The organism is Actinoallomurus sp. NPDC052308, assembly GCF_040679195.1.
Lineage (GTDB): Bacteria > Actinomycetota > Actinomycetes > Streptosporangiales > Streptosporangiaceae > Actinoallomurus > Actinoallomurus liliacearum.
Window position 1 is genome coordinate 130,540 of sequence record NZ_JBFAUM010000017.1, and the last position, 42,803, is coordinate 173,342.

The window sequence follows — 42,803 nt, forward strand, 5'->3', positions numbered from 1 at the left end:
TATGTCGCGGTCTTCGACGAGGACGTCATCAGCCACTACCAGCAGTTCCTTGCCCGCCGCCGAGCCGAACGGCCGCAGGAGGAATACCGCGAACCAAACCGGCAGGAGTGGGACGACTTCACCGAACACTTCGACAAACGCCGCGTCGAGCTCGGCTCCTGCGGACGCCCCTACGGGACTCCCTGCCAGCACGAACACGCCTGCATCCGCTGCCCGATGCTGAGCATCAACCCCAAAATGCTGCCCCGCCTCGACGAACTGGAACAAGACCTTCTAGCCCGCCGGCAACGGGCTGTCGAGGAGGGCTGGCAGGGCGAGATCGAAGGACTCGACCTCACCCTGACCTTCCTGCGCGGCAAACGGACCCAAACCCAGCGAGCAGCACGTTTGAGCACGCCCGGGCACGTCGACCTCGGGATCCCGGCCCCGCGACCCGCACCCTGACAATCCACCACGTCAGCCGCGCCAACGGCACGGTCACCGTGCGCGTCACGGAGGACCCCGGCCGAGAAACCACCCGGAGCCCCGTCGGGCGATGAGATCTTGCCGCCAGATCACCTACTTGATCATCGCATCTGAGTACGGACAGTCCTCTTCGCCAGTGACAAAAGTCCTGGCACGAGAACAACGCAGAGGGGGACCCCATGGGGTTCGAACTGCTCCTTGCGCATCTGGTCGGGGACTACGTCCTGCAGTCGGACTGGATGGCGACGGAGAAGGTCAAGCGGTGGTGGCCGGCGGTCGTGCACGGTGTGACGTACTCGTTGCCGTTTCTGCTGGTCACGCAGTCGCCGTGGGCGTTGCTGATCATCGGTGGGACCCACATCGTCCTGGACCACTACCGCCTCGCCAAGGCGGTGTGCTGGGCGAGGAACCTCATCGCCCCGAAGAAGTCCCGGGTGTCGTGGAAGGAAGCGGCTGCCAACCAGGGATCACCGGCTGGTGTCCCCTCGGGCCTGGCGACCGCTCTGCTCATCGTGGTCGACAACACACTGCACCTGTGCATCAACTTGGCTGCGGTGATGTTGCTGGGCTGAGCGCCACCTCGGCTAACAGTGCAGGGCCATACAGCGAAACTCAAGAAGGCGCCGATGAGAGCTCGATCGGCAGCCTGATCTGATCAACGGCCGACCCTCGCACCTACCAGGTGCGGGGGCCGGACTGAGCCCGGCTGTTCGGCTGAAAGCTGGATGGTTCTTGGTGCAGAGAAGGTCCAGCGCGTAGGCGCCGGTCCCGAGGGACGGGTTGTCGTCGTAGGGCATGCCGTTCTTGTCCAGCTTGGGCTTGCCGTCCTCGTCGAGAAGAAGCTCGCCGTTCTCGTCCAGGCTCTTGCGAGGAGCGCCGAGGCGGTAGAAGCCGCCGCTGCCGAGCTTCTCGGCCAGGCCCTGCAGGGTGCTCCGCCGGTCCGCCCAGTAGTGCGTGATCGCGGAGATCGCCTGGCCCAGGATGAAGCCGGTCCAGCTGATGTGCAGCCCGAAGCACCACCACATCACTCCGACCGCGAGAGCGGTGCAGAAGGTGTAGGACGCGACGTGCTGCGCGCAGGCCCGGCGACCCGTCCATTTCTTGGCCCCGTGCAGGCCCTTGTTGCCCGCCTGCCAGGAGGTCTGGACCCAGTGGTCCGCGACCTCATGGGTCACCAGCATCACGAAGCCGACGACCACCAGGGTGATTGCTGCGTACAGGTGTGCAGGAGTCATGACGACGTCCCTTGTTTGAGGATTTCGGCTGGGTTTTCGGGGCACCGTTTAGGGCGTGCCAAGGAACGACAGTGCAGGGAAGTTCAAGATCGGCAACGGCTGAATCGCCCGGCCCACCGGGGCGGAGGCGCTCCAGACCGTCGCAGGGCACCGGACCTCTCGCAACGGCGCGGCATCCCCCTCGCCGCAGCGCGTCCCGTGGTGACCGTCCCGGCGCGGAGACCACCCGCCCGGCGGCGGTACCGCTAGCGCCGGGACCGCCGTGTCCCGGTGTCTTCCTGCCGGGTTTCGGTCGTACTCGGTGCGGGCTTCACGCGCTCGAGCCTGGTCCAGCCGGTCCAGCCGCGTTTCTTCAGCAGCTCGATCAGCCGACGGGCCGGCGGCAGGGTGTCGAACGCCAGAGTGTCCATCAGCGCGACCAGCGGCGGCTCGAGGTCGGTGTCGTCGACGTAGTCCTCGCCCTGCTCGTCGGCCATCCGTGTGATGTGGGCGGCCAGGTCGTCGGCCAGTTCGACCAGCCTCGGGTCGTCGGTGGTCCAGTCGAGTGCCTGGCCCAGGGTGAGGTAGAACTCGATGAGCCGGGGGTCGGCGAGCTGTTCCCGCTTGCGTGCCGTCCATTCCGGGACTCGCTCGGGTGAGTGCGCGGCGAGCGGGATCCAGCCGTCGCGTTCGACTTCGATGATCCGCTCGTCGACTCCGAGCGCCCGCAGCCGGTCGAGGAACGCGACCACCTCCGGGGGCAGCACCAGGTTGTCGCCGGCGGCGAGCCGGGCGATCCGCTCGCGGTGCCGCTGCCGTTGCCGGATCTCCGCCCGCAGTCGCTCGTCGATGTTCGCGATCGCCGCCGCGAACTCCTCCTGGTCGGCCTGCAGCAGCTCCCGTATCCGCGCCAGCGGGACTCCGGCATCGGCGAGGGTCCGGATCTTGATCAGCTCGACCACGGCGCCGGCGTCGTACCTCCGGTAGCCGGAGTGGTCCCGCTCCGGTTCCGGCAGCAGCCCCCTGGCGTGATAGTGCCGCACCGCGCGCACCGTCACTCCGGCGTACGACGCCAGCTCACCGATGGTCAGCATCGCACCAGTCTCCTATGGGGCGTTCAAGGAGTCGCCTGGCCGGCCGGCCGTCGTGCACTCCGGATGATCTGGGCGACCTCCGGGGCATGGGTGAAGACCAGTCCGTGATCGGCGTCGAGCCAGGAGGTCGAGATGTGCGGCTGCTCGCGGACGAGCCGCTCGACGCCGGCACGCCAGTTCCGGTTGTAGCGCGCGGCACGCGCGTCGCCGTCGTCGCCGGCCATCGAGGTCGACATGATCACGCTGATGGGCAGATCGATCTTCCGGTACCGGTCGAGGATTCCGGACCGCACGGCGTCGATCTCGACATTCAGGTCGAGGATCTCCTGGGCGGTGAGCAGCACCTGGCGCGCGGTGCCCCGCCGGGCCTGCTGCCGCGTCGCCAGGTCCTCCCACATCGCGCGGAACTCCGGCAGGTCGGCTTCGGTGATGAACGGTTCGGGCACGGGGTTCGCCCCGTCGATGAGAACGAGCCCGGCGACGGTGTCGGGATGTTCGGAGGCATGGTGCACGGCCAGGTCCGCGCCCAGCGAGTAGCCCACGAGCACGGGCGCCGCGGGCAGGCCGAGGCGTCCCGGCTCCGCCAGCACGGCGGCGAGATCGCCGAGGAACGCCTCGAAGGAGTACCGGTCGGCGGCCGAGGTGAGGCCATGGCCTCTGAGGTCGAAGGTCACGACGTCGTGGTCGCGTCGCAGCAGTTCGGTCAGTTCGCGCAGGTCGGCCTGTGTCGAGTTCAGCCCGGGGCACAGGACCAGGGGTCGTCCCCGGCCGCCGCGGGACACCGGGATCGTGACGCCATCGTGGTGGATCGTGAAGTGCCGCATCGTCTAGTCGCCTCTCTCGGCCCGTTCGCCGTGGTCGCCGTGCGAGGCGGCCTGTGTCGCACTGGTCTTCGTGGTCACGTCGCCATGCTGAGAGGTTGACCCTGCGTCAGGGTCAACCGGCGCGGCGAGCGGCCCTGCGCCCGGTCCCTCGGTGGCGGCGGGCAGGCGGTTGAGGAAGGCGGTCGTGGCGGTCATGAGGATGATGGCGGCGAGCTGCCGCTCGTCGAAGTGGTCCGCGGCCTCGTCCCAGATCTCGTCCGGCACCGCCTGTCCTGGCCGGTCGGGGACCTGGACGACGGCTTCGGTGAGCGCCAGCGCGGCGCGTTCGGAGCCGGTGTAGAAGGGCGCGTCGCGCCAGGCGCCGACGTGCTGCCGCCGCTCGTCGGTCTGGCCGGCCTTTCCAGCACTGAAGGTCCCGGTGGGCACGTGGGCATCGCCGCCGTTGAGCTGGCTCGCGCGCAGATGAACCAGCTCCAGGACCCGGTGCGAGGCGCCGCCCTGGCGGATCGCCCGGAGAACGTACTCGGCCGCCTTGGTGGCATCGGGCAGGACGATCGCCGGGGTCTTGACGCGAGCGCTCATGGTGACCCTCCGTGTCGCGGGCGGCCGGCGCGTTCGTCGCGGCGGCGGTCGACGCCCGTCACCCCCACTGACGCATCGGGCCCTGCGGGTGTGACATCGGAGCGGTTCGCGGCGCTGTGCCCGGGTCGTACGGCGCCCCGCGGGTCGATCAGAACGCCGAACGGGCCGGCCGCCGGGCGGGGAGGCTACAGCGCGGCGACGGCCTCTTCGACCGTGGAGTAGGAGGCGAAGACGTCGTGGAGACCGACGATGCCGAAGACGCGGTCCAGATCGGGGTTGAGGCCGGCCAGCGCGAGCGGGGTGTCGCTGGCGCGGGCGCGGTGGTAGGCGGTGACCAGCACGGTGATGCCGGTGGAGTCGCAGTAGGTCAGGTCGGTCAGGTCGATGATCACGCCGTCGGCGGTGAAGGTCGTCTCCTCCAGGGCCTTCCGCAGGTGCGCGGCGGTGTAGTAGTCGAGTTCGCCGGCCACGGTGATCAGGGTCGGGCCGGTGGGGTGGGGGTGGCTGGTGGCGGTCAGGACGCGGTCGGTCACCGGTTCTCCTGTGCGAGGACGCTGGCGGGACGGGCGGGTGCGGACGGGGCCGGCAGGGTGGTGTCGGCGGTGACGCCCCTACCCAGATCCTCGGGAAGCTTGCGTACTGCCGTGGGTGTCCACGGACGTTTCTCTCCTACCTGTGTGCGCCCTTCGCGGGCAGAAGATACGGAGGTAACGCCGCGGGGACGGTTGGCCTATCCTACGAAAGCCGCCGGTGCGTCCCCCACCTCAGGTCCCAGCGAAGGCGTGGTCGGGTCCGTCGGTACGTGGCTGTGGCGAGGGAGAAGGCGATGAGCGGTGCTGGGCCCACCGGGCCGGTGGACGACGCCGAGCGTGGTCCCTCGGCCGCGACCGGGGCCGGGGTGTTCTTCGTCGACGGTGAGGTCGGCCGGGACCTCGCCGTCGTGGACTGGGCGGCGACGCGGCTCGGCCCGCCCGACCAGTGGCCGCAGAGCCTGCAGACCGCCGTCAGCATCCTGCTGTCGTCCCGTTTTTCGATGTGGATGGCGTGGGGACCGGAGCTGACGTTCTTCTGCAACGCCGCCTACCGGCGGGACACGCTGGGCCGCAAATACCCTTGGGCGCTGGGCCGGCCGGCCAGTGAGGTGTGGGCGGAGATCTGGGACGACATCGGCCCGCGGATCGACACGGTGCTCAGTACGGGCGAGGCGACCTGGGACGAGGCGCTGCTGCTGTTCCTGGAGCGCTCGGGATACCCGGAGGAGACCTACCACACGTTCTCCTACAGCCCGCTGCGGGACGACTCGGGCGCGGTCGTCGGCATGCTGTGCGTGGTCAGTGAGGAGACCGAGCGGGTCATCGGTGAGCGCCGGATGGCGACGCTGCGGGATCTGGGGTCGGATCCCAGCGTGGTCCGCACCGAGCAGGAGATGCTGACCTTCACCGGCCGCCAGCTCGGCGGCAACCTGCAGGACCTGCCGTTCACGCAGGTCTACCTGTTCGACGACGACCACCACGCGCGGCTGGCGGCCACGACGGGGATCGAGGAGGGGCATCCGGCCGCCCCGGCGCGGATCGCGGTCGAGGACCCGAGCGGCGTGTGGCCCGCGGCGGAACTCGCGCGGGGCGAGTCCGCGCTGGTGACGCTCGAGGGCACCCCGTTCACCGGGATGCCGACCGGCGACTGGCCGGAGCCGCCCACGCACGCGCTGGTGGTGCCCCTGCTGCAGCAGGGCAGCGCGCCGTACGGCTTCCTGGTCGCCGCGCTGAACCGGTACCGCGAACTGGACGAGGGCTACCGCGGGTTCATCGAGCTGGCCGCCGGGCACGTCGCGGCGGGGATCGCCAGTGCCCGCAGCTACCAGGCTCAGCAGCGGCGGGCGGAGGAGCTGGCCGAGCTGGATCGCGCCAAGACCGCGTTCTTCTCCAACATCAGCCACGAGTTCCGCACCCCGCTCACGCTGATCATGGGCCCGGTGGACGAGCTGCGCACCCGGCTGGGCGACACCGACCCGCAGGCCCGCGAGGAACTCGACGTCATCCGCCGCAACGGGCTGCGGCTGGGCAAACTGGTCAACACGCTGCTGGACTTCTCCCGCATCGAGGCGGGCCGGATGCAGGCCCGCTACGAGCCGGTCGACCTGTCGGCGGTCACCGCCGAACTGGCCAGTGTGTTCCGCTCCGCGGTCGAGAAGGCCGGGCTGGCCTTCGAAGTGGACTGCGTCCCGCTCCCTGAACCGGTGTACCTCGACCGCGGCATGTGGGAGAAGGTGATCTTCAATTTGCTGAGCAACGCGTTGAAGTTCACCTTCGACGGCTCGGTCTGTGTGACCGTCCGCGTCGAGCAGGACCACGCGGTCGTCACCGTGGCCGACACCGGGATCGGCGTCGCCGAGCAGGAGATACCGCGGCTGTTCGAGCGGTTCCACCGCATCGAGAAGGCCCGTTCGCGGTCGAACGAGGGCAGCGGCATCGGGCTCGCGCTGGTCAAGGAGCTGGTCGGCCTGCACGGCGGCACGATCAGCGCCGCCTCCACCGAGAACGAGGGCACCACGTTCACCGTCCGGCTGCCCTTCGGGCACGCTCACCTGCCGCCCGAGGCCCTCGCCACCGGAGACGGCGCGGAGGGCGGCGCGACCGAGGACCCGGCCACCGCCGAACCGTACCTCCACGAGGCCCGGCGCTGGCTGCCCTCGGATCCGCAGGACGGCCACGACGCGGCAGGGTCCGCGCCGGAGGAGGCCACGCCCGGCACCGGTGAGGAGCCTGCGCCCGGCCCGGGCCGCGGTCGGCCCGGGCGGGTCCTCATCGCCGACGACAACGCCGACATGCGCGAATACCTCACCCGTCTGCTGCGCGGCGCCGGGCACGTGGTCAGCGCGGTCACCGACGGGCAGGCCGCGCTGGAGGCCGCGCGGGCCGACGCGCCCGACCTGATCGTCAGCGACGTGATGATGCCGCGCCTGGACGGCCTGCAGATGGTGGCCGCGCTGCGCGAGGACACGCGGACCGCGAGCGTCCCCGTGCTGCTGCTGTCGGCCCGGGCCGGGCAGGAGGCCTCCATCGAGGGCCTCGAGGCGGGCGCCGACGACTACCTGGTCAAGCCGTTCTCCGCGGCCGAACTGCTGGCTCGGGTGCAGGCGAACGTCGAGCTGGCCCGGCTGCGCAGCCACCACGTCCGCTGGCGAACCGCGCTGGTCGACTCCCTGCAGGAGGCGTTCTTCGTCTGCGACGAGCAGGGCGCCGTCGTCGAGATCAACGCCGCGTTCGCCGACATCCTGGGTTTCGGCCCCGAGGGCCTGCCCTACACCCCCATCCACCCGTGGTGGCCCGACGCCGACAGCGACCCCGAGGCTCATCGGCTGGTGGCCGAGGCCTTCGCCGGCGTGCTGGACCAGGAACGCGGCGTCTACACGGTGCCCGTCACCCACCGTGACGGGCGCCGGATGTGGATCAGCACCGCGTTCAACCAGGTCCAGGACCCGGAGACCGGGAGCCGCGTGGTCGTGGGCACCTTCCGCGACGTCACCGCCGAGCACTACGCCATCCAGCGTGAGACCGCGGTGGCGTCACTGAGCCTGTGCCTGTCCCAGGCGGCCAGCCTCGAGGAGGCCCTGACCGGGGCGCTGGAGGAGCTGAAGGCCCTGTGGCGGGCCGAACGCGCCCTGGCCACCGTCTTCGACGGCGGCGGCGCGCCGACCGTGACCGGCACGGAGGCGGGCGTCACCTGGGAGGCGCTGTCCGAACAGCACCGTGTCGCGCTGACCGGCCTGCGTGAGGGGCCCTCCCTGACCCCCGCCGCCAGTGCCGACGGCACCGCCGCGGGCGTCGGCCTCGAACACCCGCACGGACCGATGGTGCTCTGGCTCGACCTGGCCGGTCACCGGCCCTTCACCGACCAGGACCAGACCCTGCTGTCCCTGCTGGCCGGCCACCTCGCCCAGGGCCTGACCCGCGCCCACCAGATCGACCAGCAGCGTGAGACCGCCATCGCCCTGCAGCGCGCCATCCTCGGCCCGGCCGACCTGCCGGAGGGCTTCGCCGTCCGCTACGAACCCGCCGCCCGTCCCCTGGAGGTCGGCGGCGACTGGTACGACACGGTCCCGCTGCCCGACGGCCGCATCGGCATCGTCGTCGGCGACTGCGTCGGCCGCGGCCTGCAGGCGGCGACCGTGATGGGGCAACTGCGCAGCGCCTGCCGGGCCCTGCTCCTGCAGGACCCCCGGCCCGACCAGGTCCTCGTCGCGCTGGACCACTTCGCCGCCGGCGTCCCCGGTGCGATGTGCACCACCGTCTTCTGCGGGATCCTCGACCCGCGGACTGGCCACCTGACCTACTCCAGCGCCGGCCACCCGCCCGGCATCCTCGTCCAGCCGGACGGCGCCCTCCACCTGCTCGAGGGCGGCCGATTCGCCCCGCTCGCCGTCCGCCCCGGAGCCCCGCGCCCGTACGCGGAGCACACCCTGTCCGCCCGCGCCACCCTGTTGCTGTACACCGACGGTCTGGTCGAACGCCGCCGCAGGCCGCTGACCGAGGGCATCGACCAGGCCGGCGAAGCCGTCCAGGACGGCCGGGAGACCGGCATCGATGTGCTGGCCAGTCAGGTCATGACCCGGCTGGCCCCCGCGGACGGCTATGACGACGACGTCGCCCTGTTGCTGTACCGGCACCCCGCCCCGCTGGAGATGACCTTCCCCGCGGAGGCCACCCAGCTCGCCCCCGTCCGCAGAGCCCTGCGCAATTGGCTCACCAAGTGCGACCTGCCGCCGCAGATGGTGCAGAACGTCCTCGTCGCCGCCGGTGAGGCGTGCGCCAACGCCATCGAGCACGGCCACCGCCACACCCCGGGCGACATCGTACGGATGCGCGCCGAAGCCCTGGTCGATCAGATGCGTTTGACGATCACCGACACTGGACGCTGGAAGACTCCGCAGCCCGAGGCCGACGCACACCGCGGCCGTGGGCTGACCCTGATGCGCGCCATGATGCAACAGGTCACCGTCACCCCCGGCCCTGACGGCACCACCGTCGACATGCAGACCAGGATCGCCAAATGACCACGCCCCTGACCCTGACGCCGCAGCGCCGCCCGGACGGCACTCCCGTCCTGACCGCGGCCGGCGAGATCGACATGAGCAACAGCGCCGATCTCGCCGCCGCGGTCGCGGACGGTCTGGAGGGGGCCACCGGTCCTCTCATCGTCGATCTCACCGACGTCGAGTACCTCGACAGCGCAGGACTGAGCATCCTGCTCACGCACGCGGACCGCATCGAGGTCGTCGCCACGCCGCTGCTCGCCCCGGTCCTGACCTTCTGCGGCCTCACCGACCTGACCACCATCCACGGCCTGGGTCCCGCCTCCTGACCGGGCCCGGTACCCTGCGGGCCCGGCGACGACCCGCTCACCCGAGCGAAGCGAGCGGAGCCTCTCGCCGGGCCTCGGTGTCCCGCCGGGGCGTCAGCGGAACCGGCGGAAGAAGCCGCGCAGGTCGTCGATGAGCAGGTCAGCGGCGTCGTGGGCGGCCCAGTGGCTGCCGCGGTCGTACTCGTTCCAGGACACGATGTTCTTGTGGTCGCGTTCGGCGAAGCGCCGCAGCGGCCGGAAGTCGTAGGCGAAGGAGGCCAGGCCGATGGGGAAGGTGGACGGCTCGGTCGCCCGCTCGGCGTGGTGGTTCTCGTAGTAGAACCGCGCCGAGGACGCCGCGGTGTTGGTGAGCCAGTAGATCGTCGCGTTGGTCAGGATGACGTCGGGGTCGGGCACCCCGGCCAGGAGCTGGCCGATCCAGGCGAGCTGCCCGGCGGGGGAGTCGGCCAGGGCGTGCGCGAGGGTCTGCGGCTGTGCCTGCTGGGCGCGGTCGTGGATCGCGTGCTCGACGAAGCCGCCGAGGAACTCCAGGTAGCCCTGCTCCTCCGGGGTCAGGCCGGCGAGTTCGGCGGGGTCGCCGGAGGGGAACGAGAAGATCTGGTTGACGTGCACGCCCAGGACACGGTCCGCGTGCCGGTGGCCGAGTTCGGGACTGACGATGGCGCCCGCGTCGTTGCCGTGCGCGCCGAACCGCTCATAGCCGAGGCGCGCCATCAGTTCGGCCCACGCGTCGGCGACGCGGGCCGCGTCCCAGCCCCTGGCACGGGTCGGGCCGGAGAAGCCGAACCCGGGCAGGGACGGGATCACGACGTCGAAGGCGTCGGCCGGGTCGCCGCCGTGCGCGGCCGGGTCGGTGAGCGGGCCGACCAGGTCCAGGTACTCCACGAAGGTGTTGGGCCAGCCGTGGGTGAGGATCAGCGGCGTGGCGTCCGGTTCGGCGGAGCGTACGTGAGCGAAGTGGATCGTCTGGCCGTCGATCTCGGTGGTGAACTGCGGGACGGAGTTGAGCCGGGCCTCCTGAGCCCGCCAGTCGAAGCCGTCCCGCCACCGCGCCACCAGGTCGCGGACGAAGGAGCCCGGCACGCCGTACTCCCAGCCGGGCTGGACCGGGCCGCGCCGGACGCCGTCGGTGACCTGCTCGGGCGGCAGTTCCTCGGCGAAGCGGGTACGGGCCAGCCGGCCGGCCAGGTCGTCGAGGTCGGCCTGGGGGATGTCGATGCGGAAGTCGCGGATCTCGCTCATGGGGACCACACTGTCAGGCCATTAGGCGCGCTTCGTTCCTAATGGTCGGGCATTCTTGGACGCATGCTGGAAACCTCGGCACGGCTGCTGCGCCTGCTCGCCCTCCTGCAGACGCCCCGCGACTGGACCGGCTCCGAACTGGCCGAACGCCTCGGCGTGAGCGGCCGTACGGTCCGCGCCGACGTCGAGCGGCTGCGCGCGCTGGGCTATCCCGTCCTGGCCACGCGCGGCTCGGCGGGCGGTTACCGGCTCGGCGCGGGCGCCTCGCTGCCGCCGCTGCTGCTGGAGGACGAGGAGGCCGTCGCGATCGCGGTCGGACTGCGTACCGCCGCCGGCGGCGTCGTCGGGGACGCCGAGGCGTCGCTGCGCGCGCTCGCCAAGCTGGAACAGGTCATGCCGTCGCGGCTGCGGCACCGGGTCAACACCCTGCAGACCCACACCGTGCCGGTGCCGAGCGACCGGCCGGGACCGGCGGTCGACCCGGAGGTCCTCACCACGCTCGCCGCCGCGTGCCGCGCGCACGAGCGGCTCCGGTTCGACTACACCACCCACACGGGCGACGCCGTCCGCCGTGAGGTCGAGCCGTACCGGCTGGTCACCTGGGGACGCCGCTGGTACCTGCTCGCCTACGACCCGGACCGTGCCGGCTGGCGCACCTTCCGCGTGGACCGCCTCACCCCCCGTGTCCCGACCGGGCCCCGCTTCACGCCCCGCGACCTGCCCGACGGCGACGTGGCCGGCTACGTCTCGGGCCGGGTGTCGGCCGCCGCTTGGCGCTACCGGGCGCGTGTCACGGTGGACGCGCCCGCCGAGGTCGTCGCGGCCCGGATCAGCGCGGCCGTCGGCACGGTCGAGGCCGTCGACGCCGGCACGTGCGTTCTGCACACCGGCGCGGACACCGTCGAGACCCTGGCCGTCCACCTGGGCCTGCTGAACGCCGACTTCGAGGTCACCGACCCGCCCGAGCTGGTCGCCCACCTGCGTACCCTCGCCGCCCGCTTCGGCAGGGCCACGCCCTGAGCCTCAGGCGTGACCCGGCGGTCACCGGCCTGCCCGTCCCCGCGGACCGGTCGCGGCGCCGTACGGTCACGGGCCGGCCAGCCGCCACAGCGAGGTGACCTCCGCGCCGCGCGCGGCGTGGAGGGGATCGGCGGTGTCGGTCGCCCGTGGATGGCGGGACCGCGTGTCGGCCTTGTCCACGACGCGCAGGCCCGCCGTCTCGATCCCGGTCAGCAACTGCCGGCGGGTCCTGAGCCCGAGGCGTTCGGCGAGGTCGGACAGGACGAGCCAGCCTTCGCCGCCCGGTGTGAGGTGGGCGGCGAGCCCGTGCAGGAAGTCATGGAGCATGCCGCCGCCCGGGTCGTAGACGCCGTGCTCGAGCTGTGAGGTCGGCCGGGCCGGGATCCAGGGCGGGTTGCAGACGATGAGGCCGGCGCGGCCCTCCGGGAACAGGCGCGGGCCGGCGACCTCGACGCGGGCGGCGAGGCCGAGCCGGCGGACGTTGTCGCGGGCGCAGGCCAGGGCGCGCGGGCTGATGTCGGTGGCCGTCACGCGTTCGAACCCCCGGCGGGCCAGAACCGCGGCGAGCACTCCGGTGCCCGTTCCGAGGTCGAACGCGGTGCGGCGCACCGCCGGCGCGGGGAGCGGCGCCTCGGCGACCAGGTCGACGTACTCGCCCCGGACGGGGGAGAAGACGCCGTAGTGCGGGTGGATTCGAGCGTCCAGGGCAGGGACCCGGACGCCTTTGAGACGCCACTGGTGGGCCCCGAGCACGCCCAGGAGCTCGGTGAGCGAGATCGCCGTCGGCTCACGCGGTGGCCCGTACGCCTCGGCGCACGCCTGACGGACGTCCGGGGCCCGGCGCAGGTTCAGGGCGTAGCCGTCCTCCAGCAGGACGAGCAGCCGGCCCAGCACCCGGGCGCGGTGACTCCGGGCCCTGCGGTGAAGATGGAAGGACTCGAGAGGATCGCTCCCCGGCCGGGGGGACTTCCTCTCGACGCGGCGGCGCATCGCCTGCAGCAGCTGACGCGCGTTGTGGTAGTCGCCTTGCCACAGCAGGGCGGTGCCCTCGCAGGCGAGGCGGTAGGCGGTATCGGCTTTGAAGCGGTCGTCGGCGACGATGACCCGTCCGGGCGGCGGGGTCGCGCTCTCGGAGTGCCAGCGGGCGGATCGGGTGGTGCGGGCTTCGGTCCAGTGGATCGTGGACACCACGTACTCCTCGTGGTCGAACGTGCGGATGACACGAAGAGCACTTCGACGAGGAGCAGCGACAACACGCCCGTGCTGCGTACGGGCGTGCGTGGCAGGGCGGGAAGGGCCTACCGCTCCCGCGCCGAAGCGCGCGGGAGAACGTCGCCGAGAACCATGCCGAGTGTCATGATCAGCCCTTTCCGAACGTCGGCATCAAGGCTCGCACACGCCGAGCCGACGGGAACACGACGCGCGGGCCGTCCCGTCACGCACCTCCGCGGGAGGGAAGTGGTCTTCGCCGAGTCGCGTCGACTGGCTCTTTCGGGACGGACCTGACCCTCCTTAGGGTGCCGACCATGAGTAGGAGCACGTGGTTCGACCGTCCCGTCCTGTCCGGGGAACACGTCCGCCTGGAGCCGCTCCGGCTCGAGCACGCGGAGGGGCTGTACGAGGCGGGCAAGGACCCCGAGGTCTGGCGGTGGCTCAACGTCCGTCAGCCGGCCGACCTCGCGGAGACGCGCCGCATGGTCGAGGACGACCTCCGTGCGATCGAGGCCGGGCGGCTGCCCTGGGTGCAGATCGACGCCGCCACCGGCGAGGTGGCCGGCACGACCTCGTACTACGACATCGAACCGGCGCACCGCGGCCTGTGCATCGGGCACACCTGGATCGGCACCCGCTGGCAGCGGACCGCCCTGAACACCGAGGCCAAGCTCCTGCTGCTGGAGCGGGCGTTCGACGTGCTGGGCGCCATCCGGGTGGGCTGGCACACCCACCACCGCAACGAGCGCTCCCAGCGCGCCATCGAACGCCTCGGCGCACACCGCGAAGGAGTACTGCGCAGTCACCGGATCCGGCCCGACGGCTCCGTCCGCGACACCGTCTGCTACTCGATGCTCGCCGCCGAATGGCCCGCCGCCCGCGACCGCCTGCGCGCCCGCCTCGCCTCCGCCTGACCCGCGTCTCACCTCGCGCGCCGCGGCTACATCCCCGCTAGTCCCCGGCCATCACGGTGAAGGTGAATCCGGCGCTCGTCGGACGGCGCAGCGAAATAGCGAAGGATCTGACCGGCGCTCGCTCATGCACGGTGAGCTTGTTCGAGGCACGGCCTGGATGGACCATGCGGTTCCCGGCCGCGCGGATATCCGGTGCGCGGGCACCGGCTTGGTGAGATGTGTCAGGCGTCTCGCCTGGTGATGGCTCGGTAGGCGATCAGGACGAGGACGGCGGCGAGGGCGAGGAAGATTCCCGCTTCGATGAACTGGAAGGTCCAGTATCGGGATGCTGGCTGGTAGTGCACGACCATGCGGTATCCGTCGGCGGACAGGCACTGTCGCACGCTGTCGGGGTTGTTCAAGACGCAGTTGACCGGGATCGCCTGCTGGATGTTCCAGTCGTTTCCGCCGACCACGTGGCCGACGACCTGACCGGTGGGATCGAGGAGCTGCCCGCCGAACTGCCAGGAGCCGCTGAACAGGCCCCCGTGCAGGCGTGACAGCGGCAGGTTCGCGGTCTTCGTCGGCAGGTAGTGTGGCCGGACGAAGCTCTGCAGGACCAGCAGCAGTGTGGTGAATCCGGCCACGGTCACGCCCAGCGCCGACAGCGTACGCCGCAGCACGGCTCCGGCCGCGATGCCCAGCGCCACCGCGAACACCGCATAGGCGACCGGGACCACGCCCTGCGCGTCGAACTTGAACGGGTCGAACCGGTGGTGGCCGAGTGCGTTCTCGGTTCGCGACCACCAGGTCACCGACGCGGCGACGATCGAGCCCCACACGGCGGCCGCCGACAGCGCCCAGCCGATCTTCGTCAGCAGCCATCGCCGGCGGGGTATCGATTGGGTCCAGATGAACTGCTGGGTGCCCTGCTCGTACTCCCCGGCCACCAGCGGGGCGCCCCAGAAGACTCCCAGCAGGATCGGCACGCCAACGGTCAGTGGCACCGTCGTGGTCAGCGCGGACCAGCCACTTCCCTGGAACAGCCCCAGGTTGCCGCAGTCTCCGGCGGTGCCGCAGTGAGCCAGTGCCGAGTGGTAGTCGGAGTTCATCACCGCGCCGGTGACGATCAGCAGTACCGCCAGCGCACCCACAAGGGCGGCGGTGTAGGTGAACTGCCTGCGGTGCTGCGTCCACACGAGCCAGATCATCGGGCCTCTCCGGTCGTCGCGAGCGGGGCGGGCCTGCCGGTGTGGCCCATGTAGGCGAGGATCAACTCCTCCAGATCCGGCTCGGCCACCTCCCAGCGGGGGTCGTGCAGCGGGCCGTTCAGGCGCACCAGCAGGGTGCTCTGCCGGGCGGTGTGGGTGGCCTTGACCACCGTGTGGTCGCGTTCGATCGCCGTGGTGTCACGGCGCGGCCCCATCAGGACCCGGTGCTGGGCCAGGATGTCGTCGATGTCGCCGGCCAGGCGGACGCGGGAGGAATCGAGCAGGATCAGGTGGTCGCTGACCCGCTCCAGGTCATGCACCAGGTGCGATGACATCAGTACGGTCAAGTCGCCGTCGGCGACCGCCTCGGTGAGTGCGGTGAGGAACTGGTGGCGGGCGAGCGGGTCCAGCGCGGCCATCGGTTCGTCGAGCAGCAGTAAGCGCGGCTTCTTGGCCAGCGTGAGCGCCAGCGCCAACTGGGTGCGCTGTCCACCCGACAGCGTCGCCACCGGCCGGTCCAGCGCGATGCCCAGCGCACCCATTCGCTCCCGGGCCGCATCTGCGTCCCATCGGGCGTTGAGGCGGCCGCCGAGCGCGATGTGGCCGGCGGCGGTCATCCGCCGGTACAGCGGGATGTCCTGGGCCAGGAAGCCGATGTCGGCCAGGAACGCCGAGTCGTCGGGGTCGGGGCGGCGGCCCAGTACCGCGGCCTCACCCTCGCTCGGGCGGGCCAGGCCGCACAGCATCCGCAGCAGCGTGGTCTTCCCGGCCCCGTTCGGCCCCATCAGCGCCGACACCCGGCCTGCCGGTACCTCGATGCCGCAGTCCTCCAGTGCTGTCTTGGCGCCGAACCGTTTGGTCAGCCCATGGGTCTCCACGGCGAGGGGTTGTGCCATGCTCATGCCACTCCTTCCTCCTCGGCCACCCGCAGTGTGATGCGCAGCAGCGACTCCATCGCCTCGTCGTCGAGCCCGGCCTCACGTGCCTCGGCCACCCACCGGGCCAGGCTGCGCCCCAGCCGGGTGTGCGTGCCCGGCGGCGGCCCGGCCGGACGGCCGACCACGAACGTGCCCTGACCGGCACGCCCTTCCACCAGCCCGTCCCGTTCCAGCTCGCGGTAGGCCTTCAGCACGGTGTTGGGATTGACCGCCACCTCACCGACGACCTCCTTGACCGTCGGCAACTGGTCACCGGGCGCCAGCAGGCCCATCCGCAGCGCCTGCCGCACCTGCTGGACGATCTGCAGATACGGCGGCACCCCGGACCGGCCCTCGATTCGAAAACTGATCATCGCAACCACCTAATTATCTAACTAACTAGAGTATTGGCTCATGCGTACGCCTCCGTCAAGAAGAACAGGAGCGGTGGGGGCGCAGCGGGGAACAGGGCTTGAAGACAGCCCAAAGATCAGTCTCAGCGCCAACGGCTGTCCGCGAGTTCCTCGACCCCGGTCTACGGAGGCGGGGCTCGGAGTGAATCGGTACGGGATCCGGATCGACTTCGGGGTCTCCTTCGGCTACACCATCGTCCCTGGCGGTCAGCGGACGACGCGGTAGGAGAGGTGGGTCGCCGCCGGGGTCGCCATCACCCGGGTGCGTTCGAGGGTGATCGAGGAGTCGAGCGAGCCGAACAACGGCGTACCGCCGCCGACCAGAACCGGGATCACGTGCACACGGATCTCGTCGACCAGGCCGAGCGGGAGCGCCTGCTGCATGACGGTCGCGCCGTGCAGCCCGACGACCTTGTCACCCGCCGCCTTCTTAGCCTGCTCGATCGCGCTGGCCACCCCGTCGGTGACGAAGGTGAACACCGGCGGGTACGACCTGGTCGGTGCCTGGTGAGTGACCACGAAGCATGGGACATCGCCGAGCGGGCCGCCCTCGCCCCAGCCGCCCTCCCCCTCGTTCTTCTCGAACGACTTGCGGCCCATCACGACCGCACCCCAGCCATCGATCACCTGCTCCAGGATGGCCCGATCCTCGTCGGTCGCCTGGTCGGACATCCACTTGTGCAGCATCCAGGCACCGTCGCCGAACGGGTTCGCGCGGCTGTCGTTCGGGCCGGTGACGTACCCGTCGAGCGAGACGGACATGTCGCAGATCACTTGTGCCATGGGCAACGCCCTCCCTCTGTCGGTGTTCCAGGTTCACGGTGTGCTGTGTACGACTCGGCGTACCGGCCGAACTCATCGGTGACCTGCCGCGAACCCGCGCCTGCGACGATCCCCTTACCGAACATCGCCGGGCCGGGGCTCAGGCGGGCGGCGTACCGAACAGCACGCGGGCTTCCAGGTCCAGGCGGGTGGTGGGGTCTGGTCGGGCGGGGTGAGGTTGAGGGTCCGGTCGGCGAACCGGTGGATGGTGTGGGTGATGTAGGGCGAGACGGTGGCCAGGGCGTTGGCGGCGTCGGTGATGTCGCAGGCGTTGGAGTAGGTGACGCAGTTGGCGATCAGCTCGTTGAACGTCACGCCCTTCTCCTGGTGGTCGGGGTCGTTGTGGTCGATGAGTTCGCCGCCGAACATCAACCAGTCGGCGAAGCCGTGGAAAGCCTCGGTGCGATTGGTGATGGGGGTGATCTGCTCGCGCAGCGCCGGCTCGGACAGGTAGCAACAGCGGCCCTGAACGTGATGTCGGCGCCACGCCTGACATTTCGAGTGGCTGTGGTGTCGGACTGGTGAGACACCATCCAGCACACCGGAAGGAAGACCTCACCATGTCCACGCCAACGATGACCGACACGACGACGGAGCAGGACGGCATCCAGTCGCGTCTGCCCAACCTCACCGAGCTTTTCCCCGAGGTGGCGAAACTCTCCGGAGCCGTGCGCAACGCCGTCTGGAACGGGCCGGTTCCGCAGACCACCATCGGCCTGATGCTGCTCCGTGCCGCGCAGATCGTCGGCAGCACCTCCCACGCCATCTCGTTGACCGACAAAGTCCGCAAGGCCGGGGAAACCGAGAAGCGCATCACCGCCGTGGCCACCTGGCAGGACGCTCCCTACTTCACCGACGCCGAACGGGTCGCACTGGAGCTGGTGGAGGCCGTCCTCACTCCGAACCCGTTCGGGGAGCGGGTCTCCGACGAGCTGTTCGCCAAGGCGTCCGCGCTCTATGACGACGAGGCGCTCTGGACGCTCACCATGGCGATCGGCCACTTCTGCCTGTTCGTCCCGGTCGCTCTCATCGGCAAGCCGATCCCCGGCAGGCCCATCGGAAAGAACTACAGCAAGTAACGGGGCTGATGTAGTCCAGGGCTGGAAGTCCACCAAGGGCACCGGCGTGCCGGCCCGGTCGGCACCGAGGCGATGACGGGGCTGTCGGGCCGGCCAGTCGTCAGTTGGCGGGCCGGGCCCTCGGTGTCGAGCATCTCGGCGCCGGCCGCAGACGGACCGGCCGGGTCTGATCAGTCGCGCTGGACGCCTTGCGGAGCCGTCAGCGCACACGGCGTAGTGCCTCGCCGATGACCGCCACGCCTTCGCCGATGGCGGTCGGGGCGCTCGCGGCGTAGCCGAGCACGAGCCCGGGGCGGCCGGGGCACTGCCTGTGCCACGAGAGCGGCTGTACCTTCACCCCGTATGCGAGCGACGCGGCGGCGAGGTCGACGTCGGAGAACCCGGCGTCGAAGGTGATCGTCAGGTGCAGGCCCGCTGCGGCGCCGTGCACCGTCGCGTCCGGTAGGTGGGCTCCGATCGCGTCGATCATGGCGTCTCGGCGACGGCGGTGGCGTCTGCGCAGCAGCCGCAGATGTCGTTCCGTCTCCCCCGATTCCATCAGGCGGGCCAGCACCAGTTGCGGCAGCGCTGCGTTGCCGAGGTCGGCGAACCGCTTGGCGGCCACGACGGCGTCGCGGTACCGCGGTGGCGCGAGGAACCATCCGATCCTCAGCGCCGGTGCCAGTAGCTTGGACACGCTCCCGGCGTAGCAGACCCGCTCGCCGAGCGTCGACCGTAGCGCCTGAACCGGAGGCCGGTCATAACGGTGCTCGGCGTCGTAGTCGTCCTCGATGACCAGGCCGCCCTCATCGACCCACCGCATCAGCTCGCGGCGCCGGTCGCCGCCGAGCACCACGCCGGTCGGGAACTGATGTGCCGGGGTGAGCAGGACAGCCGGTGCGCCCGTCGCGCGCAGCGCACCGACATCTATCCCGTCGGCGTCGACCGGCACCGGCGGGGTGGCCAGCCGCCGGTTGTGCAGGTGCTGGCGGGCGCCCAGTGATCCGGGATCCTCCACGGCCACTTCGCGGATCCCGGCCTCGACGAGTACCTCCGCGAACAGTCCGAGCGCCTGGGCGGTACCGGCGGTAATGATCACATCTGCCGGGTCGGCGAGGATCCCGCGGTTGCGGGCCAGCCAGTTCGCCACGGCGCCGCGCAACGCCGGGGATCCTCGCGGATCCCCGTATCCGAGGGCGGAGGATCCCAGGTCGGCGAGCAGTGAACGTTCGGCGCGCAGCCACGCGGCCCGCGGGAAGGCGGCCAGGTCGGGCACGCCCGGTGACAGATCGATCCGTGCCGCGGCCGCCCGCAGCGAGTCGAAGACCTCGACGCCGGGTGCCGCCGTGAACACCGCGTCCGTCGCCGTCGCGCCCGCTGGATCGGATCGCGGCCGCGCCGGGGGCGTCCGGCCCGGAGCGCCGACGACGATCGTTCCGCTCCGGCCGCGCCCTGCGACGTAGCCTTCCTCGCTGAGACGCTGGTAGGCCTCGGTGACGACGCCGCGGGACACGCGCAGATCCCGCGCGAGCACCCGGCTCGCGGGCAACCTGCTTCCCAGGCTCAGGAGGCCGTCGCAGATCGCCCACCGGAACCGGTCGGCGAGCCATTCGGACAGCCCACCGACGGGCGCGTCCTCGACGTTCAGCTGGAGGAAATCCGAGCCGGCCGTTATGGACTCCTCGAAGAGGTCTTCATTGGACCTGTTCATCAGGCCATTGTGGCGGCAGAGTGCCGGTCACGAGAACGGCCCATCACCGGAACCCATCAGGAGAGCCACCTTGAGCATCGCGTTCCTGGTGACCACGCTCATCGTGGTCGCCACGCCCGGCACCGGGGCGATCTACACACTGTCGGCGGGCCTGTCGCACGGCCGCCGTGCGAGCGTCGTCGCCACGATCGGCTGCACGCTGGGCACGGTTCCCCACATGGTGGCGGCGATCACCGGCATGGCGGCTCTGCTGCACACGAGCGCGACGGCGTTCCAGCTCGTCAAGTACCTGGGGGTGGCCTACCTGCTGTACATGGCGTGGGCCACGCTTAAGGACACGGACCCGATCGTCGCCGAGGAAGAGACCGCACCGCGCCCCGCCGGTCGCGTGATCGCCTCCGGTGTCTTGATCAACCTCCTCAACCCGAAGCTGACGATCTTCTTCTTCGCCTTCCTGCCGCAGTTCGTCGACACCGGCGAGCCGGGCCACGTGCTGCGGATGCTGGAACTCAGCGGTGTGTTCATGCTGGTCACGCTCGCGGTCTTCGCCGCTTACGGCGTTTGCGCCGCCTCGGTACGGGACCACGTGACCGCGCGGCCGCGAATGATGGCCTGGCTACGCAGGGGATTCGCCGGATCCTTCGTCGCCCTCGGCGCCAAACTCGCGCTCGCCGCCCGATGACCGCCCACTCCACGACGGACTCGATCATGTACTTCCGGCATTCGGCCGCGATCTGGTCCGAGCACCCCGAACTCGTCGCCGGCGTGCTCGTCGCCACGGGGATCACCGCCGACGCGGTCGTCGAGCCCCGGATCGAGGCGTTCAACACGCTCGCCAAGGCGCGGCTCGCAGCGGGCACGGAGTCCGACCTGCCCGAGATCCAGGCCTGGCGGCGCGCCTTCTCGAGGATGGGACTCAAACCCACGCGGTATCGATGCGCCTCGGAGTCGCTGCTGCGACGCTTCCGCAAAGAAGGCGCCCTGCCACGGATCCACCCGTTGGTCGACCTCTGCAACGCCGTCTCCCTCGCCTTCGCGATCCCGGTGGCCGCGCTGGACGTCGCCAGGGTCTCCGGGCACCTCGAGGTCCGGCACGCGGCCGGCCACGAGAACTACCTGACGCTCTCGGGAGAGCCGGAGAACCCGGAACCGGGAGAGGTGACCTTCGTCGACGCCGCCGGGCATGCACACGCCCGGCGGTGGACGAACCGGCAGAGCGGTCACTCGGCCGTTCGCGACACGACCCGTACGGCCTTGATCATCGCGGAGGGTGTGCACGCCTCGGCCGCCAAGGACGTCCCCGACCTCATTGCCACGCTGTCGGACGCGCTGAGCAGCACCTGGCCGACCACGGCGCGGACCGCGATATTGAGCCGCTCCGCGCCGCGCTTCGACTTCGCCGTCCCGTCCTACGCCCCCGGAGACGAGACGCAACGCTGACCGGCCGTACAGGCCCGGCAGCGGGCCCGCGGCCCGTCGTCCCGCACCGTCCCGCCGGGACATCACATCTCCGCAGCTCAGTGCCTGGGACGTCCCCGCGCGACCCTGCCCGGTTCGCCACCGTATCGGGACGCGCGTCCGGCGCCTGAGGATTCGATCGAGCGGCGGCCACCGGGGCCACCGCGAACGATCAATGAGGAGCGAAGGTGCGAATCACCAACGCGGCCAAGACCGGCCTCATCGGACTGGCCACCGCCGGGACGGCGCTCACCCTGGGCGCCACCATCCCCTCCGCCCAGGCCGCCACCCCCACCACCGCCCACACGGTGACCGCCGCCGCCAGCAGTAAGTGCATGTGGTTCAACGCGCCCAAGGTCCACGGCTACACGGCGAAGATCAAGCTCTGCTGGAACTGGGCGTACGACGGGCACGGCGCCTACAACGGTGTCATCCACGCGACCTACTACGACTCGTCCAGGACCAACGGCACGCTCTACGTCAAGGCCCGGATCTCGAACCGCTGGGTGGCCACCCTCGGCGCCGGCTACGAGGTTTCCTACGGCACTCACAAGTACCTGCCCTACAGCCACGGCAAGAACCTGGCGTTCCGCGCCTGCCTCTCCCACCACGGCTGCGGCCCCAACGGCCACTGACCCGGTGCCGCCTTCGGACAACCGGAGCGGATAGCGCAGATCAGCCGAACACGACGCGGCCCCCACCCTCGCCGGCAGCGAACCGAGCGGGGGTGGGGGCCAACGGCGTACGCAACGCTCGGCGAAGGGCACCCAGGCTGGGGGAGATGTCCGAGAGTGTCCGAGACGGAAGGGGCGTTTACCGAGCCTTCCGTTCACCTCGCCCCGTCGGTACGCTCGCGACCGCCACCTCGACGCACTCGCCTTCGTTTCCGCCGCTGCGACTGCTCTTCCGCCAGACGCCGGCGACCTCGACGCAGCTGCCTTCGTTTCCGCCGCTGCGGCTGCTCTTCCGCCACATGGCATCCGTCAGCTCAGGAGTGCTCATAGTCGGGACGCTAACCGTTCGATGAGCTTCTGAGAAGCGTCTTCATCCAATGACGCGTCCAGCAGGAGAGAGAAGATTTCTTCGTGCAGGGCGATCTCCTTCTCGTCCTCGACGAACAGGCTCTTGGTGAACTGCTCGACGACCGACACCGTAAGGTATCCCGGCGGCCGCATTGACAGCAGGTGGAACGGACCCGCCAGCCACAGATGGGCCGCAGCCGAGTTCGGCAATACGCGTAGCGTGACGTTCTCCGCCTGAGCGGCTTCGGAGAGACGCCGGAGCTGGGCATGCATCAGGTCGGGGTCTCCGACCTGATGGTGAAGCACCGACTCACTGATGACGGTCACGTAGCGCGCTGGATTCGGACATGACAGCACCTTTTGCCGAGCCATCCGGAACGCCACCAGCGCGGCGCTTCTGCGGACGGGGCGGGCAGGACCGACCGACATGAGTTCACGAGCGTAAGCGGGGGTCTGCAGGAGACCGGGGACCACGCAGGGTCCGAAGGTGCGAATTAAATCGGCGTCGTCTTCCAGGCTGGCGAGATCCAGAGCGGCGGCGGAGATGCGGCCTTCGTAGGCACGTTCCCAGTTCTTGCCGGGCTTGTGGGTGGCCAGGTGGAGGAGGGACTCGCGGAGGGGGCCTTCGGGGACCTTGTAGAAGTCCAGAAGGTCGGCGAGTTCCTGGGGGTCGATGGAGTGGAGGCCGTTCTCCAGGGTGCTGAGCCAGCTTTTGGAGCGGCCGTAGCGGCGGCAGGCGGTGTCGATGGTCAGCCCGCTGTCCTCGCGGGCCTTGCGTAGCGCCGAGCCGATGCGGCGCAGGCGTACGGACGGGATGTTCCGGGAGGGCATTCGCCCACGATGTCACGCATGGTGTTCATCTGTATACGGACAGGTGCGGGGAGAATGTTCGCCCGGCGAAAGTTCCGCCCAGGTCAGCGAGTGTTGCGGCCTGCCGCGGTCGGTGGTGACCGTAAGGCTCCGACACGCGGAAGGGAGCCGTCGAGTGCAGGTGTCGAAGACGCGGTACGCGCTGCTGGTCCGGTTGGCGTGGGAGTTGCGGGGTGCGCCCGTGACCTCGCTGCTCGTCGTGCCCGGCCACGGCGAGGCGGTGCTGTGGGTGCTGGGGCGGGGCGGCCGCAAGGAGGCCGTGCTGGCGGTGCCACGGCCGGACCGGTGGCGGATCCTCTGGCGTGGCACCGAGCTGGACGCGGCGTCGGTGCCGGAGGCGGCCCGGCGGATCGCGGCGGCGGTCGCGGCGTGACCGAGGTGGGGGAGGCGACCGGAGAACCGGTCGTGCTCGGGCAGATCACGCTGCCGGGGCTGCGGCGCTCCGTCGCGCACGCCCGTACGTTCCTGCGGGACCTGCTGCCCTGCGGTCATCCGGTCCTGGACGACCTGGTCATGGTGGGGAGCGAGACGGTGTGCAACGCCGTGACGCACACCGCGTCGGGTCGCCCCGGCGGGCGGTTGACGGTCGCGCTCATCGCAGACCGCGGCGCGTACCGGCTGGAGGTCACCGACGACGGCGCCGGTGGCGCGCGGCCGCGCCTTCAGGACGAGGAGGGCGGGGAGGGCGGGCGAGGGATGCGGATCGTCGACGCGCTGGCCCGGCGCTGGGGTTACCGGGAGGACGGCGACCGTACGGTCGTGTGGGCCGAGTTCGCCGGCGGGTGAGCCGGTTGTCGGTGGGCGACATCGGAGCCGTGCGACGTTGGCGGCGGCGATCTGTGCGGCGGCGCGTCCCGTACTCAGACTTAGGCGCGATCCCGTTTCGGGCGACGGCGGTTCGTGAGGAGACGAGATGTCCGGCAGGAGACTCAAAACCCTGATGGTCTGCGCGGCGACGGCCGCGGTGCTGTCCGTTCCGATGAGGCCGGCCGGTGCGGCCGGGCTGCGCGACGTGTTGTTGGTCGGCAACAGTCAGTCCGGCAGCGTCAGCTTCATCGACGGGCACACGTACCAGAATCTCGGGTCGTTCAACGTGATCGGGGACCTGCAGCAGCGGCTGAACGAGATGGACCCGATCCAGCGGGCCGGGTACGAGACGGTCAAGCAGATCGAAGGCGGGGACCGGTTCGTCGACGACGTGCAGCTGTCCCCGGACGGCAGGACGCTGTACGTCTCGCGCGGCAACCTCGACGACGCCGCCGCCTTCGACCTCGTGTCGGGGCGGCAGCTGTGGCACACCCGGCTGGACGGCTTCCACGCCGACCACGCGGCGCTGTCCCCGGACGGCACGAGGTACGTCATCTCGGCGACGACGGCGCAGGTCGCCGAGGTGCTGAACACCACGACCGGAGCGGTGGCCGGCAAGTTCGCCACCGGGACGTACCCGCATCAGAACGACTACACGGCCGACGGGAAGTACATCTACAACTCCAGCATCGGGGTGACGTCGCTACCGCAGTCGCTGGAGCTGCTCAAGGGCAGCTTCCGGCTGACGAAGGTCGACGCGGCGACGCTCCAGGTCGTCAAGACCTGGAACCTCCCGCACGGTATCCGGCCCAACCTCATCGCGCCGGACGGCAACACCTTCTACGCCCAGCAGTCCTACCTCAACGGCTTCATCAAGTACGACCTGGCGCAGTCGAAGATCGTCGCGACGGTCACGATGCCGTACAGCGCCCACGGCCAGGCGCTGAAGCCGGACGACTACCCGCAGAACTCCGCGCACCACGGCCTGGCGCTGTCCGGGGACGCTTCCAAGCTGTGCGACGTCGGGACGATCGACGACTACACCGCGATCGTGAACACCGCGGACCTGTCCACGAAGGGCTTCGTGAACTACCCGACGGACAGCCTGCCGTACTGGGGGACCACCAGCGTCGACGGTACGCGCTGCTTCGTGTCGCTGAGCAAGGCGAACGCCGTGTCGGTGGTCGACTACGCGACGGCGACGGAGGTCGCCCGGGTGCCCGTCGGGGTGTTCCCGCAGCGGGAGCGGATCGGGCAGGCGGCCCCGGAGGCGATCGCGGCCCTCACACCGGCGGGCTGAGCGGTCCACACTGGGCGTCACGGAAGATCCGCACCGTGACGCCCAGTGCCGTACCGGGAGACGAGATGACCGAACGCGCCGTGCTGCGCCGCCTCATGGAGAAGATGCGCGCCGACCCGCGGACGCTCGAGGCGGTCGTCGAGGCGGCCCGCGCGCAGTCCCCGCCGATCGCGGCGCTGCCGGTGCAGGAGGTCCGGCGCCACATCGCGGCGCTGCTGGCGGTGGTGTCCGCGGCGTTCATCGACGAGTCGGGGCTGAACGAGGACGACGCGCGGGTCGCGGACCGACTGGCCACCGACCGGGCGATGCAGGGCGTGCCGCTGGCGGCGCTGCTGGACGGGTTCCAGGCGGCGCGCTCGCACGTGATGACGCGGCTGCTGAACGAGGCCCGGTCGGCGGGGGTGTCCCTCGACGGGCTGATCGAGGAGCTGATGGAGCTCGACGCGTACGCGAACGGGCTGCAGAACCGGCTGGTCCACGCGTTCCGGGAGACGGAGCTGAGCCTGGCGAACTCCGCGCACGCGGCCCGCGTGCAGGCGCTGCGGGACCTGCTGGGCGGTGGCCCGGTGTCGTGCGCCGCCGACGCGGGCCTGGACGCGCGGCGGCGCCATCACTGCCTGGTGACCGACGTCGGCGACCCGCGGGAGGCCCGGCGTGTCGAGGCGGCCCTGTGCCTGGCCGACGGGGTGTCGGGGCTGGTGGACGGGCGGCTCTGCGCGGTGACGACGCGGCTTCCGGCGGGTGCCGCGACGCTCGTGGTGGCCGGCCCGGCGGTACGGCCCGAGGAACTGGCCGAGATCTACCGGCTGAGCCGGACCGCGCTGGCCTCAGCGCGCCGGCGGGGACTGGCGGGGCTGTGGGAACTGACTGCGCTGGCCATTCCGGTGGCGCTGGACGCCCATCCCGCGTTGGGGGAACTGCTGGCCCGGGAGCGGCTGGCCGGCCTGGACGCGGGCGACGAGTTTCACCGGCTGCTGGCCGAGACGGCCGTGGTCTACCTGGACCACGGTGGCCGCGCCGACCAGACCGCCGGCACGTTGCATGTGCATCCGAACACGGTCAAGCACCGGCTGCGCCGCCTGACGGCGCTGACGGGCTTCGCCGATCCGGTCCCGCCCGGGGAGGCCCTCGCCGACGTGTTGCGGTGGCGGTGGGCGCTGCACGCCTGGCTCGGCGGCCACGGCTCCTGACCACGGACGAGGGCCCCCGGGGCCCTCGTCGAGTTCCCGGGGAGGTGTCGCCCTTCGTCCGTGGTCCCGGCGTCTAGTGCTGGCCGAGGGGGTCCAGGTGCTGCGCCGTGGCGTCGTCGGCCGTGGTCGACTCGCTGAGGTGACGCCGGCGCTCGTCCTCGGCCAGCAGGGCCCGGCCGGCCTGGGTGCCGTAGGCGTAGGCGTCCGGGCCGACGAGCAGGCGCAGCGGCGGCTCCTCCAGCGCGACGACCTCGAGCACCAGCCGGGCGACCTTGGCGGGGTCGCTGGCCATGGTGACCTGTCCGTTGCCGTGCATGGCGGCCGTGCGGCCCACGGTCTCGGCGTACTCGGGACGGATCGGGGCGATCCGCATCGACGATCCGGCCCAGTCGGTGCGCATGCCGCCCGGCTCGAGGACCGTCACCTTGATGCCGAGCGACGCGACCTCGCCGGCGAGCACGGACGAGAAGCCGCCGACGGCCCACTTTGCGGTCTGGTAGGCGCCCAGGCCGGGGGTGGCGAGCCGGCCGCCGACCGATGAGACCTGGATGATCCGTCCGGCCCGCTGCGCGCGCATCACCGGCAGCGCGGCGCGGGTCAGCCGGACGACGCCGAACAGGTTGGTGTCGACCTGGGCGCGGAAGTCGTCGAAGTCGGCGTCCTCGATCGAGGCGACGTTGGCGTAGCCGGCGTTGTTGACCAGGACGTCCAGTCGGCCGTACCGGTCGACCGCGGTCGCGACCGCGGCCTCGGCGGCCTGGTCGTCGGTGACGTCGAGGGGGACCACGGTGAGGCGCTCGCCGTGCTCGGCGGCGAGGTCGTCCAGCGCGGACGCCTGCCGGGCCCCGGCGACGACCCGGTGCCCGGCGGTGAGGGCGGCGCGTACGATCTCGCGGCCGAGGCCGCGGGAGGCTCCGCTGACGAGGAAGACCAGAGAAGAGGACGAGGACATGAGAACTCCAGAGAGAACTAACTAACCGGTTGATTAGTTACAGCTAAGCTCGTTTCGGCTCGCATGTCAACTAAACGGTCAGTTAGGATGAGGCTCATGGGGAGCAGAGACGCGGAGGCCACGCGGAGACGGCTGCTGGAGGCGGCGCGGGAGGAGTTCGCCGCCTACGGCATCGCGGGCGGGCGGGTCGAGCGGATCGCGGCCGCCGCCCGGAGCAACAAGGCGCAGATCTACCACTACTTCGGCAGCAAGGACGGGCTCTTCGACGCCGTCTTCGACGCCATGTGCCGGGAGACGGTCGACGCGGTCCCGATCGACGCGGAGAACCTCCCCGAGTACGCGGGCAGGCTGTTCGACTCCTACGAGCGACGCCCGTGGGTACAGCGGATCGCCACCTGGTACCGGCTGGAGCGGGCCGGTACCGGCGACCTGCTTCCCGTCGTGCTGGCGAGCAACGAGGCCAAGCTCAAGGCCGTCGCCGACGCGCAGGCCAGGGGAGTGCTGCCGACGCGCTTCCCGGCGGACGTGCTGCTCGGGCTGGTCATCCACCTGTCCGGCTTCTGGAGCTCCAACGTGCCCGAGTTCGACGCGGTCGTCGCCGGCCAATCGTCCGCGACCCGGCGGCAGGTGGTCGTCGACGCGGTCGCCGCACTCCTGGCCTGACCTCGTCCCGCCCGGAGGGCGGGAGGGCACCGGTGTCTCATCGCAGGGTCAGCGGCGTCTCGGATTCGAGGTGGGTCAGCTTCTGCGGGTTGCGGACGTAGTACAGGCCGGTGATGCGGGCGTCCTCGACACGGACCGCCATGACGCCGTCGATCTCGCCGTCCACGCGGAGGAGGAGCGCCGGGCTGCCGTTGACCACAGTGGGGTCGACGGCGAGCGCGACGTCGGCCTTGCCGATGCCGCCGAGCATGTAGCGGACGATCTTGTCGGCGCCGGTGATCGGCCGCAGCGCGGCCTGCTTGACGCCGCCGCCGTCGCTCACGAGGACGACCTCCGGGGCGAGCACGTCGAGGAGGCCCTGCGGATCCCCGGTCTCGAGCGCGCGCTGGAACGACTCCAGAGCCGCCCGGGCCTGGCCCGGGGAGACCGCCTCACGAGGGCGGCGGGCGTCGACGTGCCCACGGGCGCGGTGGGCGATCTGGCGGACGGCCGCGGGGCTCTTGCCGACGGCGGCCGCGATCTCGTCGTAGCCGACGTCGAAGGCCTCGCGCAGCACGAAGACCGCGCGCTCGGTCGGCGACAGCGTCTCGAGGACGAGCATCAGCGCCATCGACATGCTCTCGGCGAGCTCGACGTCCTCGGCCACGTCCGGGGCGGTGAGCAGGGGCTCGGGTAGCCAGGGGCCGACATACGCCTCCTTGCGGCGCTTCATGGTGCGCAGCCGGTTGAGCGACTGCCGGGTGGTGATCCGGACCAGGTAGGCGCGCTCGTCGTGCACCTGCGCCAGGTCGACCTTGACCCACCGCAGCCAGACCTCCTGAAGGACGTCCTCGGCGTCGGCCGCCGAGCCGAGCATCTCGTAGGCGACGGTGAAGAGCAGGTTGCGGTGGGCGACGAAGGTCTCGGTCGCCGCGTTGGTGGCCTGGTCGTTCATATCTAGGCCGCCCTTTCAGCGATGATCGGCGCCTCGGCGCGCTCGGCCTGCAGCAGCCGCCGGCGCTTGGCGTCCTTGGCCCACCAGGTGCGCACACCGGGCTTGCGTGCCTCGTACCCCAGCTGCCAGACGGTGCTCCGGCACACGAACTCCTTGAGCTTCGCGCCCGGGCGGCCGCCGAGGTAGAACCGTATCGCGGTGTCGTTCCGGCGGGAGAACTGGAAGATGCCCGCGCGCCGCCCCAGGCTGATGCACTGGCCGGCGAACCCCACGCTGACGGGCGCGGGCCGCTCACCCGCCATCCGGCTGAGCACCGTCTCGGCGGCCTGTGGGCCGAGCTGAACCGCGGACTGGCAGCCCATCCGGAACGGCAGGTCCGACGGCGCCGCCGAATCCCCGGCCGCGATGACGCGCGCGTCGTCCACGCTCGTCAACGTCTCGTCGGTGCGCAGGCGCCCCAGGGCGTCGGTGCTCAGTCCGCTGCGCGCGGCCAGGTCCGGCACGCCGAACCCGACGGTCCAGATGGTCACCTCGCTCGGCACCGCGCGGCCGTCACCGAGCCGTACGGCGTCGCGCGTCACGGCCGTCACCTTCGTGCCGGGGCCGTCGAGCACGGTCACCCCGAGCCCGGCCAGCCGCCCGGCGACCGAGCGCCGGCCCCGAGGATGCAGGTACGGGCCGAGCTCCCCGCCGCACACCAGGGTCACCCGGCGGCCCTGCTCCGCCAGCTCGGCGGCCGTCTCGATGCCTGCCGGACCGGCCCCGACGACCGTCACCGCGGCCGTCGCCGGCGCGGACTCGAGGATCGGCCGCAGCCGCTGCGCCTCCTCCAGAACGGCGATCGGATGGGCGAACTCGGCCGCGCCGGGCACCTGCGGATCGGCGCTCCCGCTGCCCACCGCGTAGATCAGATAGTCGTAGCCGACCGTACCGCCGGTCGCCAGGGGCACGCTGCGCCCGGCCGCGTCGATCCGGGTCACGGTGTCGACGACCAGCCGGACCCCGTCGGCCAGGATCTTCCGGTAGTCGACGACCGCGTCGTCGGATCCGCCCACCAGCTGGTGCAGGCGGATCCGCTCGACGAAGGTCGGGCGCGGGTTGATCAGCGTCACCGCCACGTCGTCGCGCTGCGTCAGGCGATTGGCCGCCATGACGCCGGCGTATCCGCCACCGACCACGACGACCTCGGTGTTCTCACCCATGGTGTCTCCTCCGTTTCCAGGGGGTCGGCCACAAGACACCGCGCGATTGATCGTTGTGACAGGCGTGAGGCAGATCACTTCCCACGCGCGGTCCGGGCTGAAAGACGACCTTTCCGACCGGCCGCCGGTCAGTGGGCGGAGAAACCGCCGTCGACGAAGAGGGCCTGGCCGGTGACGTAGGCCGACCCGGCGCCGGCCAGGAACACGGCGGCGCCGGCGAAGTCGCCGGGCAGGCCGTTGCGGCCGATGAGGGTCCGCTCGGCCATGGCGTCCTGGCGGTCGGCGGGGATGTGCGTGACCAGTGGCGTGACGACGAAGCCGGGGACGAGCGCGTTGACGCAGACGCCGCGCGGGGACCACGCCTCGGCCTGGGAGCGGGTCAGGGCGACCAGCCCGCCCTTCGACGCGCCGTAGGCGCCGCTGTTGGCGAAGGCGCGGAAGGACTGCTGGGAGGCGACGTTGATGATGCGGCCGTGGCCGCGGCGGGCCATGCCCGGCCCGAACCTCTGGCCGAGCAGGTACGGCGCGTCCAGGTTGACGGCGATCGTCTTGTCCCAGGTGGGCTCGTCGAGCTCGTCCATCGGGGGCCGCAGGTTGATCCCGGCGCAGTTGACCAGGATGTCGGGTTCGCCGAACGGCACGACCGCCTTCTCGGCCGCCCGGTGCAGCTGTGCGCGGTCGGCGAGGTCGGCCGTGACGTACGCGGCGGGGCGGCCGTGGGACTCCAGCTCGGCGATCGTGTCACGCAGCTCGGGCTCGCGGCGGGCGATGAGGACGACCCGCGCGCCGGCGCGGCTGAGGGCGGTGGCGACGGCGCGGCCGATGCCGGAGCTGCCGCCGGTGACCAGCGCGACACGGCCGTCGAGGGAGAACAGCTCTTCCAGGTAGGTCGTCACGGGGTGAAACGGTACCGGGCCGGTCGCGGTGATCGCGGGGTGAGATGCTGGTGGTCTGCGGAGACGGTTCCGGCGGGGCCGGACCGTTCGCCATCGGGAGGCCGCGCTGCACACCGTCGTCGCCGAGACGCTGGCGGTCGCGTTGCTGCTGGCGGTGCTGGTCTTCGCGGTCGCCCGGCCGCGTGGGCTGCCGGAGGCCGTCGCGGCGGTGCCCGCGGCCGGCCTGCTGACCGCCGTCGGCGCGGTGTCCCCGTCCCAGGCGTGGGCGCAGACCCGCACGCTGCTCCCCGTCGTCGGGTTCCTGGCGGCCGTGCTGGCGCTGGCGCAGCTGTGCGACGACGAGGGGCTGTTCAGGGCCGCCGGCGACCTGGTGGCGCGTGCCTGCCACGGGCGGCCCGTGCGGCTGCTGGCCGGAGTGTTCGCGGTCGCGTCGCTGGTCACGGCGGTGCTGAGCCTGGACGCCACGGTCGTGCTGCTGACGCCGGTGGTCTTCGTGACCGCGGCGCGGGTCGGCGTCCGGCCCCGCCCGTACGTGTACGCCTGCACCCACCTGGCCAACTCCGCGTCGCTGCTGCTGCCGGTGTCGAACCTGACGAACCTGCTGGCGTTCGCGGCCAGCGGGCTGTCGTTCGCGCGGTTCGCCGGGCTGATGGCGCTGCCGTGGCTGGTGGTCATCGCGGTGGAGTACGCGGTGTTCCGCTGGTTCTTCCGCGATGATCTGGCCGTCGCCCCGGGGCGGGAGCGGCCGGTCGAGCGGCCGCGGGTGCCGGTGTTCACGGTCGTGGTGCTGGCCCTGACGCTGGCGGGGTTCGTCGTGACCTCGTTCGCGGGGGTGAACCCGGCGTGGGCCGCGCTGGCCGGCGTGCTGGTGCTGGCGGCCCGGGCGCTGCGGCAGCGGCGGACCACGGTACGCGGGGTGGTGGCGTCGGCCGGTCCGTTGTTCTGCCTGTTCGTGCTGGCGCTGGGCGTCGTCGTCAAGGCGGTGGTGGTGAACGGCCTGGACCGGGCGGCCGGTCGGGTGCTGCCGCACGGGTCCGGCCTGCTCGCGCTGCTGGCGGTCGCCGCCCTGGCGGCGCTGCTGGCGAACCTGATCAACAACCTGCCGGCCGTGCTGGCGATGCTGCCGCTGGTGGCCCCCGAAGGGCCGGGACCGGTGCTCGCGGTGCTGATCGGCGTGAACCTGGGCCCGAACCTGACCTACGTGGGCTCGCTGGCCACGTTGCTGTGGCGGCGGATCCTGCGCGAGCACGACGCCGAGCCGGGTCTGGGGGAGTTCACCCGCTTGGGCCTGGTGACCGTCCCGGCCACATTGGTGGCCGCGACCGTGGCACTGTGGGGAGTGCTGGCGACGATCGGAGGCTGATCGGCGTGAAAGTGACCATCTGGATCGCGGAGGGCACCTGGGAGGCCGCCGTCGACGCCGCCCGCGACCTGGCGCCCGCCGACGCCGACCTGACACTGCTGCACGTGACGGACGAGAAGGTCACCGCGGCCGCCCACCACGCCTACACCGGCCTGCTCGGGCGGGGCCACCGCGAACGTGACCCCGGCGTCCGCCTCGAGGAGCTCTCGCAGGCCGCCGCGGCCGAGCTGCTGGAGGCGGCCGCCGCGCGGCTCGGCCGGGACGCGGCCCGGCAGGCCCGGCACGGCCGCCTCGAACACGAGGTCGTACGGGCCGCAGAGGACGCCGACCTGCTCATCTGCGCCCGTGACGGCACCCGCGACCGGCTGGGCCCGCACAGCCTGGCCCCGCCGACGCGGTTCGTCGTCGACCACGCGCCCTGCCGCGTGCTGCTGGTGTGGCCCGAGGCGGCCCCCGGCCTGGACTCCCTTCCACCCCCGCCGCGCTGAGGCGTCGAAGGCGTCAGCGGTCCGCGGCGACCTCCGCGCGGTCCGCCGGTTCGGCGGCCGGCCCGGCCCCGGCGTCGCGGCGGCCGCGAACGCCGCGGACGACCAGGAGGCCGACGACCAGGGCGATCGAGGCCCAGGTGCCGTAATGGGAGATGGCCTTGGCGACGTCGACGGCGTCCTGACCGAGGTAGTAGCCCAGGCCGACGAGCATGCCGATCCACAGCAGCGCGGCGACCGTGTCGAGCAGCACGAACGTGACCAGGCGCATCCCGGTCCAGCCCGCGATGACGAACAGCAGGGCGGCCGGGACGGGCAGGTAGTAGGCGATGACGACGCCGACCCAGCCGAGCCGGTGACCGAGGCGCTCGGCTCGGGCGATCGTCCGGCCGCCGCGGCCGCCGCGCCCGGCCACGAGGGTGAGCATGCCGCGTCCCCACAGGCGGCCGGCCCACCAGAAGAACGGGTCGAACACGATCATGCCGGGGACGGCGGCGGCCACCGCGAGGAACAGGGAGACCTCGCCGACGCGTGCGAACGCCCCGGCGGTGACGATCGAGGTCATGCTGCCGGTGAGCAGTTCCAGCAGCACCGGGTTGCGGCCGATGAGCACCGGCCGCAGCGGGATGAGGGCCAGGGCGTACAGGCCGCTCAGCGCGATCCCGGCCCAGCAGATCAGGTCGGCGCGGCCGGGCCGCCCGGTCCAGGGCAGGTCAGGGCGCGGGCGTTCCCCCGTGGTCGGCATCCTCAGATGGTAGTCGGCGCTCTTCGGGGGTGCCTGCGTCCGAGCAAGCCCCCTATCCGAGATCGTTGATCAAGGTTAGGTTCACCTCGACCTTCCGAAGGAAGCCGGTGTTCGGCGACGACGGCACGTCCCGGTCGAAGAACGCCCACCTCCTGCGCGTCCGCTGAGGCGTCCTGCGGCCGCCGGGGGCGGGACCGGCGGCCGCAGGATGATGTCGCAATTCCGCGAGCGCGATGCGCTGTCCACCAGCGATGCTTGTCGGTATGCATGAGGACGTGGAACGGTGTGTGCGGGCGGTGCAGTCCAAGGACGCCCGCTTCGACGGCTGGTTCTTCACCGCGGTGCTCACCACGGGGATCTACTGCCGGCCCAGCTGTCCGGTGGTGCCGCCCAAGCCGGAGAACATGCGGTTCTTCCCCAGCGCCGCCGCTGCCCAGCAGGCCGGGTTCCGGGCGTGCAAGCGGTGCCGTCCTGACGCCAGCCCCGGATCCCCGCAGTGGAACGAACGCGCGGACCTGGTCGCCCGCGCGATGCGGCTGATCGCCGACGGCGTGATCGATCGGGAGGGCGTGCCGGGCCTGGCCGCCCGCCTCGGCTACAGCACCCGCCAGGTCGAACGCCAGTTGCGCGCCGAACTCGGCGCCGGCCCGCTCGCCCTCGCCCGCGCGCAGCGCGCCCAGACCGCCCGCCTGCTGATCGAGACGAGTTCGCTGCCGATGAGCGACGTGGCGTTCGCCTCGGGGTTCGCCAGCGTCCGGGCGTTCAACGACACCGTACGGCAGGTGTTCGCGATGTCCCCGACCGAACTGCGCGACCGCGTCGCGCGCGGGCACCCCGCCGCCACGTCCGGGGCGCTGTCGGTCCGGCTGCCATTCCGCGCCCCACTGTGCCCGGACAACCTGTTCGGGCACCTGGCGGCGACGGCCGTGCCCGGCGTCGAGGAGTGGCGCGACGGCGCGTACCGGCGCACCCTGCGCCTGCCCCACGGCCACGGCGTCGTCTCGCTGCGGCCCACCCCCGACCACATCGCCTGCCGGCTGCACCTGGCCGACCTGCGGGACCTGTCCATCGCGATCAGCCGCTGCCGATGGCTGCTGGACCTGGACGCCGACCCGGTCGCCGTCGACGACCTGCTGCGTACCGACCCGTCGCTGGCCCCACACGTGGACAAGGATCCCGGCCGGCGCGTGCCGCGCACCGTCGATCCCGCCGAGTTCGCGGTGCGCGCGGTCCTGGGCCAGCAGGTCTCGACGGCGGCGGCCCGTACGCACGCGGCCCGGCTGGTCACCGCGTACGGCGAGCCCGTCGACGACCCCGAAGGCGGCCTGACCCACCTGTTCCCCGGCGTGGACGCGCTCGCGGAGCTCGACCCGGAGACGCTGGCGTTCCCCCGCGCCCGCCGTACGACGCTGACCACGCTGATCGGCGCGCTCGCGGACGGCGGGATCGACCTGAGCGCCGGCAGCGACTGGGGACGGGCCCGCGAGCTGCTGGCGGCGCTGCCGGGCCTGGGACCCTGGACCGTCGAGATCATCGCGATGCGCGCGCTCGGCGACCCGGACGCGTTCACGCCCACCGACCTCGGAGTGCGCGCGGCGGCGCGCGCACTCGGCCTGCCGGTGACCCCGGCCGCCCTCACCCGGCACGCCGCGGCCTGGCGGCCCTGGCGCGCGTACGCGGTGCAGTACCTGTGGGCGACCGGCGAGCACGCCATCAACCGGATGCCCGTCTGACCTGAGAGGAACCTCGATGACCACCCGCACCTACACGGTGCTGGACAGCCCGGTCGGCCCGCTGACCCTCGTCGCGGCCGACGGCGTCCTGACCGGCCTGTACATGGACCGGCAGCGGTACCGGCCCGAAGAGCACACCTTCGGCGAGCGCGACCCCGCGTCGTTCGGCGCGGCGATCGGCCAGCTGGAGGAGTACTTCGCCGGCCGGCGCACCACCTTCGACCTGCCGCTCGCGCCGGTCGGCACGCCGTTCCAGCGGCAGGTCTGGGCGGCGCTGCTCGAGATCCCCTTCGGGGAGACCGTCTCGTACGGGGGGCTGGCCGAGCGGATCGGCCGGCCCACCGCCGCCCGCGCCGTCGGGCTGGCCAACGGCAAGAACCCCATCGGGATCATCGTGCCGTGCCACCGCGTCGTCGGGTCCACCGGCGACCTCACCGGCTACGGCGGTGGCCTGCACCGCAAGCGGCACCTGCTCGCCTTCGAACGGCACGCCGGCGCCACGCCGATGGGGCCGCTGCCCGCCCCGGAGCAGGCGGGCCAGGGGACACTCCTCTAGGACAGGGCGCCCACGGTGGCGGATGGTGCAGCCGTAACATCGCCCGCCAGGTCACCGAGGATGTGCCGAGCGGAGTGTTCCTGCACGAAAACGGCGGGACCTTCCCCTGGTGAAGCGGTGAGCGGGGCGCCTCAGGCCGGTTGTCCCGTGTCGGTCTCGGCGGCGAAGCGGGCGGCGAACGCGGCGCGGTTGACGGAGTCCGGTTTGCGGTCCCACACCGCGAAGACCACGTGGTCGAAGACGCCCGGGAACTCCCCGTCCGCGGCCAGGTGGGCGTGGAACGCCTCGGCGACCTGACGCGGGTCGTTGCGGAACACCCCGCAGCCCCACGCGCCCAGGACCAGCCGGCGCGCGCCGTGGTGGGCGGCCACCGCCAGCACCCGGCGCGCCCGGTCGCGCAGCACTCCCGGGATCCGGTCCGCCACGGCCGGGTCCCGGCGCAGCGCCTCGCCCGCGTTGGGCGCCGGGCAGGTCAGGAACGACACCGGGTAGGGCTCGGCCAGCAGGTCCCCGCCATCGCCCCGGTGCACCGGGACGTCGGGAGACCAGATGACGCGGTGGCTGTAGAACAGGTCGGGTGAGGCGCGGTGCGCCTCGTAGTAGTCGCGGGCGCGCAGCAGGCACGGGTACAGCAGCGAGTGCCGGCACAGGTCCTCCTCCTGCGCGCGGGCGCCGCCGACGTAGCCGCCGCCGGGGTTGCGGGCCGAAGCGAAGTTCAGCACGGCGATCCGGCCGGTGCCGGTTTCGTGGAGCCGCCGGGCCGCCTGCAGGCTGCCCTCGGCGGTCACCTCGAAGCGTGTCCGGTGCTCTGGCCCGGCCGGGGGCGGCGGGATCGGTCCGTCCGGGGGATGGCTGACCGTGCCCGCCATCGCGGCCTCCAGCGCCGGGGCGATGACGACGACGGCGCCGTCCGCGGTGGTGTACTCGCCGTCGTCGACGATCCGCGCGTTGTCGGCGGCGTACCGGCGCAGGCGCGTGCTCACGCGCGGGCCCGCCACTCGTCCTCGAGCATCGCGTAGATCACCTCGTCGGTCCACTCGCCCTTGACGATCTCGTTCTGCACCAGGTGCGCCTCTCGGCGCATCCCGAGGCGTTCCAGGACGCGGGCCGAGGCGGTGTTGCGGCCGTCGATGCGCCCGACGAGGCGGTGCAGGCCGAGCCCCTCGAACCCCAGGCGGAGCATCACCTCGGCGGCCTCGGTGGCGTAGCCGCGGCCGCCGTGGTCGGGGTGGAACACGTACCCGATCTCGCCCTGCCGGTGTTCGCGGCTCGTCCACATCAACACGACGTCCCCGACCAGCGTGCCGGACTCCGGCAGCACGACCGCGAGCTGCAGGTCCCCGTTCTCATCGCCGATCACCGAGGATCGGATCTTCTTCTCCAGCGCCTCGCGGACCTCGTCGCGGTCGCGCGCGCCCCAGTACAGGTAGCGGGCGACCTCCGGCCGGGACTGGATGTCGTGGAGGGCGTCGAAATCCTCGGCCGTGTACGGGCGCAGGTGGAGCCGTTCGGTGATGATGGGGTAGTCCGGCTTCAGCACGACATGATCGTATTGCCCGGCGCGAGCGTGCGGCCATTCATTTCGTGTCCGGGCCTCAGCGGTAGAAGTCCACGATCGGCACCCGGGCCTCCTCGAACAGCGCGGGCCCCTCCTGGGGCACGACCGGCCAGCCGCCGCCCGGTTTGACCGCATCCAACTGGTCGGTGGACAGGGCGAACACGACACGGCCCAGCCCGGAGCGCTGAATGCCGCCGTAGCACATCGTGCAGGGCTGGCAGCTGGTGTACATCGTGGTCGCCGCCGCGGTGGCGGGGTCCAGCTCGCGGGCCGCCCACCGGGCCAGCTTCAGCTCCGGGTGGGCGGCGATGTCCCCGTCGCTGATGACGGTGTTGTGCTCCTCGGCGAGCACGTCGCCGTCCGGGCCGACCAGCAGGGAGCCGTACGGGGCGTCCCCGCCCGCGGCGGCCGCGGCGGCCAGCTCGATGGCCCGGCGCAGGAACCGCTCTTCCTCAGGTGTCATCGTCGCTCCGATCGTCATGGTCGTGGGTCCAGGTCCCAATGGTCGGCCACGGTCGCCAGCGCGCTCCAGGCCGTCTGCGGATGCAGCGTCTCGGCCGGATCGCCGATGAACGGATCGAGGACGACGGTGTCGGCGCCGAGCAGGCGCAGCTGTTCGAGGTCGCCGACGACCTGCTCGATCGAGCCCTCGCCCAGCCGGCGGTCGTCGCCGAGGAGGGGAGAGTCGGTCAGCCGCAGGAGGATGCGCGGCGTCAGGGCGGGCACCGGGCGCCCGAGCTCGTCGGCGAGAGCGGTCATCCGGCCCACCGCGTCCCGCAGCTCGGAGAGGGTCAGGTCGCGCAGCGGATGCCACGCGTCGCCCAGGCGCACCGCCCGGCGAATGCCCACGTCGCTGTTGCCGCCCACCCAGATCGGGATCGAACCGCTCCGGTAGTCCTTCTCGTCCGCCCACGCGGCGCGGACGGTCCGCAGGTGCTCGTCGGTCAGCGCGCCGCGCCGTTCGAACGGCACCCCGAGAGCCTCGAACTCCTGGCGCGCCCAGCCGACGCCCACGCCGAGGACCAGCCGGCCCCCGCTGAGGTCGTTGAGGTTGGCCGCCATCCGGGCGAGCAGAAGGGGATGCCGGTAGGGCACGATGACGACCGACGTGCCGAGCCGGATCCGCTCGGTGACGCCCGCCAGCCAGGAGAGCGCGGTGAACGGCTCGTAGAACGGCGCCGGATACTGCGCGGCCACGTCCGGCGTCACCGCGACGTGGTCCGACAGCATCAACAGGTCATACCCGAGGGCCTCGGCCGTCCGGGCCCAGCGGCGCAGCAGCTCGGGCCTGGTTCCCGGCCCGTAATTGGGAACATTCACACCGACTCGCATGCAGCAACGCTATCGAGGCCCTCGAGCCGCCTGGAAGAGATCATTCCCGGCGTATGAGATCTGTCGCCGTTGATATCCCGCTATATTCGCCGGATGGCCGAGGATCTCGACGAGACCGACTGGGCGATCATGGCGGAGCTGCAGCGCGACGGCCGCGTCCCCCTGACCGAACTCGGCCGCCGGGTCAGCCTCAGCGCCTCGGCGGCGACGGAGCGGGTCAGGCGGCTGGAGTCCCTGGGCGTCATCACGGGCTACCGCGCGGAGGTCGACCTGACGAAGGTCGGCTACGCGGTCCTGGCGGTCGTACGGCTGAAATATCCCGGCAGCCGGCACGAGCCGCTGCACCGGCTGCTGGAGCGACGCCCCGAGGTCCTCGAGTGCCTGCGGACCACCGGGGAGGACTGCTACACGCTCAAGGTGGCCGCCGGGTCCATGGCCCACCTCGAACGCCTCGTCGACGAGCTGGCGCAGTTCGGCAGCACCACGACCAACGTGGTGTACAGCCAGACCCTGCCCTACCGGGGCCCCGGCACCCCGCCGGACGCCCCGCACCGCTGAGAGCCGCGACGGAAAGCGGCGGACCGGAAAGGACACGGGAACGGTGGTCAGCGCGCGCAGCCGGCTGGTGGCCGGATACGTCCGCGTCAGGCGGATGAACCGCCTGTACGTCACGGCCGAAGGGGCACGGGACCACCTGAAGGAGCGCACGCTCCGCCCGCAGCCGTACGGACCGCCGCGCCGTCTTCGCGCGGACGTGACGGTGTCCGTCGAGCGGTCGCAGGGGTGGCCCGTCTACCGCCTCGCCCCGAAAGGTCGCGCTCCTCGTGGGTGCCTGGTCTACGCGCACGGGGGAGGGTGGGTCAACGAGATCGTCTCCCAGCACTGGCGCCTCGCCGCGCAGGTCGCCGCCGAGGTGGGGACGACCGTCGTGCTGCCGATCTACCCTCTCGTGCCGTACGGGACCGCCGGGGAGGTCGTCCGGCGCGTGGCCGAGCTCGTCCTCGCCGGTCGGGCCGAGCACGGGGCCGCGTGCCTGGCCGGAGACTCCGCGGGCGGGCAGATCGCGTTGTCGACCGCGGTGTTCCTGCGCGACCGGCATCAGGTGACACTGCCACGGACCGTGCTCATCTCACCCGCGCTCGACCTGACATTCGCCAACCCGGAGATCGACGCGGTGCAGCCCAGCGATCCGTGGCTCGGGCGCGAAGGCGGCCGGGTCTTCGCCGAGCACTGGCGCGGCGACCTGCCCATCACCGATCCGCAGGTCAGCCCGCTCAATGCCGACCTGCGCGGGCTGGGCCCGGTGACGCTGTTCTGCGGCACCCGCGACATCCTGAACCCGGATGCGCGCGTCCTGGCCGGCAAGGCCACCGAGGCGGGCGTCGACCTGGAGTTCCACGAGGCCCCGGGCCTCGTGCACGTCTATCCGCTCACCCCGACGCCCGAGGGCAGGGCCGCCCGGACCGTCATCGTCGACCGGCTCCGCACCGCGCTGACTCCCGCCTGAGCGCACGTCCACACCCCGGCCGGAGACCGGCGTCCCGGGCGGGAGGCGACGCGGTGCCCTCCCGGTCGAGCAGGGAACGGCCTCGGCCTCAGGGCTCGCGGGCGCGGAGGTACGCGTCCAGGTCGGCGGCGCCCGTGAGCATGGCGCGGCCCCGGGCGGACAGGCGGGCCTGCCAGTCGCGCAGGGTCGACTCCAGCGGGGCGACGCCTCCGGCGGACCGGACCTGAGCGATCAGCGGGGCGATCTGCTCCAGCAGGTAGCCGCCTCGCCTGAGCTGGTGGACCAGCCGGACGTCCCGTACGTCGGCCGCGCTGTAGATCCGGTAGCCCGTCTGCGGATCGCGGCGTGGCCGGACCAGCCCGGCGTTCTCCCATTTGCGCAGGGTGGCAGGGCGGAGGCCGAGTCGTCTGGCCAGGGGGCCGATGAACATGTCGCCGCGTTCCTGCGGCACGGGCGCCAGATCGCGGAGCGCGGCTTCGACGGCCTGAAGGGTGCGGCGGTCGTCGAGGAGCTGGCCGTGGCTCTCGTCGATGAGCCGCAGCGCGTCCTCGGTGGCACCCCGGTTGACCGCCTGCATGATCGACGTGGCCGTCTGGTGACCGTGCCCGGGCAGGAGCGCGAGGAACGCGCCCAGGGCCTGCGCGTGCAGCGGCGTATAGGTGCGGTAGCCGTGGGCGGTGCGTTCGGCGGCGGGCAGGATGCCGGCCTCCTCGTAGTTCCTGACCGCCTGAGTGGACAGACCGTGCTCGCGCGCCAGGTCCACTGGCCTCATGGTTGCATCACCGATTGAAGGTTCATCGCGATGAGATGGGGAGTTTCCGCGAAAAGTTTACAGCGAGAGTTCAACGATACCGTTTAGGGAATGGACATCAAGGACACGGCCTGGCCGGTCGATGGCGCAGGCATCTCGGCGTTCCTCCGGTCGCTTCCCGCCAGGCCTCTGCTGCTCGGCTTGGGCGAGGCCAGACACTTCGTGGGGGAGCTGGGCGAGCTGCGCAACGAGATCTTCCGGCATCTGGTCGAGCACGAGGGCTACCGCTCGTTCGCCATCGAGAGCGACTGCCTGATGGGTCTCGTGGTGGACGACCACATCACGACGGGCGCGGGCACGCTGGACGACGTCATGGAACGCGGCTTCAGCCACCGCTTCGGCACGGCACCGGCCAACCGCGAGCTCGTGCGCTGGATGCGCGCGTACAACGAGGAGCATGACGAGAAGCTCCGGTTCTTCGGCTTCGACGGCCCTCTGGAGTACTGGGCCGAGAGCCCGCGCCAGGCGCTCACTGCCCTCCACGCCCTCCTCGACGGCCCGCTTCCCTGCACCCGGGAAACCCTCGACGCGCTGCTGGGCCCGGACGACCGGTGGTCGAACGAGGCCACGGCCATGGATCCGTCCCAGTCGATCGGCCAGTCCGCCGACGCCCAGCGGCTGCGACTGATCGCCGACGACCTGGCGGCGTTGCTCGACACGCAGGCGCCGCGGCTGAGCACGGAGGAGAGGGACCGGGCGGCACTGTACGCGCGCACCGCCACCGGCCTGCTCCGCTACCACCACTGGCTGGCCGACGCGTCCCCGGACCGATGGACCCGGCTGTCGGCCTTGCGGACCGCGATGATGGCCGCCAACCTGCGTGCCGTCGCCGAGCACGGCCCGGCCCTGGTCTTCGCCTCCAACCTCCACCTGCAGCGGAACAAGAGCGTCATGTCGTTCGGCGACCGGTCGCTGGAGTGGTGGAGCGCCGGGGCGATCACCGCGACGCACCTGGGGGACCGGTACGCCTTCCTGGCCTCCGCCTTCGGCACGGTCGGCGACGACGCCCCGCCGCCGGACACCGTCGAGGGCATCCTGTCCACGCTTCCGTGGGAGCACTCTGTCATCGACGCCCGCCGCCTGGCCGAGGCCGTCACGACGCCGGCCCCGCGCGTCTCCCAGGACTTCGCCTATTTCCCGTTGGATCCGGCTCAGCTCGGCACGGTCGACGGCGTCGTCTTCCTCGATCAGGTCGTCAGGCTGGGTTCGCTGGGTTGACGAGGCGCGTCAGGAGATCCCGGCCTCGATCTGGGTGAGCCGGGCGGCGAGGAGCTCCTCGAACGCGGCGCGGGGGGGGGGGGGGGGGCGCGGGGGGGGGGGGGGGCCCGCGCGGGCGGGCGCCGGGGCCGCGCCCGCCAGCCCGGCCCCCCCCCGAACGAA

46 protein-coding genes and 1 pseudogene are annotated in these 42,803 nt (G+C 71.6%); 22 read left to right on the plus strand and 25 right to left on the minus strand.

Annotation, left to right across the window (positions count from 1 at the left end):
* Together AB0L00_RS31215 and AB0L00_RS31220 are read left to right on the plus strand one after the other, a co-directional pair.
* Positions 1-444: pseudogene (locus tag AB0L00_RS31215) on the plus strand (site-specific integrase); the annotation flags it as partial.
* 200 nt (positions 445-644) lie between these two features.
* Complete coding sequence (locus AB0L00_RS31220; RefSeq protein WP_364440648.1) at positions 645-1,037, plus strand: DUF3307 domain-containing protein; 393 nt, start codon at positions 645-647, stop codon at positions 1,035-1,037.
* Positions 1,038-1,049: 12 nt separating this feature from the next.
* Here the strand turns inward: AB0L00_RS31220 and AB0L00_RS31225 are convergent, their stop codons facing one another.
* The 5 genes from AB0L00_RS31225 to AB0L00_RS31245 form a co-directional block, all read right to left on the minus strand.
* Complete coding sequence (locus AB0L00_RS31225; protein ID WP_364440649.1) at positions 1,050-1,700, minus strand: hypothetical protein; 651 nt, start codon at positions 1,698-1,700, stop codon at positions 1,050-1,052.
* Positions 1,701-1,945: 245 nt separating this feature from the next.
* Positions 1,946-2,773 carry a MerR family transcriptional regulator gene (locus AB0L00_RS31230; RefSeq protein WP_364440650.1) on the minus strand — a complete coding sequence of 276 codons (828 nt, stop codon included), beginning with the start codon at positions 2,771-2,773 and terminating at the stop codon, positions 1,946-1,948.
* Positions 2,774-2,796: 23 nt separating this feature from the next.
* Complete coding sequence (locus tag AB0L00_RS31235) at positions 2,797-3,597, minus strand: alpha/beta hydrolase (protein WP_364440651.1); 801 nt, start codon at positions 3,595-3,597, stop codon at positions 2,797-2,799.
* 3 nt (positions 3,598-3,600) lie between these two features.
* Positions 3,601-4,179: a carboxymuconolactone decarboxylase family protein gene (locus tag AB0L00_RS31240; protein ID WP_364440652.1), complete on the minus strand. Its 579-nt coding sequence runs from the start codon at positions 4,177-4,179 to the stop codon at positions 3,601-3,603.
* A gap of 185 nt (positions 4,180-4,364) precedes the next feature.
* Positions 4,365-4,712 carry an STAS domain-containing protein gene (locus AB0L00_RS31245; protein WP_364440653.1) on the minus strand — a complete coding sequence of 116 codons (348 nt, stop codon included), beginning with the start codon at positions 4,710-4,712 and terminating at the stop codon, positions 4,365-4,367.
* Between the two features lie 293 nt (positions 4,713-5,005).
* On the opposite strand from AB0L00_RS31245, the gene AB0L00_RS31250 reads away from it, so the two are divergent.
* Positions 5,006-9,232 carry a SpoIIE family protein phosphatase gene (locus AB0L00_RS31250; protein ID WP_364440654.1) on the plus strand — a complete coding sequence of 1,409 codons (4,227 nt, stop codon included), beginning with the start codon at positions 5,006-5,008 and terminating at the stop codon, positions 9,230-9,232.
* Entirely contained in the window at positions 9,229-9,540 is a 312-nt protein-coding gene (locus AB0L00_RS31255) for an STAS domain-containing protein (protein ID WP_364440655.1), read from the plus strand. Before AB0L00_RS31250 ends, AB0L00_RS31255 begins: the two co-directional genes overlap by 4 nt.
* Positions 9,541-9,633: 93 nt before the next feature.
* On the opposite strand, the gene AB0L00_RS31260 is transcribed toward AB0L00_RS31255, so the two are convergent.
* Positions 9,634-10,782, minus strand: coding sequence for an epoxide hydrolase family protein (locus AB0L00_RS31260; RefSeq protein WP_364440656.1), 1,149 nt, complete (start codon positions 10,780-10,782; stop codon positions 9,634-9,636).
* 63 nt (positions 10,783-10,845) lie between these two features.
* Between AB0L00_RS31260 and AB0L00_RS31265 the strand changes: the two genes are divergently transcribed.
* Positions 10,846-11,802, plus strand: a complete 957-nt coding sequence (locus AB0L00_RS31265; RefSeq protein WP_364440657.1) for a YafY family protein — start codon at positions 10,846-10,848, stop codon at positions 11,800-11,802.
* A 66-nt stretch (positions 11,803-11,868) separates the two neighbouring features.
* On the opposite strand, the gene AB0L00_RS31270 is transcribed toward AB0L00_RS31265, so the two are convergent.
* Positions 11,869-12,990 (minus strand): class I SAM-dependent methyltransferase, encoded by a 1,122-nt coding sequence (locus AB0L00_RS31270; protein WP_364440658.1) that lies wholly within the window; start codon positions 12,988-12,990, stop codon positions 11,869-11,871.
* A gap of 338 nt (positions 12,991-13,328) precedes the next feature.
* Here AB0L00_RS31270 and AB0L00_RS31275 point away from each other — a divergent pair, with 338 nt between their 5' ends.
* A complete protein-coding gene (locus tag AB0L00_RS31275; RefSeq protein ID WP_364440659.1) occupies positions 13,329-13,928 on the plus strand; it encodes a GNAT family protein in 600 nt (199 codons plus the stop codon).
* Between the two features lie 221 nt (positions 13,929-14,149).
* Here the strand turns inward: AB0L00_RS31275 and AB0L00_RS31280 are convergent, their stop codons facing one another.
* The 5 genes from AB0L00_RS31280 to AB0L00_RS31300 form a co-directional block, all read right to left on the minus strand.
* Positions 14,150-15,118 carry a hypothetical protein gene (locus tag AB0L00_RS31280; protein WP_364440660.1) on the minus strand — a complete coding sequence of 323 codons (969 nt, stop codon included), beginning with the start codon at positions 15,116-15,118 and terminating at the stop codon, positions 14,150-14,152.
* Positions 15,115-16,020, minus strand: a complete 906-nt coding sequence (locus AB0L00_RS31285) for an ABC transporter ATP-binding protein (RefSeq protein WP_364440661.1) — start codon at positions 16,018-16,020, stop codon at positions 15,115-15,117. The genes AB0L00_RS31280 and AB0L00_RS31285 overlap by 4 nt, the downstream gene beginning before the upstream one ends.
* The gene (locus tag AB0L00_RS31290) at positions 16,017-16,409 is read right to left on the minus strand and encodes a GntR family transcriptional regulator (protein WP_364440662.1); all 393 of its coding nucleotides are present in this window, start codon (positions 16,407-16,409) and stop codon (positions 16,017-16,019) included. The genes AB0L00_RS31285 and AB0L00_RS31290 overlap by 4 nt, the downstream gene beginning before the upstream one ends.
* A 246-nt stretch (positions 16,410-16,655) precedes the next feature.
* Positions 16,656-17,231, minus strand: a complete 576-nt coding sequence (locus AB0L00_RS31295; protein WP_364440663.1) for a dihydrofolate reductase family protein — start codon at positions 17,229-17,231, stop codon at positions 16,656-16,658.
* Positions 17,232-17,345: 114 nt separating this feature from the next.
* Positions 17,346-17,810, minus strand: a complete 465-nt coding sequence (locus tag AB0L00_RS31300) for a Tn3 family transposase (protein WP_364440664.1) — start codon at positions 17,808-17,810, stop codon at positions 17,346-17,348.
* A 20-nt stretch (positions 17,811-17,830) separates the two neighbouring features.
* Here AB0L00_RS31300 and AB0L00_RS31305 point away from each other — a divergent pair, with 20 nt between their 5' ends.
* Entirely contained in the window at positions 17,831-18,349 is a 519-nt protein-coding gene (locus tag AB0L00_RS31305) for a carboxymuconolactone decarboxylase family protein (protein ID WP_364440665.1), read from the plus strand.
* Between the two features lie 199 nt (positions 18,350-18,548).
* On the opposite strand, the gene AB0L00_RS31310 is transcribed toward AB0L00_RS31305, so the two are convergent.
* Positions 18,549-20,039 (minus strand): PLP-dependent aminotransferase family protein, encoded by a 1,491-nt coding sequence (locus tag AB0L00_RS31310; protein WP_364440666.1) that lies wholly within the window; start codon positions 20,037-20,039, stop codon positions 18,549-18,551.
* Positions 20,040-20,109: 70 nt separating this feature from the next.
* Here AB0L00_RS31310 and AB0L00_RS31315 point away from each other — a divergent pair, with 70 nt between their 5' ends.
* The 3 genes from AB0L00_RS31315 to AB0L00_RS31325 all read left to right on the plus strand — a co-directional run bounded on the left by AB0L00_RS31315 (position 20,110) and on the right by AB0L00_RS31325 (position 22,132).
* A complete protein-coding gene (locus AB0L00_RS31315; protein WP_364440667.1) occupies positions 20,110-20,721 on the plus strand; it encodes a LysE family translocator in 612 nt (203 codons plus the stop codon).
* A complete protein-coding gene (locus AB0L00_RS31320) occupies positions 20,718-21,479 on the plus strand; it encodes a phenylalanine--tRNA ligase beta subunit-related protein (protein ID WP_364440668.1) in 762 nt (253 codons plus the stop codon). Before AB0L00_RS31315 ends, AB0L00_RS31320 begins: the two co-directional genes overlap by 4 nt.
* Positions 21,480-21,685: 206 nt before the next feature.
* Positions 21,686-22,132: a hypothetical protein gene (locus AB0L00_RS31325; protein ID WP_364440669.1), complete on the plus strand. Its 447-nt coding sequence runs from the start codon at positions 21,686-21,688 to the stop codon at positions 22,130-22,132.
* 178 nt (positions 22,133-22,310) lie between these two features.
* Here AB0L00_RS31325 and AB0L00_RS31330 read toward each other — a convergent pair whose 3' ends face one another.
* Positions 22,311-22,499, minus strand: a complete 189-nt coding sequence (locus AB0L00_RS31330; RefSeq protein WP_364440670.1) for a DUF397 domain-containing protein — start codon at positions 22,497-22,499, stop codon at positions 22,311-22,313.
* The gene (locus AB0L00_RS31335; protein ID WP_364440671.1) at positions 22,496-23,350 is read right to left on the minus strand and encodes a helix-turn-helix transcriptional regulator; all 855 of its coding nucleotides are present in this window, start codon (positions 23,348-23,350) and stop codon (positions 22,496-22,498) included. The genes AB0L00_RS31330 and AB0L00_RS31335 overlap by 4 nt, the downstream gene beginning before the upstream one ends.
* 154 nt (positions 23,351-23,504) lie before the next feature.
* Here AB0L00_RS31335 and AB0L00_RS31340 point away from each other — a divergent pair, with 154 nt between their 5' ends.
* The 4 genes from AB0L00_RS31340 (at position 23,505) to AB0L00_RS31355 (ending at position 26,686) form a co-directional block, all read left to right on the plus strand.
* Complete coding sequence (locus AB0L00_RS31340; RefSeq protein ID WP_364402255.1) at positions 23,505-23,762, plus strand: hypothetical protein; 258 nt, start codon at positions 23,505-23,507, stop codon at positions 23,760-23,762.
* Complete coding sequence (locus tag AB0L00_RS31345; protein ID WP_364440672.1) at positions 23,759-24,175, plus strand: ATP-binding protein; 417 nt, start codon at positions 23,759-23,761, stop codon at positions 24,173-24,175. Before AB0L00_RS31340 ends, AB0L00_RS31345 begins: the two co-directional genes overlap by 4 nt.
* A gap of 127 nt (positions 24,176-24,302) precedes the next feature.
* Positions 24,303-25,496: a YncE family protein gene (locus AB0L00_RS31350; protein WP_364440673.1), complete on the plus strand. Its 1,194-nt coding sequence runs from the start codon at positions 24,303-24,305 to the stop codon at positions 25,494-25,496.
* Positions 25,497-25,561: 65 nt separating this feature from the next.
* Complete coding sequence (locus AB0L00_RS31355; protein ID WP_364440674.1) at positions 25,562-26,686, plus strand: helix-turn-helix domain-containing protein; 1,125 nt, start codon at positions 25,562-25,564, stop codon at positions 26,684-26,686.
* Between the two features lie 73 nt (positions 26,687-26,759).
* Here AB0L00_RS31355 and AB0L00_RS31360 read toward each other — a convergent pair whose 3' ends face one another.
* Entirely contained in the window at positions 26,760-27,638 is an 879-nt protein-coding gene (locus tag AB0L00_RS31360) for an SDR family NAD(P)-dependent oxidoreductase (protein WP_364440675.1), read from the minus strand.
* Positions 27,639-27,734: 96 nt separating this feature from the next.
* Here AB0L00_RS31360 and AB0L00_RS31365 point away from each other — a divergent pair, with 96 nt between their 5' ends.
* Complete coding sequence (locus AB0L00_RS31365) at positions 27,735-28,301, plus strand: TetR family transcriptional regulator (protein ID WP_364440676.1); 567 nt, start codon at positions 27,735-27,737, stop codon at positions 28,299-28,301.
* 37 nt (positions 28,302-28,338) lie between these two features.
* Here AB0L00_RS31365 and AB0L00_RS31370 read toward each other — a convergent pair whose 3' ends face one another.
* From AB0L00_RS31370 to AB0L00_RS31380, 3 genes are all read right to left on the minus strand, one after another.
* Positions 28,339-29,235: an RNA polymerase sigma-70 factor gene (locus AB0L00_RS31370; RefSeq protein WP_364440677.1), complete on the minus strand. Its 897-nt coding sequence runs from the start codon at positions 29,233-29,235 to the stop codon at positions 28,339-28,341.
* A 2-nt stretch (positions 29,236-29,237) separates the two neighbouring features.
* On the minus strand, positions 29,238-30,437 hold the full coding sequence (locus AB0L00_RS31375) for an FAD-dependent oxidoreductase (RefSeq protein ID WP_364440678.1): 1,200 nt from the start codon (positions 30,435-30,437) through the stop codon (positions 29,238-29,240).
* Between the two features lie 128 nt (positions 30,438-30,565).
* Positions 30,566-31,333, minus strand: coding sequence for an SDR family oxidoreductase (locus AB0L00_RS31380; protein WP_364440679.1), 768 nt, complete (start codon positions 31,331-31,333; stop codon positions 30,566-30,568).
* A 142-nt stretch (positions 31,334-31,475) separates the two neighbouring features.
* On the opposite strand from AB0L00_RS31380, the gene AB0L00_RS31385 reads away from it, so the two are divergent.
* Positions 31,476-32,696, plus strand: a complete 1,221-nt coding sequence (locus AB0L00_RS31385) for an SLC13 family permease (protein WP_364440680.1) — start codon at positions 31,476-31,478, stop codon at positions 32,694-32,696.
* A gap of 5 nt (positions 32,697-32,701) precedes the next feature.
* Complete coding sequence (locus tag AB0L00_RS31390) at positions 32,702-33,184, plus strand: universal stress protein (protein WP_364440681.1); 483 nt, start codon at positions 32,702-32,704, stop codon at positions 33,182-33,184.
* Positions 33,185-33,197: 13 nt separating this feature from the next.
* On the opposite strand, the gene AB0L00_RS31395 is transcribed toward AB0L00_RS31390, so the two are convergent.
* Positions 33,198-33,926 carry a VTT domain-containing protein gene (locus AB0L00_RS31395; RefSeq protein WP_364440682.1) on the minus strand — a complete coding sequence of 243 codons (729 nt, stop codon included), beginning with the start codon at positions 33,924-33,926 and terminating at the stop codon, positions 33,198-33,200.
* A 263-nt stretch (positions 33,927-34,189) separates the two neighbouring features.
* Here AB0L00_RS31395 and AB0L00_RS31400 point away from each other — a divergent pair, with 263 nt between their 5' ends.
* Together AB0L00_RS31400 and AB0L00_RS31405 are read left to right on the plus strand one after the other, a co-directional pair.
* Entirely contained in the window at positions 34,190-35,659 is a 1,470-nt protein-coding gene (locus AB0L00_RS31400; protein ID WP_364440683.1) for an AlkA N-terminal domain-containing protein, read from the plus strand.
* A 16-nt stretch (positions 35,660-35,675) separates the two neighbouring features.
* Entirely contained in the window at positions 35,676-36,215 is a 540-nt protein-coding gene (locus AB0L00_RS31405; RefSeq protein WP_364440684.1) for a methylated-DNA--[protein]-cysteine S-methyltransferase, read from the plus strand.
* Between the two features lie 131 nt (positions 36,216-36,346).
* On the opposite strand, the gene AB0L00_RS31410 is transcribed toward AB0L00_RS31405, so the two are convergent.
* From AB0L00_RS31410 to AB0L00_RS31425, 4 genes are read right to left on the minus strand one after another with little or no spacing between them, the layout of a single operon-like run.
* Entirely contained in the window at positions 36,347-37,198 is an 852-nt protein-coding gene (locus AB0L00_RS31410) for a TIGR02452 family protein (protein ID WP_364440685.1), read from the minus strand.
* Positions 37,195-37,755, minus strand: coding sequence for a GNAT family N-acetyltransferase (locus AB0L00_RS31415; protein ID WP_364440686.1), 561 nt, complete (start codon positions 37,753-37,755; stop codon positions 37,195-37,197). The genes AB0L00_RS31410 and AB0L00_RS31415 overlap by 4 nt, the downstream gene beginning before the upstream one ends.
* A 55-nt stretch (positions 37,756-37,810) precedes the next feature.
* The gene (locus AB0L00_RS31420) at positions 37,811-38,236 is read right to left on the minus strand and encodes a nucleoside deaminase (RefSeq protein ID WP_364440687.1); all 426 of its coding nucleotides are present in this window, start codon (positions 38,234-38,236) and stop codon (positions 37,811-37,813) included.
* 14 nt (positions 38,237-38,250) lie between these two features.
* A complete protein-coding gene (locus AB0L00_RS31425; RefSeq protein ID WP_364440688.1) occupies positions 38,251-39,105 on the minus strand; it encodes an LLM class flavin-dependent oxidoreductase in 855 nt (284 codons plus the stop codon).
* Positions 39,106-39,198: 93 nt separating this feature from the next.
* On the opposite strand from AB0L00_RS31425, the gene AB0L00_RS31430 reads away from it, so the two are divergent.
* Entirely contained in the window at positions 39,199-39,663 is a 465-nt protein-coding gene (locus AB0L00_RS31430) for an Lrp/AsnC family transcriptional regulator (RefSeq protein ID WP_364440689.1), read from the plus strand.
* A gap of 43 nt (positions 39,664-39,706) precedes the next feature.
* Positions 39,707-40,612 carry an alpha/beta hydrolase gene (locus AB0L00_RS31435; protein ID WP_364440690.1) on the plus strand — a complete coding sequence of 302 codons (906 nt, stop codon included), beginning with the start codon at positions 39,707-39,709 and terminating at the stop codon, positions 40,610-40,612.
* A gap of 88 nt (positions 40,613-40,700) precedes the next feature.
* Here the strand turns inward: AB0L00_RS31435 and AB0L00_RS31440 are convergent, their stop codons facing one another.
* Complete coding sequence (locus AB0L00_RS31440) at positions 40,701-41,384, minus strand: TioE family transcriptional regulator (protein WP_364440691.1); 684 nt, start codon at positions 41,382-41,384, stop codon at positions 40,701-40,703.
* Between the two features lie 90 nt (positions 41,385-41,474).
* Here AB0L00_RS31440 and AB0L00_RS31445 point away from each other — a divergent pair, with 90 nt between their 5' ends.
* A complete protein-coding gene (locus AB0L00_RS31445) occupies positions 41,475-42,641 on the plus strand; it encodes an erythromycin esterase family protein (RefSeq protein ID WP_364440692.1) in 1,167 nt (388 codons plus the stop codon).
* Positions 42,642-42,803 lie beyond the last annotated feature (162 nt).

What these genes read in the sequence shown, in the direction of transcription:
- AB0L00_RS31220 (WP_364440648.1), top strand. Translation starts at nt 645, where the DNA reads ATGGGGTTCGAACTGCTCCTTGCGCATCTGGTCGGGGACTACGTCCTG.
- AB0L00_RS31225 (WP_364440649.1), bottom strand. Translation starts at nt 1,700, where the DNA reads ATGACTCCTGCACACCTGTACGCAGCAATCACCCTGGTGGTCGTCGGC.
- AB0L00_RS31230 (WP_364440650.1), bottom strand. Translation starts at nt 2,773, where the DNA reads ATGCTGACCATCGGTGAGCTGGCGTCGTACGCCGGAGTGACGGTGCGC.
- AB0L00_RS31235 (WP_364440651.1), bottom strand. Translation starts at nt 3,597, where the DNA reads ATGCGGCACTTCACGATCCACCACGATGGCGTCACGATCCCGGTGTCC.
- AB0L00_RS31240 (WP_364440652.1), bottom strand. Translation starts at nt 4,179, where the DNA reads ATGAGCGCTCGCGTCAAGACCCCGGCGATCGTCCTGCCCGATGCCACC.
- AB0L00_RS31250 (WP_364440654.1), top strand. Translation starts at nt 5,006, where the DNA reads ATGAGCGGTGCTGGGCCCACCGGGCCGGTGGACGACGCCGAGCGTGGT.
- AB0L00_RS31255 (WP_364440655.1), top strand. Translation starts at nt 9,229, where the DNA reads ATGACCACGCCCCTGACCCTGACGCCGCAGCGCCGCCCGGACGGCACT.
- AB0L00_RS31260 (WP_364440656.1), bottom strand. Translation starts at nt 10,782, where the DNA reads ATGAGCGAGATCCGCGACTTCCGCATCGACATCCCCCAGGCCGACCTC.
- AB0L00_RS31265 (WP_364440657.1), top strand. Translation starts at nt 10,846, where the DNA reads ATGCTGGAAACCTCGGCACGGCTGCTGCGCCTGCTCGCCCTCCTGCAG.
- AB0L00_RS31275 (WP_364440659.1), top strand. Translation starts at nt 13,329, where the DNA reads ATGAGTAGGAGCACGTGGTTCGACCGTCCCGTCCTGTCCGGGGAACAC.
- AB0L00_RS31280 (WP_364440660.1), bottom strand. Translation starts at nt 15,118, where the DNA reads ATGATCTGGCTCGTGTGGACGCAGCACCGCAGGCAGTTCACCTACACC.
- AB0L00_RS31285 (WP_364440661.1), bottom strand. Translation starts at nt 16,020, where the DNA reads ATGAGCATGGCACAACCCCTCGCCGTGGAGACCCATGGGCTGACCAAA.
- AB0L00_RS31290 (WP_364440662.1), bottom strand. Translation starts at nt 16,409, where the DNA reads ATGATCAGTTTTCGAATCGAGGGCCGGTCCGGGGTGCCGCCGTATCTG.
- AB0L00_RS31295 (WP_364440663.1), bottom strand. Translation starts at nt 17,231, where the DNA reads ATGGCACAAGTGATCTGCGACATGTCCGTCTCGCTCGACGGGTACGTC.
- AB0L00_RS31305 (WP_364440665.1), top strand. Translation starts at nt 17,831, where the DNA reads ATGTCCACGCCAACGATGACCGACACGACGACGGAGCAGGACGGCATC.
- AB0L00_RS31310 (WP_364440666.1), bottom strand. Translation starts at nt 20,039, where the DNA reads ATGAACAGGTCCAATGAAGACCTCTTCGAGGAGTCCATAACGGCCGGC.
- AB0L00_RS31320 (WP_364440668.1), top strand. Translation starts at nt 20,718, where the DNA reads ATGACCGCCCACTCCACGACGGACTCGATCATGTACTTCCGGCATTCG.
- AB0L00_RS31330 (WP_364440670.1), bottom strand. Translation starts at nt 22,499, where the DNA reads ATGAGCACTCCTGAGCTGACGGATGCCATGTGGCGGAAGAGCAGCCGC.
- AB0L00_RS31335 (WP_364440671.1), bottom strand. Translation starts at nt 23,350, where the DNA reads ATGCCCTCCCGGAACATCCCGTCCGTACGCCTGCGCCGCATCGGCTCG.
- AB0L00_RS31350 (WP_364440673.1), top strand. Translation starts at nt 24,303, where the DNA reads ATGTCCGGCAGGAGACTCAAAACCCTGATGGTCTGCGCGGCGACGGCC.
- AB0L00_RS31355 (WP_364440674.1), top strand. Translation starts at nt 25,562, where the DNA reads ATGACCGAACGCGCCGTGCTGCGCCGCCTCATGGAGAAGATGCGCGCC.
- AB0L00_RS31360 (WP_364440675.1), bottom strand. Translation starts at nt 27,638, where the DNA reads ATGTCCTCGTCCTCTTCTCTGGTCTTCCTCGTCAGCGGAGCCTCCCGC.
- AB0L00_RS31365 (WP_364440676.1), top strand. Translation starts at nt 27,735, where the DNA reads ATGGGGAGCAGAGACGCGGAGGCCACGCGGAGACGGCTGCTGGAGGCG.
- AB0L00_RS31370 (WP_364440677.1), bottom strand. Translation starts at nt 29,235, where the DNA reads ATGAACGACCAGGCCACCAACGCGGCGACCGAGACCTTCGTCGCCCAC.
- AB0L00_RS31375 (WP_364440678.1), bottom strand. Translation starts at nt 30,437, where the DNA reads ATGGGTGAGAACACCGAGGTCGTCGTGGTCGGTGGCGGATACGCCGGC.
- AB0L00_RS31395 (WP_364440682.1), bottom strand. Translation starts at nt 33,926, where the DNA reads ATGCCGACCACGGGGGAACGCCCGCGCCCTGACCTGCCCTGGACCGGG.
- AB0L00_RS31400 (WP_364440683.1), top strand. Translation starts at nt 34,190, where the DNA reads ATGCATGAGGACGTGGAACGGTGTGTGCGGGCGGTGCAGTCCAAGGAC.
- AB0L00_RS31405 (WP_364440684.1), top strand. Translation starts at nt 35,676, where the DNA reads ATGACCACCCGCACCTACACGGTGCTGGACAGCCCGGTCGGCCCGCTG.
- AB0L00_RS31420 (WP_364440687.1), bottom strand. Translation starts at nt 38,236, where the DNA reads ATGACACCTGAGGAAGAGCGGTTCCTGCGCCGGGCCATCGAGCTGGCC.
- AB0L00_RS31425 (WP_364440688.1), bottom strand. Translation starts at nt 39,105, where the DNA reads ATGCGAGTCGGTGTGAATGTTCCCAATTACGGGCCGGGAACCAGGCCC.
- AB0L00_RS31430 (WP_364440689.1), top strand. Translation starts at nt 39,199, where the DNA reads ATGGCCGAGGATCTCGACGAGACCGACTGGGCGATCATGGCGGAGCTG.
- AB0L00_RS31440 (WP_364440691.1), bottom strand. Translation starts at nt 41,384, where the DNA reads ATGAGGCCAGTGGACCTGGCGCGCGAGCACGGTCTGTCCACTCAGGCG.
- AB0L00_RS31445 (WP_364440692.1), top strand. Translation starts at nt 41,475, where the DNA reads ATGGACATCAAGGACACGGCCTGGCCGGTCGATGGCGCAGGCATCTCG.